Source organism: Nostoc sp. (assembly GCF_036917535.1).
Classification (GTDB): Bacteria; Cyanobacteriota; Cyanobacteriia; order Cyanobacteriales; family Nostocaceae; genus Nostoc.
On the sequence record NZ_JBALDA010000082.1, the window covers coordinates 115,343 to 173,013 of the forward strand.

Sequence of the window (57,671 nt, forward strand, 5' to 3'; positions counted from 1 at the left end):
TACTATCAATATGGGTATATTCTGCCTTGGAATAAAAAGCTTGCATTTTTAGCTCGTTATGGAAGAGATAAAGACTATGTAAGTTATGATTAGCAATAATCCATTTTTCATCCCGATCAATAGATTCTTCAATCAATAAATTTAAGTCAAGGATAGAGAGTGCATCCACTTGAGCACCAATAACTTTAAAAGAAAATCGCTTTTTCATATTTTGTTTTTATTTTGATAAATATGAGATGTTATCTCAATGTAAAGGTGAGTATTGTAAAATTAATTAGCAACATTTAAGTACTTCAGGATTGAAATATTGAAATAGCTCAGTTTTTTAGTTAAAAATTATTCTCTAAATATAACTAAAAAGCACTTGTTTTCATGAGGATTTCCGCGATATTCTGTGCTCTTGCATTCCAGGAATACTTTTCTGTAATTAAAGTATATGCTGTCTCTACAAGTGATTGATATTTATCAAGATTTGAAGCAGCATCAAGTATTGTATTAGCGACTTCTTCACTAGAGTATCCTGTTACTAACAGATGTTCTAAATGGTGAAATTCTTCTAAACCTCGTAAGCCTTCTGGTGTTGATATAACTAACTTTCTACTAGCGAAATAATCTAATGCTTTATTGCGAGCACCACCTGCTACCGCTTGTTTTGAAAACGGCAACAAAGCAATATCTGCATATTTCAGATGGGCGACAAAATCTTCTCTTTTAGGTAAAAAGCCTAAAAAAGAAATGTTAGAAGGTATTGGTTCTGAAATATCACTACTATCCCTACCAATGACAACAAAATGTACTTTTTCTTGATGACTTTCAATGGATTGAGCAACCTCAAGAGCCATTGATATAGACATATCATTAGTTGGAAATTGAAATGTTTTGGGAGCAATAATAACCACTATTTTAGCTGGTCTGAATGCTTGATAAGGGTCTTTATCTGGAAAAACTTCAGTATTGAGTAAGTCTTCAGTCACTCCATTCCCGATAGAATAAATTTGCTGTGGAGTTTTTCCATACCAATGGGAAATTAGTTTAGGAATTGATTCACCTGCTGCAATAATTGGACTACCAGAAAATATTAAAATTCCTTGAGCAATATATGTCTTAATACATTGTGCAAACTCTTTGAAAGGATTGGCAACTGAAAACAAGCGCATCCAGTATTCATAAGGCGAAAATGTATGAAAATCTAAGACAAGAGAGGAATTACTGTGTTTTCTAAGCTTTAATGAAACTAAAGCAGCCAATCCAGGTAGTGTTTCTTGAGCATACACAATATCTGGACAAAACTCGTCGATGCACTTTTCTATGGATTGAATATATGACTTCAAGCTTCTTGATCCAATAGAAAAAGAAGGTGCATAATTAACAGATGAACAATCTAAACCTAGCTGAAAAACATCAAAATGTTGAGTAAGATATTGTCCTAAATAAAAAGGTCTAGTGAATGCACCAAATGGCTGACTAGAATCGAGGGTTGAGACAATCAGTAAGCGTTTACCCATAAAATGATTGCTGATTATTATTTTATAGTTTGAAACTCAACTTATCAAAAAATTAAGATAGTTGTAACTTATCCAAATATTATCCAATAATGACTATCATGCAAGTATTAAACTTCTGATTTAGTTTGATTAATATCCTCAGAAAATGTCGGAGAAATTGCCAAATCTTTGTAACCAATAATTGCTCTGATATAGGGTAAAAACCAGTAAAATATCCAGAATGGTCCAGAGTGTCTGCTACAAAATATAGTCCATGATTTCAATGGAAATCCTTTAATTTGTAGTACTTTTTTCAAGCGTTCTAATAAATTTAAATTGGTATCTGCCCAACTATTGCGAATAGAATTTTTAGTGCAAGTACCAATATACCCAGGAGCTACCCATATTTTACAACCTAATTTACGCGCTCTTAGGGCATAATCTAAATCTCCTAAACTATGAACAAAAGCTGTATCAATATTGCCAACTTTAGCGGCAACACTTTTAGGGATTAGCACGCAGTTACCATACATAGCATCGCATTTTTGAATAACGGAACTTGGTTCTAAAAACTCAAACTTATTAGAATACCACTTTTTAGATTTTACTGCTCCCCCATAGGTGGCTTTTCCTGTAATTGAGTCTTTAGTTGAACCAACTACAATTGAGTCTAAATAACCAAGTTCCGTCAAATTTTGATGAACCTGTAATAGTTTACTCACAGCATTGGCTTCTAGAAATGTGTCATCATTCAACCATAGATAATAATCATATTGATATTTTATTGCCTCACTAAAAGCGAGATGCATTCCTCCGACCCAAAATAAATTGCCATTACCTTGAAGAATTTGTACTTCTGGATATTCTGCTTTAACAGCTTCTGTAGTACCATCAGAACTCCCATCATCAGTTAAATAAATATCACAATGATTTTTTTGCTGATATAAAGCATTTAAACAGGCAAGAGTTGTATTTCGTCTGTTATAACATGTCATAATTACAGCTAGGTTTGCTTTATTCATTTCATTTACCTCATAATATAATATGTACAAAAGTGATTAACTCAAGTAACAAACTTATACACAATTCTGAAACATTATCTTCATAATCTAAATCATCAAGTTTCTACTTTTCATATATTGTTATATCAGTTTAAAACTTAACTCTCTTTTCTATCCAGCCACTGAAATTAATATCGAAATTAAAGCTTTTTAATTTTTGTTCCATTCTTCTAACTCCCAACAGATATCGATGCCAAACTGATACACGAGGCATATTAAGTCTGACAACCTCTTCACATAACCATTGATATTTATCTGAATTACTATTAAAATTTTTCAATCTTTTTATTTGTCCATTCCAATCGTTATAAAAAAATAAATTGAAATAATGAATGGATATAATATCATCCCAATGTTTAATTTGCATTTCTTTTGATAAACGGTTATGTAAAGGTAATGGATAACTATACTTAGGAGGAAGATGTTCAACGTTTTCTTCCAAGGCACATAAAGTTACAGACAAAACAGACTGCTCAACAAAATAAATACCTTGGGGAGGAGTAATATCCAAGCGCATTACTTTTTCAAAGTTCTCTTTCCAAGTTGTAAATATACCCGCACTCCTTCGTACAGCAACCAAACCAGAATTCCAGTAGGCTCTGATTCTTTTATTACCAATTGGCGTGTTAACAAATACCTCACGCTTTACTCCCAGTACTTCATATAGTTTTTGCCAATACCATTCTTGAGGATCTTGCAGACCTGTAGAACCAATTCCTTGGCCATATTCAGGACGCATCCGTACATTACAATCTACTGGCAATAAAAATTCTTTTGGTTCAGAAAAAAAGCATTTGTCACTGTCTAAAAAAACCAATATTTCTGCATCGATATTTTGTTCTGCGTAGGCACAAACTAAGGGTTTATTGGCTAAATAATATTCATGAAATTCTCGATTGATTGGAATTTGTTGATGAATCACCTGCAATGCTTCAAACGCTTGTTGGGTTTGCTTTAATATCGGTTCACCTACTCTAGGATGAAAACTATATATAGGTGTATTTTTCAATTCGCCACAGAATTTACGAATACTTTCTGCAAGCATCAAAGATTGGCCTTCTAAACGACCAGGTTCTGTACAAATTATAAAAGCTATAGGTATTGACATATTATGAAGTATTGATTTACTAAGTTAATTACTCAATGAAGATTTGTTTGCTCTCATCAATATTTCCTGAAACAAGGCTGAATAACGACGCGCTTGAAGTTCCAGAGTGAATTCTTGCTCGGCTTTATTGCGAGCATAAAATGACAGTTTTTGCAACCTCTGTTCATTTTCAAGAACCCAGGTAATTCCTTTGCCAAAATCTTCAACTTCATAGGGTTTAGCTAAATAGCCGTTCTGCTGATGATCAACAATATCTTTTAAGCCAGTAGAATTAAACGCCACAACTGGAGTACCACAAGCGAATGATTCCGAAGCTGTCTGTCCAAAAGATTCTTGAAGAGACGGTACAAGCATTACGTCAGCTGCTGAGTAAACAGTTGCTAAAGATATAGCATCATGTAAGTGTCCCAAATAGTGGCTTTTGAAGCCTAAATCAGGTGGATTTTCAGGTTGAAATGCTCCAAAAATTACAACTTCCAAGTCATCCTTCCAGCCAGATTTACTTAATTCTTGTAAAGCTGGTTGCAACAAATGAAATCCTTTATTTCTATCGCTTGTTGCTTCTATCGCCCCAAAGAGTATCAGCTTTTTATCTTGAGGTAGATTCAGTGCTTCTCGTGCAAAATGTTGATTGATCGGTCGATATTTTTGAGTATCTAGTCCGTGGGGAATTACCTCAATTCGCAAATTCTGGAATAAAGAACTTGAATGAGCGCACTCTGCTAACCAAGAACTTGGTGAAACCAGAGTTAAATTTAAATTTTTCCAAGCTTTTACTTTGCGCTGCCATACCCAACGGGACAAATCCCATTCATTACCACTGTTGAGTTGAGGACAAGCCCCGCAGAATACTTTGTAGCGATCGCATTCTCCAGTAACATGACACCCTCCAGTAAACCCCCACATATCATGGAGAGTCCAAACTAGAGGACGCTTCAGCTTAGCAAAGGTTTCTATTTGCATAAAACCTCCGCTAATCCAATGCAGATTGATTATATCTGGATTAATTTGAGCAACTTTAGGAATAACTCTATCTGGCAACCATTGAGTAAAAAATGGAGTATTTTTCTTTTGGCGATAAAGCTTTAATGGTAAACTTTCAACTGTCAACTTTGCCTTAGCAATGCCTTGAAACAGTCTAATTTTAGGTGCAATTACTGTTTTATCATTACTATATTTTTCCTGAACTAACATTTTTGACTGTAGTCCTATTTCCTGTAAACCTGTGTGTAAACGATATGCAGCCCTCGCTGCACCGCCACTAATATCATGGGTACTAATATGTAAAATTTTCATTTTTATTCACTTAATAATCACTAAAATTATTTTTGACTGTCAAAAAAACTAATTGACTAAAATATTTTTACGATTTCGTTGATATTCAACGGTCAAAGATAATGACGTGGTGACATACATTAACCAATTCCAGCTAGGAGTTAATAATCTGGCTTCTGAAAAATTAACTATGACTATGATAAGTAGCATCTGCATTGGCCAATAATCTTCCGGTTTTTTAGCGACAGAAATAATTCGAGTCAATGCCATTACAAAAAACCGGACAAACCCTGCTGCAAAAGTCAAAAAACCTAAGAATCCCAATTCTAACAATAATTCTAAAAAACCATTATGGGCATTACTTGCCCAATCATAAGTAGCTCTTAATTTAGATGCAGCATTACTAGTCCAAAATCCTGAAAATCCATAGCCTAACCAAGGTCTTTCCAAAATTTTGGAAATCACTAGCTCCCAGAGGTCAGAGCGTCCATTAAAGGTAAGGTCTTTACCAGAAGTACCAACTACAGTTTCGGCATTATTGAGAAGTAATATTGAAGAAATCATGAGTACCATTAAAGTTGAAGTAATCATAATAACTTGTAATTTATAATTAGTTTTTTTCAAGGATCTGTAGACAGGTAAAAGTGATATCATTGCCAATAGAATAGTTAAAGATGTTGTTGAACGTGAGAAGATAATTAGACATATAGAGATCCCACATAATACCCACATCAACCAGCGATATCGATGGCCACTAAGAGCAAGGTGCAAAAAAACTCCTGCACTCCAAGCCATCATGTAACCTAATTCATTTTTATGACCATAAATTCCACTCCACATACCTAGTAATTCAGGTGATTCGTGAATATAACCTGGTACGAATGCAGAAAATAGAATAGATAATGATGCAGCAACACCAAGTGCCCAAGCTATCAGCTTAATTTGTTCCTTAAGCGGATAACGCATTGCTAAATAGATGGCAAGAAAATATATTCGGATTAGACCTCTTAAATAAGTAAGACTAGAACTTAGATCTTCTGACCATAAAAGAGAAAATATAACTATTGCTAGTAAAAAAAACTGTAATGGATTTCTAGTGATTACATAAATAAAACCTTTCCAGTATAAAATTAGAAAATAAAATAGGATTAAATATGAAACTATATTGAACAAAGTATCTAGCTTATCGCCTCCAAGTGTAGACATGGAAACTTCTTGTGCTGGGTGTATTGTTAATGCCCCTACAGCAATAAGTAATAGCAAGATAGTTAATATTTTTTCTGTTAATTTTACTTTCATTTATGAAGTTTAGTTTATCTATTTTTTATCGTTGAGTAATTCAATCTTTTCTTCAATTCTTCTTTAAAAATATCCAACGCAGTTGCTTTATAAACTGTTTTCTGTGTAAAATTATCTGCTTCTACATTCCTGACAATAAATGGTGGATGTTTTAAGGGAAATTCCATTGCTTGCATCGACATATTGATGAACGAAAATTCTTGATTTGAAGTGAAATGAGTTGCGTCTGCACCAACACCAACATTAGAGATTAAATTGACATTGGGAATAATACTTAAGCTTCCCTGCATCCAACAAGCAAATGTCCATTGGTAATCCCAGGTTATACCTGTAGGATTGTCATAAACAGACTGAAATATTCGTTGCCAAGAATTTACCGCTTTTTGGTCTATAAGAATGTCATATAAAAGGTTTTCTGCTTGCACCTCTTTCCAGAGTTTGATAGTCAAATCATAATGTTGCCAAGCACGTCTCCAACTTGCCCAACCCCAGCAGTGGTTGTAGCGAGAAAAATAATAACTGTAATTTGTACGTTTTTGTCCAAGTTGGAGATTTTGAGCAGAGATTGTAGCGATTCTGGTATCATCTCTATATTTTTCTAGTAGCTCTTGACTAAACCTGAAAAAAGTTGGGTGAGGGATACAATCATCTTCCAAAATAATTGTCTCCTCAACATTATTAAAGACCCAATCTAAACCACTTGATACCCGGTTTGCACAACCTAAATTGATATCAGAATAATTCTTTATTACTTCACAATCCCAATCAACTCTCTCAATAATTTCCCTAGTCGCTTCACATTTTTCTGCCTCACCTTCGCGGTCAATGCGGGGTCCATCTGCAATTACAAAAAGTTTTGTTGGCTTGGCTTGGCGAATAGCTTCAAAAACTTTCTCTGTTGTTTGTGGACGTTTAAAAATAATAAAAGTTATCGGTGTTTGCATAATAATAAAAGTTAAATAATAACGATTAGTATTTGTAAAAATGAATAAGCGATCGCACCTGAATCTTAAAGAGTTTTTGTGTTCTTGAATCAAACGCGTTGCATATAAAAGCAGCAGCAGCTTGAGATATTATTGTTGCGATTGCAGCTCCAAGTCCTGCATATTTAGGAATAAGTAATAAATTGAGAATAATGTTTAGTATTGCCCCAAATAAAGTCTTACCTAAAGAAACGTGGTTTAAACCTTCAGCAATAAACCAAGGTGATGTTGCAAGACCCATAAATACAAACAAAGAAGTCCAAATATGAACTGCTAATATTGCTCCTGCCTCTGCATATCCACTTCCAAACATAACTATAATTATCTTGTCAGATAAAAAGGACATTGGAAGAGCAATTCCTAAAGATATACATGTCATTAGACTGAGTAATTGTCCTATTCGCTGATAGTAAAGACTTTCCGATTTTTCCTTTGCTGCATAAATTGCCGGAGCAACAGAAGAGACAATAGCCCCTGGAATAAAATACCAAATTTCAGAAATACGCACAGCAGCAGAATAAACTCCAACCTCACTATCTCCGATCATTTGACCTAACATCACCTGATCTATTCTCATAAAAATCATGATGGCAAACCCCGAAAAAATTAGAGGTAAACTCTCTTTCATAAGAGTTTTGGCAGAAGCAAAACTCCAACGCCATAACCACAATGAAGACCCTTTGACTTGGTAAACAATCAGTAAGCCAATAGCACTCATTGCAAATTCTGCTAATGTTACCAAAGCAAAAGCTAGCAATGGTGCTTTTGTTAAAATTAGTGTGATTTTGATGACAGTATTTAGCAAAAACGCTGTGTTTTTAGCGATTACAGTATATTTTGACTGCACCTGTGATTGAAACCACAGTTCAATAGTATCAGATGCCCTAAAAATTCCTGCTATTCCTAAAATTGTAACTAGCCATATCTTTAGTGTTTCATGCTCACCTAAGAAAAACATCGTGCTAACTGCCAATAAAACAGAAGCAATCCCACCCAAAAATTTTAGCCAAAAAGTAGTTCCTAAAATTTCCTCTTTGTTTGATGATTGACGAACAAGATGGCGAACTACTACGTCGTCTAGTCCGAGAGTAAAAATTGGGCTAAATAAAGCAACAAAAGCTAAAGCATAGTTAAATAGACCATACTGTTGTACTCCTAAATAACGTGCTACCCATACCCCTACAACTAAGCTTGCACCCATACGTAGAATGCGGTCAGCAAATAACCAACCTGTATTAGCAATAATTGCATGCAGCCCAGAACGAGATTTAAATTTCGATAAGTTTTTAATTTTTAATTTACTTAACATTATTTTTATGAATTAATCATATAACATTCTTTCTTTATACCTATTAATATCGCTTGTGCAACCTTTTTTCTTAAATACAAAATAAAGTATATTTATTCAGTAATTAACATTATTTATCACCTATAACTATTTTAATTTACCGCTAATTAAAATTTTCAAATAATAGCTAAACAAGAAAACAATACCCTTGATTTTCCAATACAAACTATGCTCAAATAAAAATATTATTTTCAAGTAAGTAACAAAATCTTGATGTTTTGGGCATGGTATAGTTTGTAGCTCATTGATAGATGTGAAAGCTAAGAATAATGGGGAGCTAAAATTGTTTTTTTGCAGAATGTAATTAAACAGGGAATTGCGTTTCCAGAATCTTTTATATTTATAGTTTTTGTCTATATCTAAAAAATTCTTATTATGATACTGATTATTCTCATGTATTCTATACATTACTAAAGGTTTAGACATGTAAAACTTTTTGGCCCCCACCAAAGAAGCTCCCCATACCAAACAGTCATCAGCCCTTACACGCCAATCTTCTATATTTGGAATAGGTAAAAATTTTCTGACTATCTCTCTACGTATTGATAATGTTGAAGTTATAGAACCAATCCATTCCCCGTTATATAAAGTTCTAATTACTGAATAACCCAAATCTAAATCAACTACATCGTCTTGAAATATTCCTTGTACTGCTCCAAACTTTTTATACGCACAAAATATAAAATCACATTCACTGCGTCTATTATAAAAATTTAGGGCATTTTCTAAATACTGAGGTTCATAAATGTCATCGGCATCTAAAAAAAAGATAATGTCACCAGTAGCAGCTAAAAAACCTTCATTAAAAGATGATAATTGTCCTTGATTTTTTTCTTTCAAGATAGATTTAACATTAGTTATTTGAGTAAATTTATTGATAACTTCCGTAGAATTATCTGTAGATGCATCATCAACAATGATAATTTCATCAAATTTAACTGTCTGATTTAAAGCGCTATTAATTGCTTCAGAAAGAAATTCAGCATAATTGTAATTATTAATTAAACAAGAAGTTTTCATTTTATTTTTATCCATTATTCCTACAGTCAAAAAATTTGGTTTAGATGGTTGTAGTGATGGTAGCTTTCACAATTTCTATGATAACTTAACGCTCTTGGCGAAATTTAATTAAGCTGCTAGATACCAAATCTTGTTCAATTTGTCGTTTTTTAGTGTCATAAAAATAATTATTAGGTTCATTTTTAGCATTCACACCATTGATGACTATTCCTAATACCTTCTGACCTGACTGAGTTAAAAACTCTTTAGCTGCATTTGCACTGTTCAAGTCAACCACTCCAGGACGAACGACTAATAAGATACCGTCAGTCAAAGTGCTTAAAACAGCAGCATCTGCTATTCCTGACAATGGAGGAGTGTCAAAAATTACAAGATCGTACTCTCTGCCCAAGTTACTAATTAATGTCGCCATGCGTTGAGAATCTAGCATTGCCACTGGATTGGGAGGCAAAACTCCAGAAGTAAGAACTTCCAGATTAGGCATTACTTCCTGAATAACTGTGTCTAAAGAAGCTTGGTTAGTTATGACATTACTTAGTCCCATACTATTTGTTAGCCCCCAGATATGATGCTGTATAGGATGACGCATATCTGCATCCACCAACAACACCCTACGCCCCGCCTGAGCCATAGTCACAGCTAAATTTGCAGATACGTCAGACTTTCCTTCTTTGGTAACGGAACTTGTAATTACAATGCTTTTGAGCGGTTTATCAGAACAGAGGAACTTTAAGTTTACTTGTAGTATTTGATATGCATTACCAACAGGGAAGTAAGGAATATCTCTACCAATGATTTTGGGAATAGGTCTATCAAGTCCTGCTATAAAAGAATGATCTTTACCATTTCTAGCTTGTGTAGGAATCACTCCTAAAACACTGTATCTCAAGACATCTTTGGCTTCTTTGACGGTCTTCACCGAGCGGTCTATCAAGTCTAAAGTAAAGGCAACAATGATACCTAAGAAGAAACCAACTCCTGCTCCACCAACAATAAACAGCATTTTCCGAGGCCCTTCTGCTTCATCAGGGATTAAAGCATAGGAAATGACACGAGCATTAGGAATTTTTTGGTTTTGTGCAATATCAATCTCTTGGCGTTTCTTTAAGAGTGTTTCGTAAGTCGTTTGAGCTGCTTGCAGCTTCCGTTCTAGCTCTCGTTGACTCTGTTCTAACCTTGGCAAATTATTTGCTCGTTTGATGTAAGCATTTTGCTGTTGTTCGAGTGTGGCAATTTGTCTCTCCAAACCAACGCGTTCTGCCTGAGCACGAGTAATATCTGCAATTAGGCTTTGTCGCAGTTGTCCAACCTGTAAACTTCCCTGTGTTATCTGCGCTTTACCCGCTACTTGTCCTGTCCGCTCTTTTAGCAAGTTGTTAAGAGCTGCGACTTTTTCTTCTAAGTTAGTAATTGTAGGGTGTTCAGGTGAAAAACGGGTACGCTCTAGTGCAAGTTGGCTTTCTGTTTCTTGAAGTTGGGCTAGCACTTTCTGAACTCCAGGTGCTTGACTCAATTCAGATTCGATTACACCTTGCCGTGAATCTACCTGAGCTTCACTGCTTAATTGTTCTAAACGACCCTTGACATCATCTAGTTGAGCTAAAGCTTGAGAAATTTGGTTTCCTAACTTAGAAATTGTATCAACTGCTGCGGCTGCCTCTTGTTCCAAGACAACAACTTTATTCGTTTCTTTAAATAGCCGCAGTTTTGATTCGGCTCTTCTGACAACTTCCTCAGCTTTAGGTACTTCCGTTACGAGAACCTGTTTGGCTGTCCGCGCTTCATTCTGATTAGCTTTGATATTTAGATCGATATAACTGTCAATAACTTCATTGACAATTTTGGCAGCTAGTTCTGGATCGCCACCTCTATAAGAAAGTTGTACAACATCAGTGCCTTTAATTCCTTCTATTTTTAGTTGTTTTGCCAAGTCGGGAATCGAAAGCAGTTTGCCTTGACTATCTTTAAGGTTGAGGAAATTAATCGTTTTCTCAATTACTGGATTTGATCCAATAACTCTCACTTGAGTTTCCAGGGGATTGTCGTTCACATTCAAAGCTTCTAGGCGTCCTATGTCATCCGATAAGCCCGTGAGTGAGGAAGAGCGATTTGTTTTAATCATCAAACTTCCTTCTGCCTTGTATGAAGGTTTTAGTGAAAATGCATACAGGCATCCAAGGCTAACAGATATGGCAAAAATTCCAACTAGAGGTAGCCAACGCCGTTGAAGAACTTCTAAGTATTTCTGAATATTTACTTCTTCAAAACTTGGTAAAGATTCCATCGTCATAAATATCTACAAACTTTTATAAAAAAATTATTTACTTACAGCAGATTGTTCTTAGTATTTTACCCACAGTAGTGCTGTAATCTACTTTGCAATATTAATCTTTTTCGTTGATTGTCAGCTAGTACCTTTTTGCTGAAGTTGTTAAATATCTGAAGTTAACTAATAGTTTTGCATCTCGCAATTTTAAGTTAGATTGATATTTTCCTGACAGCAACAACAAAATAACTCACAATTTTCTCTCTGATTTAGTGGCTTTCCATTTTTAGGGCTTAATTTTGATTAACTTAGTTTTATGTTACTAGTAATGCAAGTATTGATTTGTAAGCTAGCAATCACTATCATATTGTGTGAGAACACTGAATTCGAGAACTTTACAAAAAATTTATACAAAAGATTAATATGTTCGCTGTCAATTTGGTGATTTTAAAACGACGAAAGGAGTTAATTGCTTCAGGGTAAGGAATAGAACAATTGTGCCAGCCTATAAGCAATTGAAGCACTTCAGAGATAGACTTTGTACAGTGAAAAGAGAGACCTATAAAGACTCGATGGATGTTTACTTCAGCTGCTTCCAAACTTTTAGTCACAATTAATTCTGACTCTGAAAATAGTCAATTTTAGTAATAATACGGAACCGACAATCATAAAATTGTATGATTTTAGTATTGAGCCTGTAATAACTCGCAATCAGTTTAATTTGCCCAGTCTGGTGAAAGACTTTTTTATGTGGCTTGAGGTATGAAAATTATAACGTGCTTGTCTTTGGGTTTTTTATATACCAGTATTTTAGATTTACCCGTAAATTTTCAATCACCTTAGTTGTATTCTCTAATTGAGGCAAAATACCCCTTTCAATATCTATGTAAAAATATATTATCTATTGTCTTATGGATGTAACTATACAGTAACATGTATAAAAGATAAACGGCTACTAAGTAAAAACGTATGTCAAGAAAGATAAACTAGGCTAAAACCCTCTTTCATAGACCCTCCTGGTCGATGTCTACGTGCAATTATGACACAAGTGCAATTGTCACAGATATCTGCGTCTTCTTGGTCATCCTAAATCCCAGGAAAGAGATATGAGTAAGAATGAATGTAGAGATGTAACAGTGCTACGTCTGTGCAAGTGTTCTGGATACCGCATAATTAATTTCACTAGACGCTCAATTATCACTCTTCCATCACTCTGGTCAAAGAAAAATCTCAGCCAACTTTTAAATAATAGACAGAAACTAAGTTTGGAGCTTTATTTTCTAACATTATGGGTAAAATCATCTCTTTTGCCTGAAAGTGTTGTCTAGTAAGGATTATTGTTTTATTCTCTGGTGAGAGTGATGAAAGAGTGTTATATCATGTCCGCTTGATTACTTATTAAACGAAACTTTTGTAGTCTTTTAAAGATAATGTTAATAATTTATCTCATTAGATAATGAAATTATTGTTCAGTATTTTTTAATTTTTTTCATAATCGCATTGGATAACTGGACTCAATTTAATTATTAATTGTATTTTAGAATATACAAAAATCAATGATAAAAGAATGTAATTACTTCAAAGGATATGTGAATGATACTTTAGATAATTGATTTGTGACTGGTGATGATGTTATTATTAAGGGGTGGGTTGATTTTGGGTTTATTATCTCCAACAATTAACTTGTAATGTATCATAGACCAGAATTTATCAGTATTGCAAATTGATTAGACCTCTTGCATAAATTACAAATTAAGAACCATAGCCCGCCAAAGTGTAGCTTTGTATCCCCTTCTTGCAAGCGGGAAGGAGATTAAGGGATGGGTACTAAGTACTTTTGCAAGATATCTATTGATTAGTAGTGTGAAATGGCTGTGAGTCTGAATATCTAGACTTGATACCAATAAATTGATGAGGTTACAGAGGAGCAAATAACCATGAGCAACTTAATATCTCCCCATATCGAAGTTCAAAAAACGAAGAAAAAAAGTTTAGCCGCAGATAAAAAGCCTCGATCTACAGATGATATTGTGCGTAGTTATCTGCAAGAGATTGGGCGTGTAGATTTGTTGACTCGCGAACAAGAGGTTATTTTTGCCCAAGAAGTGCAGCAGATGATGAATTTATTAGCTGCTAAGGAAGAATTGGCTGTGAAATTAAAGCATGAACCCACACTGCAAGAATGGGCAGAACAAGTGGAGTTAAGTGTGGAGATGCTAAAGCAACAGCTAAATTTAGGACACCAGGCCAAGCAGAAAATGATTCAGGCTAATCTCCGGTTAGTGGTAGCTGTGGCAAAGAAATACCAGCACAGGAACTTAGAATTTATGGATTTAATTCAAGAAGGTACTTTAGGTTTAGAACGAGGAGTAGATAAATTTGATCCCGCTCTTGGTTACAAGTTTTCTACTTATGCTTACTGGTGGATTCGTCAAGGAATTACACGGGCGATCGCTCAACAAGGACGTACAATTCGTCTACCTATCCACGTCTTTGAGAAACTGAACAAAATTAAACGGGTGCAGCGAGAATTATCTCAACAGTTGGGTCGCGTTCCTACTACTGTTGAAATTGCCACTGCCTTATCTTTGACACCTAGCCAAGTTCGAGAGTGTTTGTACTTAGCCCGTCAACCCTTCTCTCTAGAGGCGCGAGTTGGAGAACAACAAGATACAGAATTGCAGGACATATTAGAGGATGATAGTCCTTCGCCTGAAGATTATGCCGTTGAAGAATCTCTCCACCAAGACTTACAAGACTTATTAGCAAAGCTGTCTCCCCAGCAACGAGAAATATTAACCCTGCGCTTTGGTCTAACTGACGGGTATGAACTTTCCTTAGCACAGATTGGCGATCGCATGGGTATTAGTCGAGAACGTGTGCGTCAAATAGAACAAAAAGCTCTCAGTCTCCTCCGACGCCAAAAGGAACAAGTACGTAGTTATCTAGCTAGTTGAGGTTATTTTTTCATAAATTAGGGCATTTAAACTTAGGAAATCGCCATTATAACTGTGTAAAATTCAGTCACTTTGGGCGAAAATAAACCTAAATAATCTCTCTTAATGATTTGATATGAGCACATCAAAGACAGTACAACAATTGCAAGTACAATGGGTGACTTCTAAAAACTTTCGGCGTTATGGACAGGTAATTTTTGCAAGTTTTGATGGCAAAACTTATGATGGTGAAGATGCCCAGTTAAACCTGCAAAACGGAATTCCACGATTTTATATTATGCGGTTGGAGAAGAGAGGGCGAAAGTTCCACAAAATTACTCGCCATGTGCAATGCACTCAATGTCTGGGTTCTTTGGAAGGGAAGGATTGGTTAATTGCAGTTTGTCCTCCTGATAATGATGTGAATGAACCAGCATTAGAAGAGATTGCTGCTTTCCGCATTCCGGGGAATTGTTTTATCAAGCTACATGAGGGTACTTGGCACGCTGGGCCCCATTTTGACCATGAAGCTGTGGATTTTTATAATTTGGAACTTGCTGATACAAATATGGTGGATCATTTCACCCATGATTTTCTCAAGAGTCATCAATTAGAGTTTGAGATGGTTTAGGTAAGATTATGTTTAATTATAGATATAGACAAGCTATTTTCCTGAATCAGTTCAACCATTTGAATCTATATTTTTACATAAACAAGGATTAGTTCAAGTCTTACGTCAGTTTGGTTATGATATATGGATTGTCTAATGTTAGTCTAGAAATTGATATCTCACCAGAATGGTTGCGTAGAAGTTTCCACTGTCTTTGAAATTTTTCTTAAACATTCATTTTATGGCTTCTTCCAATTCTCAATCTTCTGACAAAAGCTTTGTCTACCGCGAATTTGGCAACGATAACTTTGCCGCCATAGAAAGACCAATTCCAGAACTGCCCCCACAACAACAAAATCTGAAAGTACAAGCTTCCCGCAAAGGACGCAAAGGCAAAACCGTCACAGTGATTAGCGGTTTTCAAGCCAAACCGGAAACGTTAGTAGATTTAGTGAAACAGTTGAAAACCCAGTGTGGGACAGGTGGGACAATTAAAGACAACGAAATTGAAATTCAGGGTGAGCACAAACAGAAAATTGTCGAGATTTTGACCAAGCTAGGTTATAAAGCCAAAATTAGTGGTGGCTAATCTTGAGTGCGGTTTACGTATGTTAACCACGATCAAGATTAAAAGAGGGAATGTTATCTTTGAGAAATACAAATATGCTTGAACAGTGGTAAATTAATTTGCCAAGAAGCTGTCTTTTCTGATATTAACAGGAGGTTTAAATGGATTTAGTTCGGATTCTGTGTGCCATTTTTCTGCCGCCTTTGGGAGTTTTTTTACAAGTAGGTTTTGGTATAGACTTTTGGATTAATATACTTTTGACGCTGGTTGGTTACATTCCTGGGATTATTCATGCAGTGTGGATAATTGCTAAAAAATAATTTTTTGTAGAAGAAGTAGGTTAAGCATACCAATATCTGTGTTAGTGATTCTTATAGAGGCAATTCATGAATTGCCTCTACAAAAAAGTTCATGAAATTTACTCTTTTGTATTCGTAATACCAATTCAATTAATGATTGCAACACATCCTTGGGTAAAGACGCGATTCATCGCGTCTTTACAGATAGTCTATTTGTCGCATTCTTTTTTAAAATTGGTATAACTTTAATTAGACAAAAATTTCTATGAATACTACTTTATTTTTTAAATATACATAGACACTACCCAATAAAATCCGATATCTAAATAAAATTTGTAAAAGTAATATTTATCAAGTATATAATATCAGCTTTTGTGTAGCGAACAATGCTGAATTGATTCTAACTTTTTAACATGGCATAGAGTTTAAACTCTAGAAGCAAGGGGCAGATGTGCAATTGCCATTGCACAGTTGAGACGTTCAAATCTTTGATTAAGCCAGTACGTATATCTAGTACCCAGCCATGAACCATAGGCGCTTTTCGCTCATAAAGTACCTGACGCATGATGGGAGTTTGGTAAAGATTTTTTACTTGCGCCACAACATTGATTTCCGCCAAACGATTCAGACGTTCTTCTCTTGTTGGCAAGGCATTGATTTCTTCTTGTTTGTCTAAATACAGTTCCCGAATCGGATTTACCCAGTTATCAAGAATTCCGATAGTTCTCCCTTCTAAAGCTGTCTTAATTCCTCCGCAATCGTAGTGACCACAAACGATAATGTGTTCCACTTTCAGGTGTAAAATTGCGTATTCTAAAATGGCTAAAAAGTTTATATCCGTTAGAGAGACTTGATTAGCAATATTACGATGTACAAATAACTCTCCTGGTTCTGTACGGGTAAACTTTGTTAATGCTAGACGACTATCAGAACACCCGATGTATAGAAAAGGTGGTGTTTGTCCACTAGATAATTCTTGAAAGTAAGTTGGATCTATAGCTAGCTTTTCGGCAACCCAAGCCTGATTATTTCTGAGGAGTTCATCAATACTGTTGTATTTCATCTTTCGTCAAATTCGAGAGAGAATATCATCAATATTTTATTTTAACTGATCTACAGTTTTGTCTAAATCAAGATGAACTTTTCCAGAACTAAAATCTTATAAATATGATAATTTTTCAATCGGGGGCAACAACTTTGCTACCGTTATGATGGTTGATTGACCAACGGTGATCGATAGTTACAGAGGAAAACTCGCAAATTTCTTCTAGTCGCTTTTGCTGTACAGCAGCTTTACGGAGAGTAATAATTAGCTGATTCACCTGATGCCGTAAATCTGGGTTATCATTTACTGCTAACATAGTTTGTCTTTCTAAGAGTTGAAGTATAAGTTCGTAGTGAATAGGCGAAGGTAGAGGAATTTGCTCCATGAAGTTAAATTTTGATTTCATATTTGGGATTTTGTATTAGTCACAGTTTGTTTCTTGTGAATAAATTGTTACATACTAAATAACTAGTTACTTATGGCTTTGATTTGATTAGCAATGAAGATTTGGCAAAATATTGATGATATTTGATGGCAAAGTGCTGCGTGTGTACGCATAGTGTGCCCAATTGTTCAACTCTTTTGTGCAGTTGCCCTGCACATTTTAGGGCAGGTGGGGTGTTTCTTTCAAAAATTCCTCGGTAATATACGGGCGATCGCAGCGCCTGGATCTGGTTGTTTTACCAAAGATTCTCCAATCAGTACAGCAGATGCACCTGCTGTCAGCACCAAACTTAAATCCTCTGGGTTGTGTAGTCCCGATTCACTGACAACTAGGATGTTTTTCTCCTGCAATTGGCTACCCCTTGCAGCTAAAAGTTGGCAAGTAGTTTGCAGATCAACAGAGAAATCTTCCAAATTGCGATTATTAATTCCTACCAAGGAGACTCCATCTAAGGCTAACACACGGTCAAGTTCTGCCAAGCTATGGACTTCAATCAAAGCTGCCATTTTCAGGTTATTAGCAATTTTGAGAAAGTATTGCAAATCTTGATCGCTTAGGATAGCTGCAATCAACAAAATAGCATCTGCACCCTGAACCCGCGCTAAGTACATCTGATAAGGATAAATAACAAACTCTTTGCATAGTAAAGGTAAATCTACGGCAGCCCGAACTTTGGCTAAATTGTCAAAACTACCTTGAAAGAACTTGACATCTGTTAATACAGAAAGACAGCTAGCTTTGGCTTGCTGATAAGACAGGGCGATCGCTACTGGGTCAAAATCTGCTCTTAAAACACCTTTACTCGGTGAAGCTTTTTTAACTTCAGCAATCAATGCTGGCTTTGTCTTACCTTGGTGCAAAGCAGCAACAAAATCACGGGTTGGTGGCGCAGAGAGTGCTTGATTTTGCAATTCCCGTAAAGGCAACCTTTCACGCATTTGGTCAACTTCTACTTCTTTATGCCAGACAATTTCTTCCAAAATGTTATTTGGCGCTGCATCAGGTACGGCAGCTTGATAACGTAATATGGACACGGAAATAGCTGGGTTAGGTGAACGGCGACGGATTTGCATAATTAGTCATTGGTCATTGGTCATTGGTCATTAGTCATTGGTCATTAGTCATTTGTCCTTGTTTATTAGCAAAGGACAAATGACAAAGAACAAATGACTAAATTGCGATTGCCCGTTTATAAGCTTCGTCCAAAACTTCTGAGAGTGTTGGGTGGGCGTGAACTAGATGTGCAAGACTTTGGACAGATTGACGGTTTGCGATCGCGGCTGACGCTTCATGAATCATATCTGAGGCATGCAGTCCGAAAATGTGAACACCCAAGACTTCTCCGGTGTCTTTGCGATATATTACCTTGGCAATACCGTCAGCTTCATTTTCTGCCAACGCTTTGGAATTTCCTTTGAAATAACTCCTACTGGTGGCAATTTCAAACCCTTCAGCTTGTCCCAACTCCTTGGCCGCTGTTTCTGTTAAGCCTACATAACTGACTTCTGGGTGGGTAAACGCCGCTGCGGGGATACTGCGATAGTCTACTATTCTCTCCCTCCCAACTATATTTTCTACCGCGATGATGCCTTGAGCAGAAGCCGCATGTGCTAACATTATCTTCCCATTAGCGTCGCCAATTGCCCACAGATGCGGCACGACTTCACCTGCCGATCGCACTGCCATGCGATCGTCTACTGGGATAAAATTTCGCCGATCGAGTTCTACACCCACTGACTCTAAACCAAGATTTTTGGTCGCCGGGATGCGTCCCGTAGCCACTAAGCAGGCATCTACTTCGATGACATCTACATCTTCCTTGGTTTTGAAATCTGCTAACTCAATCACCACAGGTGAACCGGGAATGACTTTTTTGGCGTATATCCCCACTTTTGTTTCAATATCGCGGGGAGTAATTAGCACCCGTTCAGCAAGTTTGGCAATGTCGCGGTCAAATCCTGGCATTAACTGATCAAGGGCTTCAATTAAGGTGATTTCACAACCTAAAGCTGAGTAAATATCAGAAAATTCCAAGCCGATGTAACCACTGCCAATAATTGCTACCCACTCTGGTAGTGATTCCAACTTCACACCTTGGTCGCTGGTAAAGACAGTTTTGCCGTCTATTTCAATTCCTGGAGGCACAAAAGGAATTGAACCTGGCGAAAGGATGATGTCTTTGGCTGTGATGGTTTTTTCACCCCCGTCTCCGGTGGTAATAGAGACTTTTTGCATCCCAGCGATTTTTCCCCAACCCCTGATGATATCGACTCCTAGACGTTTGAGGCTGTTGGTTAAGTCGCCTTGAATTTTTGAGACGAGATTATTAGCATGATTAGCGATCGCTTGGCGATCAAATTCCACGCTACCAATTTGAATTCCCAGTGACTTGAGGTGGTGGGCATTGCGTAACTCCCGCACACGTCCAGATGCTGCCAGCAGCGCTTTAGAAGGAATACAGCCCCGATTAACACAGGTTCCTCCCATATCAGCAGCTTCAATAATTGCTGTTTTCAAACCACAACTTACGGCGTGTAAGGCTGCGCCATGTCCGCCTACACCAGCGCCGATAATTACTAAATCGTAATCATATCCTTGACTCACGTTAGTTTCCCCGTGTGCTTCGCCTATTTATTCTCAACTTGACCGACAATTAGCGCAACCCTTTTAACAGTTATCAGTTATCAGTTTTAGCGCTGAACTCTAAATCCCTCACCTTACATTATCGTGACTGTTTACTGTCGACTGTTCACTGATTTCAGGTTTGGGTATTGCTAACTCAAATTATGATTCACTCACTTCTGGCGAAAATATGGATATTTTCATTATATGGGTTGGTTTTCCTAGAAAAGCGAGAAGAAATTAAGTGAGTATTTGCCTGATCATGAAGCTGATTTCAGTTCTGAGCTAGTTAACCTCAGTTCGGGTTAAGGAGGTTTATTCAACATTAACTCACTGAAACGACGCAAGCACGTTGACAGATCCCAAAATTAAGCAACGGCGTAATGAGGGTTTCAGCTTATCCCGAACTCAGGTTAGTTAATAAATAGAAATTGCAGTCTGATCTAAACTCCCCATTACCTTTTATCCCTAGAGGGGACCCATCTTCCCAACTCTCCACACCTTTTTCTTTACAGCGCGTTAGCGTAACACTAAGCTGGATTTAGGATTGATCCAGAAGATTTACGCAGGCGATCGCTCGATGTCTATTCCCCAAATTAGTGAATTTACTATCCGCCGTCATGCCAACGCCAAATCTTTCCAGCGGGGCGAGGCATATTATAACGCTGGTGCTGTTAATGCCGTTATCCAACGTGGTCATCTGCTTCAGGCAGATGTTGTAGGCACCGAAGCTAGACCTTATCATGTCAACCTGAATTTCGATAGCAGTGGGTTAACCTCAGTAAAATGCACCTGTGCCTACGACTATGAAGGGTGGTGCAAACACATTGTAGCGACGATGCTCGTTTGTGCGCGTAACTCAGAAAAAATTGAGCAGCGCCCCACCCTTGAAGAACTACTAAATCGCCTGGATCATATCGAAACTCAAAGGCTGCTGCAAGAGTTGGTAGCAGAATATCCTCCCCTAATTGAGGCGATTGATCGTCATATAAGTTGGATGACGAATCCTGCTGACAACCAAACAACCATAAAATTCGTGCGTCGCAATATTCTCGATCCCGCTCCGTTTCGGCAGCAAGTACGGCAGATTCTCAAGGATACTGTGCGCTACTTTGAGGAAGGATACGAAGAAGACCCGATTGGTGAAGATTTGCTAAGTGTAGTGCAAACTGCGGTTGATTTTAGCGAACGGGGAGAAGGTGAAAATGCGATCGCTATTTTGTCAGCAATTACCTCTACCTGTGCCGAAAATTGGGATGATGTTGCCGAATACGGGGCTGAAAACGATGAAATTGTCGGCGAATTAAATAATGCTTGGTGTGAGGCAATTCTAATTGCCGAACTTACTCCAGAAGAAAAAGTTGATATTCAAATAAATTTAGAAGCTTGGCAGGATGAGTGGAATGCTGATTTTGGTCTAGTTATGGAGGCTTTACGCCAAGGTTGGGATTATCCGCCGCTGGTACAAGTTCTCCAAGGTAACATTACTGAAAGAGGAGCTTGGGAAGAAGACGTACCAGATTATGCTGATGATTTGGCATTAATTCGCCTGAAAATTCTTGAACGTCAAGAACGTTATCAAGAATACCTATATTTAGCAGAAGCGGAAGGGCAAACCCAGCAATATCTGACAATGTTGGGGCGTTTAGGCAGGGTGGAAGAAGCAATTGATGCTGCTCAAACTCAGATGAACTCAATGGAAGAAGCCTTTGCCCTAGCGAAAACACTCAGTGTTCAGGGGGCATTACAGCAAGCACTAGATATAGCCGAGAGTGGATTAAATTTACCAGGTAATTGTCAGTACGAATTGGGAATTTGGACAAGTGATTTAGCTATTGAGTTGGGTAATAGTGAAGCTGCTTTATTAGCAATCAAGGCGGCTTTTCAAGTAAAGCCATCCTTTGTGGACTACCAAAAGATGGCAGAATTGGCTGGGAAAAACTGGGAAAGTGTCAAAACAGACCTGCTGAGAATTGTCCGTACTTATAATGGTTGGGAAACAGAATCAGCCAAGGTGGATATATTCTTGCATGAAGGGCTAATTGATGATGCAATTGCGATCGCTAATGAACTAAGTTCTGATCGTTCAGAGTTAATTCACCGAGTTATGGATGTTGCTATAGCTCATAATCCTGGTTGGGTGATTGCCAATGCTCGTCGCCGTGCCGAAAAGATTATGGATGCAGGTAAAGCCGAATACTACTATTACGCGGTTGAATGGTTGAAAAAGGCGCGTAATGCCTACCTAGAATCTGGGAAGAAAGCTGACTGGTTAAGCTATCGGGAAAACTTGATGCAAACCCACGCTCGGAAACGTAAATTGATGGGAATGTTTAAGGAAAGCGGTATGGAGTGAAGAATGAGATATAGGACTGAAAATGACGTAGGCACAACCCTTCTTTAAACAAAGACGCTACTCTGACGAGAAACCTTTGACTACATGAATTTTACCTACCAAGGATTTTGGGCAACGCATAATTGATTTCACAAGATACAGGAGTTTGCAAGTAACTGAGGTATAAAATGCAGGACTCACGCATCAGATATAAAGAGTTCCTACTTTTTGCGTCAAAATGCGTAGCTTTGGACTTGATGCAAAAGAAAACTGCTGTATCCCATTGATACTTTTAAGTCTGCAATAACCAGATGATTTAGCTTTTAAATTGAGATTTGCTCAAGATATCAACTTTAGCGACAAAAGATGAAGTAAGATTCACATCTGAAGCAGTCCCCGTATAATCCCATAGTTACTGACAAAAAATAGTCTGGTGCGATGATTGATAAATACCCTCAGAATCTTATAGTGTCGTGCTTACCGCTGAGTATGCTTCTATTACTGGGCAGTACATCTTTAAGTCCACTGAAAGCTCAGGCTGTTGATACTACAAAATTACCAACTAGTAATTTCATCCTATCACAACAAATTCCACCACCACAGGATATCCAACCACCCACCACACCTTCACCACTTCCCTCACCTGAAGTGCCACAGCCACTTCCCCCACCAGCAGAACTATTTCCACCCTCTGCCCCAACTCCCACACCTGAGGAACCACCCTCTAGCAACTTTCCTCAAACTATTGTTGTTGATCGGTTTGAAGTTATTGGTAGCACAGTCTTCAGTGCCCAAGAGTTAGCCCAAGCCACTGCTGAATTTACCAAACGACCAATCTCACAGACTGAATTGTTTCAAGCACGTTCTAAAATTACTGAGCTATATGTCAAAAATGGTTATATTACTTCTGGTGCCTTGATTCCACCCCAAACAATCCAATCGGGTATTGTAAAAATTCAGGTAATTGAAGGTAAATTAGAAGATATCCAGGTAACTGGGACTCGGCGGTTGAATCCGAATTATGTCCGCAGCCGACTAGCAATCGCCACATCACCACCTCTGAATCGCCAGCGTTTACTAGAGGCACTGCAACTTTTGCAACTTAATCCTTTGATTAAAAACGTGACTGCTGAACTCTCAGCAGGATCGCAACCGGGTACGAGTCTTTTGGAAGTTAAAATCAGTGAGGCAAAAACCTTTAGTGGGCAAATAGTTCTTGATAATGGGCGATCGCCCAGTGTTGGCAGTTTCCGACGCGGGTTAAGATTGAATGAAGCCAACTTACTCGGATTGGGAGATGGTCTGAGTTTAGGCTACACCAACACTGATGGTAGCAACTCCTTTGACGCTAGTTACATATTACCTCTTAATCCCCGCAATGGAACTCTTAGCTTTAACTATGGCACTACATCGAGTCATGTCATTGAGCCTCCTTTCGACGCTTTAGATATCGATTCGGCTTCTCGCTACTACGAACTGACATTCCGCCAACCAATAGTTCAAACTCCGACACAAGAGTTCGCCCTTGGGTTGACAGCCTCCCGACGCGAAAGTGATATCTCGTGGAAACTACAAAAAGAGAGCGAAGGAGGGTTTCCCCCCTCTCTACTTTCGCCTGGTGCTGATGATCAGGGACGCACTAGGGTATCTGCGTTGCGATTTTTTCAAGAATGGACAAATCGTAACAGTCGGGAAGTCATCGCCCTACGCTCTCAATTCAGTTTGGGCATAGATGTGTTGGATGCCACGGTTAATCAAGATGCTCCTGATAGCCGTTTTTTTGCTTGGCAAGGGCAAGCGCAGTGGGCACGCCTTTTAGCACCTGAAACCTTATTATTACTTCGTTTAAATACACAACTAGCATCTAGAGCACTTTTGCCTATAGAGCAATTTGGCTTAGGTGGCCAAGATAGCATTCGCGGCTACCGTCAAGATTATCTGCTGACGGATAATGGCACTTTTGTTTCTGCGGAAGTTCAAGTGCCAATTCTGCGCTTACCCCAGATCAATAGCATCTTACAGGTTGTGCCGTTTGTAGATTTTGGTGTTGGCTGGAATAGTTTTAATAAAGAGAATCCCGACCCTAATCCTAATACTCTAGCCTCTGTTGGTCTGGGGTTGCGTTGGGCACAGGGCGATCGCTTCACCGTTCGTCTTGACTGGGGTATTCCTTTAGTATCTGTAAACTCAAATGATCAGAGAACATTACAAGAAAACGGTCTGTATTTTAGTTTACTCTATAATCCTTTTTAACCGCCGTCCATGTCCACCCTATTAAAATTTAAGGGTGGATATAGACAGTAGTCAATGATGAAAAAACTATGATTATCTAGGTTTTTATAAAAAAAACCCTGGGTTATGATTCCAGGGTGCATACACGTTTTTCAGGCATTAATTGGTTGAATAATAACTTTGTAAAATAGTTATTTCTACTATCTATAGAATGATACAAAAATATAATTTAATTATTTTTGTCTATCAATACATCTACCGTTGGGAGTATACAAATATTGGAAGAGGCAAGTTATGTCAAGTCCGGTTAATTACTTCTGATTACCGTATCTGTACAAAAATCCCAAAAGCCTTTTTCCCCCTGCTCCCGTTCGGCTGACCTCGACTTTGCTCGGTACGAGTCGCTCACTGCAAGCCTGCCCTTTGCGAACACGATATTATCCGGCAATATTCTGATTGGATTAACCTTCAAATGGTACTGTAATTAATCCATATAATTTAAGCTAATTTAATTTTTGTTAGGGGCATAAAAACACATCAAAAATTAAATGTAATTTCTTGGGAGATATCCGCAAAATAATTGGTGGTAAAGGAGAATAACTTAAGTGTTTTTAGGTAGTTGCACAGTAAATAAACTACCTTTACCTAGTTCAGAAGCGACCTTAATAGTTCCTGCGTGTCCTTTTATAATGCGATGAGATAGATGTAGTCCTAAGCCACTACCTGAGCGTTTATTTCTGCCTTGGCGAAATCGCTCGAAAATTGTTGCTTGATCTTCTGGTGCAATCCCATATCCTGTATCTTGTACCTCAATTATTACCAAATCTGGATCTCCTGGATTAGATGATGTTTCATAAATGCGGATTGTTATGCCTCCTGTATCTGTAAATTTGATGGCATTTGCAATCAGGTTGTTTAACACTCGCCGTAATTCTAAATGATCGCCCATGATAATACCAGCGTTTTGACTTAGTGGATCTAATTCACGGGTATCAATTTCTAGAGTTAAGCCTTTTTCATTAGTTAGAGGACTTAGTTCGCTGACTACTTCTTGAGATATCTCACGTAAATCGCATTCTTCCCAATTCAACGTTTTTTTACCTGCCTCGAAGCGATAGACTTCTAACAGGGTATTCACCATCTCCATCAAGTTTTGGTTACTGCGAATCATCACTGCAATCGCCTGTTTCATTTCTGGCGAAATTTTGCAGAATGTTTCCATTTCAAACAAATTCAACATGCGATCGGCGGCTACTAAAGGAGTCCGCAAATCATGAGTCAGACGGGAAACAAAGTCTTCCCGTTGGCGGGCCATTTTTTGTTGTTCGTCCAGACTGTGCTTGAGACGTAATAGCGATCGCACTCTTGCCAATAGTTCATCAGTATCAAATGGTTTACGAATAAAATCGTCAGCACCAGCATCCAAACCTTCGACAACGCTGGATTGATGAAAGGCAGTAATCAACAGAATTGGAATATAAGAGATTGCAGGGTTATTCCGAATTCGACGTGTGACTTCATAACCATCTATCCCCGGCATCATTACATCTAACAAAATCAGATCGGGTGGAGATTGCTCAATTTGCCGTAAAGCCTTTATTCCATCTGAAGCCAAATCAATTTTATACCCCTCACTTTCTAAAATTGCTTGAACCAAAATGAGATTATCTTGAGTATCGTCAACTGCTAAGATACGATCAATTTTATTATTTTCAACTACAGACATGATTTATAAATTTTTATCAGGTTTTTTGGAAATAATTTTTAAATTTAGGATATTCTATTGGTACTTTCCTGGTTTGAGAAGATGACTGATGAGGATTTTGTGCAGACCAAAAAAAATCGTCATTATCTAACTGTGAAGCTGGAGCATTGGCTGCTACTGTTGGTAATGTAATTTGACGTGGTAATTCAATTTTAAACATTGAACCCACCCCCAATTTACTCTCAAGAAAGATTTTACCACCCATCATTCGCACTAGCGAATCTATAATTGCCAAACCCAGACCTGTACCTGGATATTTGCGAGTGATAGTTTGATCGATTTGTCGAAATGCTTCAAAAATGTGTTTAAAATCTTTGGGGGCTATGCCAATACCTGTATCTTGAACAATAATTACTATTCGATTTGCAGGTAGTTCCTTAACCTCAACCCAAATTCCACCAGACTCTGTGAATTTAATGGCGTTGGAGAGGAGGTTAATTAAAATCTGTTTGACACGAACCGGATCGTTAAATACCAAAGGATTTTGCAAATCTGTTTGTACTAACAATGAAAGATTTTTAGCTTCAGCTAGGGAATGCATTTCACTTACAACGAGATTGATTACTTTTGATACATCAAATATTTCCGCCTTGAAATCTAATCTTCCTCCCTCCAGCTTGGAAAAGTCGAGAACTTCATTGAGTAGCATCAGTAAATGCTTGCCATTATTCAAAATGCGCTCAACCATATCTGCTTGCTGCTGCGTTAATTGACCAAACTTAGGACGCAACAGTATTTGCGAAAAACCAATAATCGCATTCATCGGCGTTCTAAGTTCATGGGAAATAGTTGCTAAAAAAAGTGATTTTAGACGTGATGCCTCTAATAGCTTGAAGTTTTGCATTTGAATTTGTTGCTGTTGTCTCTCCAATTCTTGGTTCTTACAAATGAGTTGTTCGTGACTTTCTCTAAGCTGCCGATTTGCCAAATCTACCTGCATTTCCGCCCGATAAATCCGAATTGCACTCCGCAAAACCTGCAACAAAGTTTCTGAGGATATTCTAGACTTAGAAAGATAGTCTGTAGCACCAGCTTTTAATAATTGGAGAGTAATTTTTTCATCTCCTTGACCAGTTAGGATTACTAAAGGAACTTTAATTTCCGAAGAACCTAGCTGTTGAATCAAAGTTAGTGCATCCTGCTCTGGTAAGCGATAATCGAGGAAAACACAATCGTAGGCAGTAGTGCTTAAGACAGAGAATGCATCATTCCCATTGCTTACTTCAGACAGTTCTATCTGAACACCTGTTGTAGTCAGTGCAGAACGGATTGCTATCCGGTCTATTTTATCATCGTCTACAACCAAAATTTTCAGCGTCTCTTCCATCGGTTTTTATTTTCGCCGCCAAACATAGGTTGATCTATAATATTTCACTTTTCAGATTATCCAATTAAAGAATATAAGATTTTCGGACATCTAAAATCTGTAATTTGATTGACTAAAACATTTTGCATAATCTCTACTTTCATACATGATTGACATTCATCACTTCAATTTCGTCATCCTCCATTAGTAGTATGTTAATCACTCTTTCAGGCTTTTTATTCAGTTGAATTTAGTCTGTTGTATCTTCAATCTGGTTAATTTACCAGACTTTGGGAACTAAATTCCAAGTAAATGACCAATATCCCTCAAAAAACTAGTAATTAACAAGCAGACACAGTTTATATAAAGTAAAATAAAGTACTTTACTAAACTTAAAACAATTGTAAATGAGTGAGCAAGCCACCGTCGTCAGTCATTGGTGAGAGTTGCATAGCATTATCGTGTACCATAAGCTTGAATGGTTTTACCTATCAGGTTAGTTAGACCAGATAAATAAAAAAGTACTATCTCTACCTATTTGTGAATCTGAAGTAATCTTATCTCCTAAAATTTCGACAATTTTCTTAGCGATCGCCACGTCTGTGCTAGTATTTCCCCAGCTATATCGAACTTATAATCGAACTTATATATGTTCGCAAAATTACCAAACCTTAATGTCGAAGAAAGATTCCCGACAAAGGTTAGACAAAAATTCAAAACCTAAAAGGGGAGTGATTCGCACAGAGGGTTGGTATTATATCCTGTAGAAAGTCTGAGGAACTTGTTCTTCACCGATAACTACAAATTACTTTGCTGTTGTAATTCCACTAAATTTCAACGCTGCCTGATTCTCTTCTATGAGGATTTATATTGGCTCTATCAATCGGATGAATCCAAAGGTTTGGTTAAAAATCGCTCGAAACCATCGTTCACTTTTTCGGAAAGCAACTTTTACTCGGTGTAATTTTTTCATTTTTGTAAGCTTTTTTAAAGTTTGAGCCAAAATAATACTAATTAATGAATGGAACATGGCAACTCAAAGCTGAATTGTCAGCAAGAAGAAGCAATTTGGCATTCGTTTCAATATTTCATGCTTTTTGTGTAAGTATCCATATACCTCCAGCTAGATTTGTCCTCTATCTAAATATAAAAATTTTGGGTACTTATTATTTCTATCGGTGGATGCAGACAGGTTGAAATATCATCTACCTTTAGTTTGGGAAAATAAGAGATAATAGTTACAAAAGCTAATACTTTGTAAAGATGCCAAACAGCGCAAGAGTGAGTGTAACGATGAATGAAATTAGTATTATTTTAATTGAAGATCATGACTTAACGCGAATGGGGCTAAGAGCAGCATTACAGTCTCATAGTGCATTGAAAGTAATTGGCGAAGCAGCAAATGCTACCCAAGGATTAAAACTTTTAGAGACGGCAAAGCCAGATGTAGCGGTAGTAGATATCGGCTTGCCTGACATGGATGGCATTGAACTCACTCGTAAATTCAAACGCTCCCAGGCTGAAAATGGGCAATCTACTACGAAGATTCTCATCTTGACAATGGATCATACAGAGGATGCTGTACTTGCAGCCTTCGCAGCTGGTGCTGATTCTTATTATATGAAAGAAACCAGCATAAGTAAATTAACTGAGGCAATTCAAGCAACTCACGGCGGTAACTCTTGGATCGATCCGGCAATTGCCAACGTCGTATTGCGGAAGATGCGCCAAGGTATTCCTGGAGAAAGCCAAGGTTCTGATAAGCCGAAAACTGTAAAAATTGAGGCGCTGGCGACAGAATACGAGCAAGTTTTGGAAACATACCCTCTGACTCAACGGGAATTGGAAATTCTAGAGTTGATTGTAGCTGGGTGTAGTAATGGTCAAATTGCCGAGAAACTCTACATTACAGTTGGTACTGTAAAAACCCATGTTCGTAATATTCTAAATAAACTATGTGCTGATGACCGTACCCAAGCTGCTGTAAGGGCCTTACGTTCGGGATTGGTGGCGTGAGGAATTAGGGACAAGGGAGAGATGGGGGAGATAAGGAGAGTAACTCCTTACTTCTAACCCCTAACTCCTAAATCCTAACTTAGCACTGGCTCAACGCCTTAAAGAAAGTTAACAGCACGGGCTAAACGCCCCGCTACCGCTAACAGCACTCAACACTGTTTTGCCCAATACCCTATTATCCCAATCTTTCCCGCAAGTAATTAGCAATACGTAGTGCTGCTCCCGGTTTGCCCATGCGTCGCTCACCATTTTCAGCAATAATTTGCAAATTATCAGGATTTTTAAATAGAGATTGTACAACCTTCGCTACTTCTGTCGGTTGATTGATTAAAATCAAAGACGATCCCAGTAGACGACTTTGAGATTCAGCAAAGCCAGGATTATATTGTGGCCCATTACCGGGAATTGCGATCGCAGGTTTGCCTAAACCGATAAACTGTTCTGTGGCTGTACCTGCCATTGCGATCGCTAAATCTCCCAAATGCAAGCAATCATTATAGGCTTTTTGTGTCAATAGCAGATAGGCATTTCTCTGTTTAAATGTCAATATATTTGGATCGCGAAGTTTAATAGGAAATGCTGATTCAGGGCGCCAGCCTTGGGATTGCACAGTTTGGGATAAAATATTAAAGTCTAAACCAGGAGCGATCGCACCTAAAAACACTATTTTGTTAGAAGTATAGAAGATTGAATCTCGCTGTTGAAAACTTGCCATCAATGCAGATACGGCAATCATAATTGTTTGCCAGTTAGTGTATGCTTCTGGCGCACGAGAACCAGGAAGAAGAGTCACTACAAAAGGTCGAACTGTCTCTTGCTGTTGGGTATTCTGACTATAAAATTGTTGGCGTGAAAACGTCGGTTCTAGACCATCCATCATCGGATTACCCAAAGAAAAAGCTGGAATTGGCCATTGTTTTAATATTTCCGCCGTCAGCGCATCTCTAGGGAATACTGCCTTACAACGGCGACGACTCATTAACCAACGTTCCCAAGGATGGTAAACTGAACCTGAAAAGTTTTCCCAACGTGTGTCTTTAGATTTCCGTGGTAATAATCCAGCTTCATCTCGCACATAATATTCAGATTTTGCCGTACCGACAAAAGCATAATTAGCACCACTGAATGTTGCAAACAACAGCGGGATAATATCTCCCACTGCTAAAATTGCTCTTTTATTACCTAGTTTTTTTTGAGAACTCACCCAACGTCGGATAGCTTTAATTTGGCTGAGGGTAAGTTGCAATAAACCACCGCCTACATCCCGGACTAATTGGCGGCCATCCATATAAATAAAGCCGCCAGAAGGCATATTCAGGACTGAGCCGATAAAGGGGATATCTAACTGTTCATAAGCACGTCCTTCACCCACCAGAGGTAAAGCAAATATCTCTGGTGGGTTTGGTTGTCGTTGGAGTTCTTGCAAAATCCGAACTGCAATCATATCTTCCCCATGACCATTACTTAATACAAGTAACCGCAAAGGAGAAGTTGCAGATTGAGAGTTAGAAGCTAGAGATGACCGAGATACATTACTCATAAGAAACAAAATATCAAAATTAACTGTCTGTTTGGGTAAGAGGTTTAACAATTCAAAATTCAAAATTCAAGAGAGTTTCAGTCGGTATTTAAATCCCCGTCTGTAGCTTGCTTCCCCCAGGGTAACTGAAGCTATGCGTTCACGTACTCCTTTGGGGAAGCTACGCGTAGCGTCTCCAAGAGTTGGGGTCTTCTTAAACCCTTTGATTTACGATAAATAAGGAAATTGGCGAAGAAGCTGGAACTTAGTATTATCCCTATTTCTTTGCTTCCTTACAACTAACATCAATTTTGGATAGGTAGTATCGTACTGGTTTATTTGAGAGTGTGAATGTTGCTTTAGAAGGGGATGCGACAAAACTTAATTTAGTCTACCAACTCAAAGAAACTGGGGCGCGTGATGTTAACTTGGGTGGTAGTTACAATGCCGATCAGGGATTGGTAGGTACAATCAGCTATCAAGATCAAAATGTCGGCGGTGTATTATTTGCCGACTTCGCCTCATATTTAGGCTCTGGTGATACTGTATTAGGAGATCCGGCAGGTGTGCGGGATAAACCAGGCTATGGTTTTGGTTATGGGGCGGGAGTGCGATTAAATTCACCACTAGGCTTAATTCGGGCTGACTATGGCATTAATGACCAGGGAGAAAGCAAGGTGCATCTAGGAATTAGGCAGCGATTTTAATCTGAATTAAGGCGTTGTATCCAAAAATTAAATATCCATTATCCAACTCCTTGTGCAGACGTAGCAGTGCTATTTTTCTTTTTCTACATTCTTTTTCACTCATATCTTTATTAGCGATCGCCATTCCGTTCAAAATCTAAGATTTTCCGTAGTCAAAGTTCCATAACAGTTTGTTCATATTATTTGCTTACATGAGATAATTTCCTCTTAATTGTTCAACATAGAGAAAATTAACTCAATATTCGTATGCAGCAACTCTCAACCCATAGTGTGGAGTTCCCAATTCATCTCAGTGCTAAAACAATTACTCGACGTTTAAGTGTCACAGTTATCTGCCTCACCTTAGCAGGCGCTCTAAGTGGCTATTTCTGGCTCTTGAGGTTTCCTTTCCCAGCTACCAAATGGTTTTACCAAGTATTTAGTCTAAATGAAGAATTGAATATTCCTGCCTGGTATTCTTCATTCACTCTATTGTTTTGCTCAGGATTACTTAAACTCATTACCGCTATTAAGACAAAAGACCGCTATTTTATTTACTGGAAAACCTTATATTTGATATTTTTCTATTTGAGTTTGGATGAAGCATTTAGTTTTCACGAGATTTTGATCATTCCGTCAGTGCGAGAATCGCTTCATCTCAATCCTCTATTTTACGAAACCTGGGTTATTCCTGGCGCTGTTTTAGTAGTAGTTTTTGCCTTTAAATATCTAAAATTTTTGCTCCATCTCCCTCACAAGACTCGGTATTTATTTCTGATTGCCGCAGTTGTTTATGTGGGTGGAGCCTTAGGTATGGAAATGGTGGGTGGAGTTTTGAGAATAGATTTTGGGCGACGCACCCTAATATCGTTAATTGGCATATTTGTTGAAGAGTTTTTGGAAATGGTCGGAATTGTGATTTTTATTTATGCGCTGCTAGCTTACCTTAGTAGCTTGAAAGAAAGCATTCAACTGAAAATCTATATATCTGAAAAGTAATATGAAGTCTACGCTTTCCCAACCTTACGCGCATCTGGACGCAGAGCGATAAAATTTTGTAGTTCGCCGTTAGCGTACCCCTTCGGGGAAGCAAGCTACGCGGAGCATCTCCTAGAGAAGGTATAGCATGAAGTGCTATATTCTCGGCTGATTGTTGCCGGAATATTCCCGATGGCAGTATCCCAACTGATAAATGCGTAATAATAATAATGCAATTAATTATACTTTTATTTATTACCGTATTATTTCGCAGTCTTGTTCAAAAATCAAATAAGAGTCTGATATATATATATTTCAATCATCAAAGCAAAAGGACTACTATCACGTTTTCGCAAGACATTAATTTTTTAATAGTGCTAATCATCCAGAAGATAAAAAAATATTATAAGTAATAGTATGGAAAAAAGTGTTATTAATGCCAGCCTTTCTACTCAGAACTTAACCTTTCGTCCAGGTGATACCCCTGTATCATTTGAGGTAACTGTCAATAATGACAGCGATCGCTTTGTCAATTTTCAGATAGAAATTACCGCAGCCGGAGAAATCCGCAACACAGGATATCGCTGGTATAGACTCGAACCAGAGGTAGCAGCAGCCAAGCCACCAGGCAGTAGTACTATCTTCCAAGTTTTCGTATTCAACACACCCATTCCGGGATTTGTTGGTACTGTCAACCTGATGGTAAATATTTTTTCACCGCAATTAGCACAACAGTCCAGACTTGTGCTGCGCTTGAAAATAGAGCGAGACAACAGACCAACACATTTAAGTGTAGAATTGCCTGTACGAGAGTTCCAAGTTTATCCTCGTAATTCTGTCGATATACCAGTACGGGTGCGGAACTTGGGGCAACAACCAGCTGAGGTAATGCTACGTTTTTCAGGCGTCGATCCGTCTTGGCTGGCAGGCAGTGCAGAACGCCGATTATCCTTAGACCCAGGTGGTTTAGCAGAAGCCACATTCCAATGTCAACCTCCTTCTGTCGTGCAAGCGCCCAGTCAAAATTACCCTTTTACCATTGAAGCTGTTAGCAATAATGGTTATCCAACTAATGCTGGAGGCAACATTGAAGTTTTACCTGTAGGTTTTATAGACTTTACCACCACAGAAAAACATCTGAAAATTCCCAGCAAATTTGCATGGTTGCCTGACTGGAAATCTGATACAGCTTCCTTTGAATTACTATTTAAAAATGCTAGCAATCTCAATCAGCAAATTAATGTGCAGGTACAAGGTAGAGACTGGCGAAAATGTAGTTTCAAAAAGCTTCCTGAAACCGCCAATCTCCATCTAGGAGAAACAAGTAAAGTCATCCTCGAAGTTAAAACAAAACGCCCTTGGGTGGGAATCGGTAAAACTTTGTTGCTGGAGGCTAAATCGGAGTTATCCGACCAACGTTTAGGGAGTACAGACCCAGCCACGCAGACATTAGAAGTGGAGACTTTGCCAATTATACCTTTATGGCTACAATTGGCTGCGATTGCACTATTAGCGGCACTCTTAGCATTAATCCTGCAACCCAGAGATGTAATGCATACCCGTTCTGTAAACTCAGTGCGTTTTAGCGGTATTGGTTTATCTGTGGTCAGTGGCTCAGATGATTGTACATTAAGACTTTGGAGAATTGGTGCTGCTAATTTAGATCCCGATGACAGAGTAACATACGCTGGGCAGCCTGTTGCTTGCGAGCAACAGCAACAGCCCAAAGGTTTGATGACGATTACTGATGACGCTGTAGAAGTCTTACGCTTCATGCCGTTACAAAACGATCACGTGGCTGTTGGTTTAGATAATGGTGTAATTGAACTTAGAGATGTTCCTTCAGGTGCCAAGATTAGACAACTTCAGGACTTTAAAGATCCGAAAGCAAAAGGCGATCGCGTTTTTGACTTAGCTTTCACCTCAAACTCACTTAACTTATTCAGTGGTTATGGTAGTGGTAAAGTGAGATTATGGTCAAGACCAGCGCCTAACAGCGATTTTCTGCCAGAACCGCAAGTTATCGACCTACAAAGTACATTGAAACTATCAGGTTTCCAAGTCCGAGCATTAAATCTTAGCCCAGATGCAAAAACTCTAGTAATTGCTGGAAACTTTAAGCGTTTCATCTTGTGGCAGTGGAATCAAACTCAATCTGATAAACAATCGCCAAGTTTATCAGTGCAAAATCTAGAAAAACTGGATCCATTAGTTGGGCGTGAAGACTATATTTGGGCATTAGCTTTTGTTCCTAACTCGACAGAAAAAATTCTTGCAACCTCTGATTCTGCGGGATTTATTACGATTTGGAATTTGAATCAGTGCCAAACTATTAAAAATCCGAATCCCCTCGAAAAAGTAAATAAACTTGATTGTTCGCCATTAGACCGCTGGTCAGCATCAAAAACATCTGTGCGGACTCTAGCATTTAGTGATGATGGTAATCTCTTAGTAAGTGGTGGCGATGATGGGCGAATTGTGGTTTGGCACTTAAACCCCAAACATCATCTCAACAGAACCGCAGAAGGTGAAAAAATTTACCAAAGCTCTAAAAAAATCAATAGTATCGATTTGAAAACCAATCAAGGAACCATGATTGTAAGTGGTGGTGAAGATTTTCAGGTCAAACTACACCGCATCAAATAAGGAAATCGATGATATGCAAGCTAAATTCAATCCACTACAAGTTATTATCAACCCACCTGGAATTCAATTTGGGATGCCAGGAGATACCATTGAACTCTATGTTGTTGTAATTAATCAGGGAGATCAAAGTGCGGTTATTGACTTATATTTTGTTTTTGACGAAGTATTTCAAAATTTAACTGGCTGGTCTAGTTCTCCGAGAGAAAGTTTAGCATTAGATTCTCAACAAAGTAGCGACGAAGTAAAATTTGAGTTTCAAATTGCTGCAAACGCTCTCCCCGGAACTTATGACTATACACTAGTTGTAGATTCTCCTCTACATTATCCCCAAGATACTCCTATAACCTTCCCAAATCAAATTAAGGTTCTGCTAAAAGAACAGACAGCAATTCGGGTAAACGATCCGACATTTTCTCTTAGACCTAACACCAACCCCAATAAACCGCTAATTTTCAATCCTAATGAACCTCAGCAAGTGGAGGTAATAGTTGATAATCGCTCTTATCTCGTAGATAGGTTTCGCTTGAATTGCCCAGATTTAGATGATGACTGGTTCACAATTAATTATCCCGCAACTGGATTTGAGGGACCAGGGTTAGTTTCTGACGTAACTGCACTAGAACTCAACCCTGGTACTCAAGGTCAAATATTGTTGAAATTTCACCCACCTGGTGATACCCTCGCAGGAAGCTATTCTCCAACAATCCGCTTGTATTCGGAAAACTCTCCAGACTTGGTACTGCTGGATTTGGTGTATATCCAAATTCCAACAAATTATCGCCTAGATATAGAACTTCATACCATCTTGGCACAAGTTAGCCGTAGTCTTGGTAAGTACGAATTATCACTAGCTAACCAAGGTAATATTGTCCGCGAACTGATATTAAACTTAAAAAGTCGAGACGAAGAAGAACTATATACTTACAAATTTGAACCTACTGAAGTAAGATTATTACCCAATAAAAGTGCTGTGGCTAATTTGATGGTCAAACCCAGACCTTGGTGGCGACGACCGTGGTTTGGTGCAGGGCTAGCGATCAACTTTCAACTCGACATCAAAGACCAACAAAATTTACCTTTACCTAATACATTGCCTCAAGGAACATTGGTATGGAAACCTCGTCCTTGGTGGCAATTTTTGCTGTTAATTTTAGTAGTTTTGGGTTTATTAGGAGGGATAGGATTCATTATTTGGCGAATTTTAAACCCCGATCCTTTGAGATTAGAAAATTTTAGTGCAAATGACTCTCAAATCACTGAAGGCGACGAAGTATCTTTGAAGTGGGACATTCACAATTATCAACAATTGCAAAAGTTGGTTTTAACGGCCAAAGGTTCGCAACCTATCCAGCCTATTACATACAACTTTAGCAATGGCATTCCTGAAACACTGGGTAAGGGAAGTGCTAGTGAAATACCTCCTTGTCAAGTACAAGATAAACAAGAGCTAATTTGTAGCAATGTTAAAACTGGAGTGAAAACAAAAGGTAATTATACTTTTGAGTTACAAGCATTTTATCGTAATGGTATACAATTATTTTCTCCTAATAATAAAATAGCCAGCCAAACCACTCAAGTAGAAATAGCTGAAAAACAAATTGCAGAAGTACTTAGTTTTCAAGCAGATAAACCAGTGTATACAAAAGGTCAAAATATTCTTTTAAGCTGGGCAATTGCTCGTCCATTATTGTTAGCGCAAATTCAACTTGCTGGCAGTGCAGATGATGGTACATTATATAGTCAGCCAATTACTTATAAATTTAATCAAGGTAATATTACTGACCCGAAACTTCAAAAGCTATGTACACAACAAAATCAACAACTGCGATGTACAAATATTCCTTTGTCAGCAACTAAAGCCGGAAACTTTGTATTTGAAATCAAAGCTTTTCCTAACAATGGCAGTCAAAAAACTAGTTTAAAAAAGACTGAATCAAAAATTGGAATATTACCAAAACCATTTAAAATTGTCTCTTTTAAAATCAACGGTAGCGAACAACCAAATTTGGTTCTCAAGGAAGGTGAATCTGCTAGCCTGAGTTGGAGAGTAGAGGGAGAAAATATTCAGGTTAAACTTCTACCATACGGCAATGACGTTCCAGCAGTTGACGCAATTAAGCTTCCAGTCAATCAAGCTTTTCCCCCTCAAATCGGACTTCTAGTAAATGATATATCTGGTAAGCAACAATCCCAGCAAAGAGGATTTGCAATCACAGTCCTCAAAAAAGTACAGCCTACTCCTATACCTAGTATTAACCCAATTCCACCTACTTTGCCACCTAACAATAGCCCATTTAAGACTCCCTTACCTCAGAGGTAACTTTTTGGGCGATGTGAAAAGCAGAGATATATGAAAGTTGCAGACTGCCTCCAAAATTATCTTCTATGCAACGTCTCAATCCTAAAAATAAAGATTCTTTAGTTTCTGGATCTAATTTTATGTATGGCGAGTAAGTGTTCAAAAGTGTTAAATATTCATCGACAGTGTAGGTTACTTCTGATATAACTTGTCCTGTTCTCAAGTTTTTGAATTGCCCCGAATCAATGGACATATTTCCTAATTGCCTCAAGATATGTTCTTGAGTTTTTTGGTCTTCATATCGGTCAAGAGATGGAGTATGTAGTTGATAGACTTGCGATAAACTTTGGTATACTTCGTAGCTGGGTTGAAGTTCCTTATTCCACAATAAAATCAGGTAGCCATTTTCTTTTAGGGCATTTGCTGCTTTTGGATATCCAACTTCTGGTGATATCCAATGAAAAGAACTTGCTGCTAAAACGGCATCAAATTCAAATGGCTTAAGTTCCCACTCTTCAAAGGATGTGTTCTGTATCTCTACATTGGAATAGGGTTGACAATTTTGTTGAGCTAACCTGAAAAAATCTGGATTGGGTTCTAAGCAGATTACAGAGCAACCCAATTGAGCGATGCCTACTGTTGCAGTTCCAGGGCCACATCCAACTTCCAGAATTTTTGAGTCAGTGGAGAGTTGAACAAGTTCCACAACCTGGCTAATCAAATTTTGGGGATAACATGGTCTTGCCTGATTGTAAGCTTCTGCTGCCGGAGAATACCAATGTTTACGCTGTTTGAGGTCTGTACTGGAGTAGCTGATTATTGCTTGTTTTAAGTTTTCCATAATCTATTCAATTCCTGCAAAGAGCGTAAAACTTTGTCTATCGTAACTTTTGCTAGCTCAATTCCTGGTTTTATGAAAAGCTCGGCGTCTACGCCCATTTTCAAGCAGAGATTTTCGCAATGGAACTACCTCAGCTTCACTACTCTCACGTGCTACGCGAATCAGCAATCCAGCAGCTATTAAGCTGGCAATCATAGAATTACCACCATAACTAAACATAGGCAAAGGTAAGCCAGTAGTTGGTAGAGAACCTGTTGCAACACCGATGTGGAGCAATGATTGTCCTACCATTAAAATGGTTACGCCGATCGCTACTAATCTATGTACTATATTTTTAGCCTTCAGCGCCACAATTAATCCAAGAGTGGCGAATATAGCTAAAAGTACTAACAACACCATACTGCCAACAAAGCCAAACTCTTCAGCGAACACCGCAAAAATAAAATCGGTATCTTGAATTGGTAAATAAAACAGCTTTTGTTGAGAAAGCCCATATCCCGCTCCCCAAGTTTTACCAGAACCCACAGCGAGTAAACTTTGCACCAACTGGTAGCCATCTCCTGTGGCATCTGCCCAAGGATTGAGAAATGACATCACCCGTTTACGCTGATACTCCTTGATGCTAATACTGAGTATTGCCAACATCACTCCACCAATTGCTGTTCCTCCCAAGTACTTGTAAGGTAAGCCAGCTGCTAAAGCAATTAACCAGATAGTCATACCGCAAAGTGCCGTTGTACTCAAGTTAGGCTGGGCAAGAATTCCTAAAAGTACCAGACCAAAAACACCCAACCAAGCGAAGCGAACCCGCCAACTAATTCGTTCCCACTGACCAAAAAGCCGCGCACTTTGCAACACCAAAAAGGGTTTTATTAGTTCTGAAGGTTGAATCGGAATTGGTCCGATCGCAATCCAACGCGCTGCATCAAAAGCCTTTTTTCCCAATCCTGGGATCAGTGTGACAAAAATTAACCCCAAAAACAGCAACAAAAACCAATGGGATAATCCCAAAATTTTCTGCAACGGCGAATTAACAATAATATTGAATCCGATTAAAGAAACTAAGACCCAAAGCAGTTGACGTTTAAAGTAGTACAAACCATCATTCTGACGGGCATCAGCGACAGGATATGATGCTGAAAATAGCATGATCAAGCCGACGAACAGCCAAATCAAGGTTAACCAGCGCAACAACCGCGCTTCTAATGCCCAGTTGGAGACTGAACTATCAAAAATTGGAATCAGGTGGCGTAGATTCACGATCAGTACAGGTAAAAAGTTAGAAATTAGGAGTTAAAAATAAAACTCAAATAAAACTCATAAATCATAACTTATAACTTATAAGTAGGCTTTGCAACCATAAATCTTAAAGTTGTCAACTTCAATACACTGCTCAATCAATGTTTCTAAGAAATTGCGTTAGCTATGCCCGTCGTATCCCTACAATAGCAGCAAGCTACGCGTAGCGTCTTGTAGAAAAGGCATCGCCAATCAACACTTAAAAATTTTTATACTCAGTAATTAGCATGGTCATGACTCAATTAAGTATTGATAATTCCTCAATGGGATATGCAAGTAATGTCAGACTTCGATGAAGGTCGAGATATTCCGATGTTTGTCTCCTACACAGAAGCACAACTACAACACGGCACAATGTACTTTAATGATCCCCGTGGATTGCATCAAACAGTAAGAAGGAAAACAGAAGGTCTAAGAATTTCAGTAGATTTCCGGTTCAGCAGGAAATTTAATGAAGCTTACCGGGCAATGGTTACATCTAATATTGGTGGTATTGAAGAAGATATGAGCGTGCCATATCAAGACTGGCTGAAAGTTGGGAAAGAAACGCTAATTGTGTTTGATGAAACTGTTGAACAGACTAAGAATAGACAGAACGCTGACGCTCCAGTTCCACTTTATACTCGAGGTTATCGCCTTTTAAATATGTTTAACTTTTGATTTGCAAAAATTTAAGCCATAAAAAAGAGGTCTTTCTCGACCTCTTACCAATTCCCTAAAATAATATTCTATTTACAGAATTACAACAAGCCAGTATTAGCACCTTGCTTACCAGTTGCCAGTTCTACCTTGATTATTGTGCCACCTGCTTTTTGAATGCGTTGTTGTTCGCGGAACCAGTTTTCATAAGGAACTAGTTTAGTGAAGTAAGTATTTTGCAGTTCGCGTTGGGTACGAATTCGGGTTTGGCTGGGAACTAGAGCAGTAATTTTAAACAAACGGGACATATCTTGAAAATCTCCTGTATACTTTGCGAAAACTTTTTTATCTCAAAATCTTGAGTGCAAATCTTTTAATCATTCAAAGGCTGGAAATCAAACATCAATACTAGACCACCAACACTCATCACTGATAATTTACCAAGATAAGCAATATAACGTTCTAGCACTCACGGTTGATTTCCAGACCTTAATAAAGCCGCACCTAAATTCTTAAGCGCAAACTAGTTCTTAGCTTAAGCCAGAGGAGATATAGTCTAAGTAAACGCCCATTTCCTTACCAGCATCAGAACCTACCAAACTGGCAGTTACTTCCTTGATTGCTTGGATAGCTTGTACGGTAGCACCGACGGGAACACCTAAAGAATTATAGGTTTCTTTCAAGCCATTGAGCACACGCTCATCTAGGATGGAAGGATCGCCAGCCAACATAGCGTAGGTGGCATAGCGGAGGTAATAGTCCAAATCACGGATGCAAGCAGCGTAGCGGCGGGTGGTGTACATGTTGCCGCCGGGACGGGTGATGTCAGAGTACAGCAAAGATTTTGCTACAGCTTCTTTGACGATCGCAGCAGCGTTAGCGCTGATGGTGCTAGCAGCACGTACTCGCAGTTCGCCAGTGGAGAAGTAGCCTTTTAGCTTCTCTAAAGCAGAAGAGTCTAGATATTTACCTTGAACGTCTGCGGAGTTAATGACAGCGGTAATTGCGTCTTGAGCCATGTTGTTAATTCCTTATTTCCAACCGTATTGCAATACTTCTGTTTAAGTAGGTAAACAGCTTTACCCTATCCTAGAAGGGCACCAACTAGGTAGTCGAAGTAGCCAGCGGCTTCACTAGCTTCATCACCAGAGAGCAGTGACGCAGAGCCATTCTTCAGCCCGCGGATACCTTCAGCAACACCATCGATAGGAGTTCCCAAGGACTTGTACAGTTCACGGGCACCAATAACACCAATTTCTTCGATGGGGGTGACATCACCAGCAACGATACCGTAGGTAACGAGGCGGAGGTAATAATCTAGGTCACGCAGGCAAGTAGCAGTCAATTCTTGACCGTAAGCGTTACCACCAGGAGATACAACATCAGGACGCTTTTGGAATAGTTGATCGCCAGCTTGCTTAACCAGCCGTTCGCGATTTTCTGACAAAACTTGAGCAATCCGCACCCGGCGCTCACCACTTGTAACAAAGGACTTGATCCGATCTAACTCACCAGGGCTGAGGTAGCGAGCTTCTGCATCAGCATTCACGATAGCTTTCGTGACGATACTCATTAATGGATTCCTCCAATACTAATGAAACCAGGATTTGATTAAACTGGTGCGACTTTGAGTTTGGTTTACTGAGTTTGTTCTCTCGTTTTTTTAAACACAACAGTTTTACAACTGCTACGGCTAATAAATTACGAGTTTGCTTGAGTCAACATAAGAAGTACACAAGCTTTCAAACTCAGTTACCTTCCGGAAAACATTTTCCGGCATTCTGTTGAGCATTTATGACTGCTCTTAATACTTTGTAATATTGCTTTTCAGAATTTACTGTTTTAACTGCAATCTGAGAGCGGTATTACGAAAGGTTACGATGGGGACGGGGGAAAGGTTACAGGGGATAGGGAACAGTAAATAATCTGTACTCTATTCCCTATTCCTTACTCCCTACTCCTTAATCAACCGCTACACTGCCGAGGTAGTTACCTACTGGCAAAGATGGAAAGCGGTTGTAAGGTACAACATCTTCACCGAAGTAGCGGTTATATTCTGGACTTTCGACTATTGCTTCTACAGCAGCTGACAAACCACTATCGGCTAGCAGCTTGTTATACTGGCCAATTTCTTCCTGAGTTGCGGGTGTACGCCCCAACAGATGACGGAAGAGGAACTCAATGACCTTGGTATGAGGATAAGGTGATAAGAAGCGCTGGCGATAGATTTGAGAACTAGCTAGTTCACGAACAAACTCCCGCACGGAAATTTCACCATTTTGGAGTTTGTTATCTAGGTCAATGCGACGGAAATTGTCAGGCACTTCACCGCTAAATACATCCAATACTTGACGATAAATGGCATTGATTGCCTGTTGTTTTTCGCTTTGGTTGGTGTTTTCTGTTAGACGGTAAATACGTGCATGTTTACGCACACCCATATCCGTGGATTGTCCGCTAGCATCGTTGTAGGAACGACCCAGTTCAGCAAAAGATGGCTGACCATTTGTTTGCGTTGCTATATCTGCGATCGCCTGTACCAAAAGCGGTGTATCGTTACTAACTCCGACACGGGCTTGTACTGGTTTAAAGCTTGGTACAACTACGTCATCGTTTTGCTTGGTCAGCTGGTTGTACAGTTTCTCTGTATTCGGGAAGTTTGCCGCTGGCAGGGTCGGGAAGCGACGGTAAGGCACTGTATCTTCACCAAACACTTGGTTATATTCCACACTATCTACCAAAGCACCAATAAAGGCACGAATACCTTGAGTAGCCAAAATCTGGTTATACTTGCGGATTTCTGCTTGGTCTAGTGGCGCACGTCCCAAGAAGTGTTTGGTTCCCAACTCAATCACTTTGGTGTTGGGGTAAGGTGTGTAGAACTCTTTCAGGTAGAGGTTAGAGTAACCCAAACCTTCAATAAATTCCTTCACGCTAATTTCGCCATTCCCCAACTTGCTTTCCCATTTGCTAAATTCGTTTTTGGCGATGTAGGGTGCAATATCCCGCTCAAATATCTGACGATACGCAGCGCTGATCAAAGTTTTTATTGCAACCTTGTCAGTAGTATTCGCCACCAATTTGAAGATTTTGGTCTGTTCCCGTTGCTTGCTGACACCTTGGTTAATGCGGAACTGAATATCTGGTTCTGACCGATTTTGTGTTACTGTACCCAATGTTACAAAGCTCGGTGTTACTTCCTTCTGGATTGTTGCCGCAATGTCATCACGAATGCTACCAACGCGCAATTGTCGTCCTGCTACACCACCAGGAGTCAGATACCGTTCGTAAGGAATTGTATCTTCACCAAAGGCTTCGCTGTATTCTACGCTGTTAATAATGGCATCAACTACCGCGTAAAAGCCCTGTTTAGCAGCGATATCAAAGTACTTGTTGATTTCTTGACGACCATAAGTTGGACGACCCAACAAGCGGCGGTGAATATACTCGATCGCTTTACAAACATACAGCGATGACCAGTACAGGCTGCGGAATACATCTGACTTAGCTAAAGCACGGATAAATTCCCGCACTGAAATGTCACCGTTTTCCAGCTTGATTTCTAATACCTTCGGGCGCTGACCTTCGTAGACATCGCGACCGAAAACTTGCAGGTAAGCAGCTCTAATCACTGCTTGCGTGGAGCTTTCGGAGTATCTGATACTAGAACTTTTGGGAGCCTTTTTACCTCTAGTACCAGGCAGTTGGTCTAATTTGAACACCTTGGGACCAAGAGTACCAGGAGCTTCACCCCGCGCTTTGGGATTACTATTTTGGTTATTAATCCCTGCTCCTTGGTGAATCAGGATGCGTTTGGTATCCTTGCTAAAAGGAGCCGGACTGGTACTGGGGTTGCGAGTTTCTTTCGGGAAAATCGCCCCAAACTGAATTTCCAAGGGGTCGTTACCAGAACCGTAGGGATGTTGATCTGGTAGCGGTTGCTCGTAAGCTGCAAATGTGGTGATGAACTGAGGTATCTTGCGGAAAGGCGCGCTGTAGTTAAACAGGTCTTGCTGTGGCCCCCAGTTGCGACATTCTTGTGCTTCTTGACCAAGACCCCGCAGGTAGGGTACTGTTTCTTCGCCAAAATAGTCGCCGTATTCAGCAGAATCTACTAAGGCATCTACTAAGGCTGGTAGACCACCATTAGAAATAATCGAGAAGTATTTTTGTACTTCTTCTCGGCTACTTGGCCCCCGTCCTAGAATGTGACGGAAAGCTAGTTCGATGACTCGGCTGTTAATAAAAGGCTGATAAAACTGTTTTTGGTAAAGAGGAGATTTAGCTAGACGACGGACAAACTCTTTCATAGAGATGTCGCCATTCTTAACCTTGGATTCCAGGTCAGATATGGACAAGCTATAAGCACGGCTAATATCGCGCTCAAAGATTTGTCGATAGGCCGCTTTTACTACCTCATTTTTTTCGCTACTTGATAACCCAGTCTTCATCACAAACTTGGGACGCCGTTCTGCCGCGTTAAAGTAAATTTGCGGCAATTCTAACCCTTGCTGGTCAATAGAAGGGCGTTGGCGCAGTTTATTTGAGGGTGTGGCTGCTTTGAATTCTGTTAACAAAACATCCATGTACTGAGACACAATTTCTCTACCCTCAGCATCATTGCGGAAAAATGAAAGTGCCCCAGCTTTGATTTCCTGCAAAGCTACTAGCGTTGCTTCACCAGAGCAGGCATTTTCAATGATTTCCCGCAAACCCCTTGTATTCACCGCGATGATGTTGGGGTCGCCAGCAATGATCGCATAAGTAGCGTAGCGCAAGAACCAGGATAAATCCCGCAAGCTCTTGGCCATGTTGCTCGGGCCATAACGAGCAATGTTAATTGGTCTGAAACCTGGAGGTGTCGGACCGCTGGGGGATGAGTTAAATATTGAGCGTAAATTTTCTAGGAACCCACCACGACTTTCAACGTAGGTTACAGTTCCCAGTTGCATCCCTTGTTGAGCATTAGCACCAGCAACAGCACTAACAGGTACTATTTCTACTTCTCTGGGCTTTTCTAAAAAAGCCATTGGCGAACCACCAACAAAAATCCGGTTGGCAGCTCGAGACACAATAATCTCGGCATTGTCCGCCAACGTCTGAGAAATTTCTAGACGCTTTGCACCAGACGCAAAATAGCTTGCCAGTTCATCTAGTTCACCATTTCCCAAGAAGCGGTCTTGCTGCTCCGCTTGGGTAATTGTGGATACAGTTAGGGTTTGATATAGTTGCGGACGCGCAACCGAGCTTCCACCACTCGCCTTAACACTCATCGGATTTGTAAAACTCCCATCATAAGCGTTTATATGTTAAGTCTGGATTGTTTTGAGGCTTGACACATCGCTGTGTCTATGCTTTATAAGCTTGAGAGTATTGCCTGCAAAATTGCCAGTAAATTAACCCAGTTAGCTTTTAGATTAAAACGTTTTGCGTTCTCAAGGCGGGTTTATTAAGAAGTGTGTAGAACCTGTATCTTAAATGTCTCCAGTCTTAAAAGTGCATACTCCAGTTTGCTTGAGATCAAGTCTAAGTTTTGTAACTGAGTAGTAGGTCGAGAACTGTCTAGCTATTTCTTTTTTATTTAAACGCATAGGCGTTTCGCCTTCCTGCCGGGTAGGAGCGCAGAGGCACGCAGAGAATTTACTACTAATTAATAAAATTTTGTACTTAGTTGATGGACAGTGGTCATTAGCCGATACTAAGTTATTTTGGCTACTTACAAAATCATATTCATAACTAACACCACACAGAAAGTAATTCTGAATATGTGGTGGTTTAATCTGTAAATAGTCAGTATTTATATATAGGGGAAATACTATGCACAAAAGTTGTAAATTTAACTATCTATTCAATGCTACTCTATCTGCGATCGCAGTTATTTTGGCTGTTACTCCTGCAAATGCGCTTCCAGAGCAAAACATCAATACCGTTGTGAAGTGGGCAAAGACTAGACCTCAATTACCAACTCTGAGATACAACAGCGAAGCCCACGGCTATGACGGTACAAAGGGAAATTTATACTTTTATGCTGATGTCACTTCTGAAAATGGGACAGTGACTAAAGAAGGCATAACTGTTAGTGGTGATAAACGCCTCAAATTCACCACAAAAAATGCCAATGCAGTCAAACTGTTACAAAATATTTATAATTTTAATATTGCCAATGACTTCCAGAAGTCCCGCTATATCACCAAAGTTGGACGTGACCAGTTTTATCGTGGGCAAAAGTTTGCTTACATCGCTGCTGAGGTGCAAGGTGGGTCATCATTGCAGATGATTCCTTTAAATAAGTTGCAGTTTATAAATAATGCAAAATATTGTCAAACCAATCAGTGCGACGTTTAATTAATTGTGTTTTCTGGAATTTACATAAGCATTTTCAGTAAACAAAGGCACGCATTCACTTATGTTGTAAGCGGCAGACAGTTCAACATCTGACTCAAAACCTTTTTCAATCAACTCTTTACCCGAACTACATTTTTTTAAGTATCCCAATAAGTCTTGCTGAAAAGCCTGAAATGTTGTCACAGCGACTTCGGCTTCTGGTGATAAACTGCCATTTAAATAACTGAGAATTGCCCCTGCACCAATCAAATCTTCAAATGCAGGGCGGAGGCTACCATCTTCTTTCCACCTCTCACCGGCAGGAATCACAGCGATTTTATCACCACAGTTTTGAGCAAACTGCGCTACAGCTTGGCAATTTCGTAAGCAACCAGCCAAAGTTGGTGTATTCCCTGTATGTAAAGTCAGAAAAGAACCATTAGGTGAAGGTAAAACTAGTCTAGTTCCAGTAGGAATCTGAGTCACCGATTTTGGTGAGAGGGAATATCCAGTTGTAGTCCAACGTTGTCTATGACTTGCTAACTCTGCTTGTACTGATTTGGCATAATTTATAACAGATTCATCTCTCATTGCGTAGGGAAAAATTATCGCGCCGTTGTTAGTGGCAATTTCTACGCAAGTAGAAAAAGAGAGAACGTCAACTATCACAACTACATCACTGATGGGAGCTAGTTGAGCAACTCCTTGTGACCCCCATTCACAGCGTAAATTAAACTCTGATTGGTTGTAAATCATTGGAGCGATCGCAAAAGATAATATTATAAAAATAAAACCATAGATAAGTAAGGCAGTGTAAATAATTAAACGTTTAGCATACCAATTTGAGAGCTTCAGCCTCTCTTTGAGACGCTACGGTAACACTACGAACTAAAGGTTAGCAGTTATAATCAATATAAAACTTCTAGGTTCAAAATATTATGAATTTAACTGTAAAAACTTATCCTAACAATAGTGTACCCAAGTTAACTTATGATGTGCTGATTGAAAATCAACAAGATGGCGAAGTTAGTGCGACAGTGATAGGCTTGCCAAATTTTAAAGGTTTTGGTGTGACTAAAGAAGAAGCAATAGAGAAACTAATTCAACTTTTACAAGAGCGAAAACCAGAAATAGTGACTTTGGAAATTGAACGTCCCCAAACCGAACATCCTTGGATGAAATTTACAGGAATGCACAAATATAACCCTCTTTTTGCTGAGGTGCTGGAATACATAGAAGCTGAACGGAGTCAAATTGATTTGCAAAATGAGACAAAGTAACAGGACTTATATCATGTCCGGCAAATCACCCATAATATAAATAGAGATAGATGAAATAGTGCGATCGCAATGCCAAAAGTCATAAAAATTGAGTCACATCTAAGTGTGAAAGAGTTAGAGACAGGTTATCGTCAAGGCAAAGAACCAGTATTGCGAACGCATTACCAAATAATTTGGCTGTTAGCGAAAGGGATGAGTACACAAGAAGTAGCAGCAGTCACAGGCTATAGCCGGAGTTGGATTTATGAGTTGGTGTGGGGTTACAACCGCAGCAAAGTTGAAACGTTGGGAGATCAAAGGCTATTAAATCAAGGAAGTAGTAAACCACTTTTAGACGATATACAGCAAGCATTATTATGGCAGGCATTACAAGAGCCTCCTTCAGTTGGAGGACAATGGAATGGTAGAAAAGTTGCTGACTGGATTGCTGATTTAATTGGTCATCCTGTAAGCCACCAAGAGTAGGGGAATATCTTAAGCAAATGCGTTTTCGTTTAAGAGTTCCGCGACCAGAACATACAGAATCGAGCCTTGAGGAACAGGCACAGTGGAAAAAAAATCTACAGACCAAAGTCGAACAAATACAAACACAAAACCCAGAATCCGACGTAGAGGTATGGGCGCAGGATGAACACCGGGTCGGTTTGAAGCCACTCATCCGACGTATTTGGGTAGATGAATGGACAGTACCGACAGCAAATGTGAATTGGCGTTTTAAGTGGTTATGGCTTTATGGTTTTGTTCATCCACACTCAGGTCAAACATATTGGTGGATAATACCTTACGTTAACATTCAACTATTTAATAAAGTACTTGCAGATTTTGCTCAACACTTTGGCATTGGTGAGAAAAAACAGGTAGTTTTAGTTATTGACCAAGCAGGCTGGCATTCCAGCACCAAAGTCAAGATTCCACAAGGTATACACTTGTAGTTTTTGCCTTCTCACTCTCCAGAATTATAGCCTGCAGAACGTTTGTGGACGCTCACAAATGAACCGATTGCTAATCGGAGTTTTGAAAGTCAAGGGCGTGGTTGAGGAAATTTTAATTCAACGTTGTCGTCAAATTATTGACCAACCTGATTTTGTACATGGTTTAACCCATTTTCACTGGTGGCCAGAACTTGCAGCTTAATTATGGGTAATTTACCGGACATGATATTACGCAAGTGTCACAAGCAATGGCGCGGTGTAACCGCGCCGCGCACCAAAGAACTAGGCGATAAACATGGGAATAGCCGTACGTTTTAGTTGCTGAACTAAATAATTTGATAACAATCCATACTTAATTTGATAGATTGTTTAACCAGTTTTATAAGCTAAATCTTTCAGCCTAAGCCAGACTAAAATAGCGCAGGCAATATGATTTCTTTGAATACGACCCTTACGGCATTGACATGATTTAATACCAGTCAATTGCTTTAATTCTCTATGAACAGGACTCAACTTTCCATCGAACCTTACACACTTTTTGCACAACGTCCTTAGAATCTTGAGATAAATCGTTTTTGCGAATTCAATCCGTTCTGTCGGTCGAGACAGTCACCCGGAATAGTTTCACTTTTTTAGCAGATGGGAACTTTTTTATTTTAACTATTTTACCTGATTTCAACTCCAATTCATCCCAAGATAACAATTCAATTCTTTTATAGTCTTCTCGACCTTTCTCATGATTTGAAGAAGACTTCACACAGCTGATGACTTTTACTAATTTTAGCAAGCCCCCGTTGGCAAGCCCATCTTTGCTAGTACATATGTCTTGTATAAATGCGATCGCCCTGTGCCAGTTGCGTCCCTTATTCAATACATCTGTACTAAAAATTAGCGATTGCCTGTGCCAGTTGCGTAAGTCCTGTTAATGTAAATACTACAGGAATTTAAAAAGATACACCCAGAAAATAATAATGAGCTTGCTTGAGCGATGGTGCGTAGGCGTAGCCCGTCGTAGACATCGCCTACTCAAACCACTGCACGAGATAATAACAATACCTCGTTCGATTGTTGGCGATCAGTCAATGTCCTTTGATAACCTCTGCAAACTCCTGTCGGAAAAATATCCTGCTACCTTTGCCAGTTGGGTATTAGGAACACCACAAACAAGCGTGAAAGTCTTCAAAACCGAATTGAGCATTGAACCAATTCGCGCTGATTATGTCACATTCTTACAACTACAAGGACGCATTCTCCATCTGGAATTTCAAACCAAACTAGAATCTACGCCACCCCTACCCCTGCGGATGCTAGATTATTGGGTACGCTTGTATCGTTTGTATCGTCTACCGATAACACAAGTTGTCGTATTACTGCTTCCCCCTGCACCAGAAACAGTAATTGAAACTGCCTTTAGTGTTGAAACTACCCGTCATGAATATCGTGTGATTCGCTTATGGGAAGAAAATCCTGAACCATTCCTCAATGATCCAGCTTTGTTACCCTTCGGGTTCGGCAGTTTCGACTCGAGGGGAACCGCCAAGACTCGAACTGCCTCACCATTAGCACCACTAACAGCAACCACACAACCCCAAGCTTTATTGCAACAAGTTGTGGGCAAAGTTAATCAACTTGAGCCAAGACAACGAGCAGAAATTTCCGCTTACACCCAAATATTAGCGGGGTTAAAATACAAAAAAGATTTGATTAGACAACTGTTTCGGGAGGGTATGATGCGCGAGTCAGTAATTTATCAAGAAATTCTAAGAGAAGGCGAACAACGTGGCGAACAACGAGGAGAACAACGCGGACGGGAAGAAGGACGAAAAGCAGAAGGGCAATTACTCATTCTCCGTCAACTTACTCGACAGGTGGGAGAATTACCCCAAGAGATGCTAGACCGAATTGAAACTCTCTCCTTAGAACAATTAGAAAATCTCGGTGAAGCATTGTTGGATTTTCAGGCGATGCCTACGGCGGTAAACTACGCAGATTTAGAAGCCTGGTTTAGTACATTAGATATAGGAGTGAAAATGATGTAGGTAGAATTTAAGAATTCTGCCTACCAAGGATTTCGGGCAACGCATAATTAATTTCACTCCTATGTCTATTAGATGAATTTTTCCATTTGAGCCAATGTCTAATGGCGCTAGGGGAAAAAATAATTTTAGAAGAACGAAAGGAAGTTGAGCTTGTCAGATTGCCACATTAAAGCTCAATTAACTTGAAGCCCCAAGGTTTAAGAGCCGCTAGAGCTATTTCTGGATTTACACCTTCATAAACCTCCCATTCCAAGGGATGCTCTTTAGGATGTCCGTCACCAACATTACCTGCAACTTTAATTATTGGACAGTTTGCCAAGCGATCGCGCTCCAGCCCTTTTGGAACTACTAGTTGGATTTTGTGCCCGATAAACTTTGCTGTACTATCATTAGCTACAGATTCACGGATTAAACAAATATCACCAGCTGTGCCCCAAGTCGTTTGGTAGATATGGAGGAACGATATATAAGTTGCTGGTTTGATGGATTTTTTTAGAACGTGCATTATCTGTAATCCTTATACTATCAGTCAAAAATCATAAATCATACAAGTATTTTCTATCACGTTAGTAGGGAAGAATGTTCTTAACTCACATTTTGCATCTAGCCCAGGCGATTAGAAACCGCCTGGTGGAAGATGTATAGCAAAGTGCTGTTAGCGGTAGCGGGGCGTTTAGCCCGTGCTGAGCAAAGCCGGAGACTCCGAAGCTCCGGTCTGAGTAGAAACTCAGTATTATCAAAGGTTTCAGCAACCAACATAGTCCTAACCTATGCTTCGACTGCTATAATACTATTTCACTTTAAGGTTGATATCAAATAGGCAGCAGGAAAGCAGGGGGAAAGATTTAGAGACAAATCATTTGTATCAAGCGTTTCGTGAAATGGTGTGAAGCTCAAGAGACGATAATTGCCCACATACTAAGTCCTAAAGCGATCGCTGCTAGGTGTTGCAGCATGAGCGATCGCAGTGATTGCTTGGCAATCTTTTGCGTTAAGAATATAGTGATCAACACTGAGAAAATTATCGTTGTACCTTGCAAAAAGGCAATCACAGCAGGGTGAGCAACCAATATTGGCAATTGTTCGCCACTCAAACCAAGAGTAGCAAAGGTAACAGGTAAAATCCGCCCACCTTCGCTTAAGCCCAAACGTAGATAGTGAGCCAAGTTGCCCCCCAATACTAATGGTAGGTAGCCATAAGCGAGTTCTATAAATGATCGAGGCTTACGGTTAAAATTGAACATTTGGATCAAGCCATAAGCCGCGAAGGTAAGAGCCGCTGGAATAATTAACACTAGCAGCGATAATCCCAAGTGCTGCCAAAAATCAGTTAAATCTAGTTGCAGCCCCAACCAAGATTGCAACTCTGGCAAGCGATGTAGATAGATACCACCCAACAGCAAAAACAATAATGCTACTTCATAGCTGCGGGGTACATGAGTTGTCCACAGTTCAATACCAGGAGGACGCAAATTGAACTCAACGGAGCGATGGGGACAAGCTTTGAGGCAAGTCATGCACAGTACGCAATCTCGGTTATCTTCTAACTGAGCTGGGTGTGAGTATAAGGGACATCCATTCGTTTCCATCCCTTCGCCTTTTTGCGGCCCACCTTTATAACACTGATACGTGGTGCAACTGGCAGAACATATCCCTTGCTGTGCCCGGAGTTCCGTCATTGAGAGTTTGGCAAATAAACCATTCATCCCGCCGATGGGGCACAGATACCGACACCAAAACCGTCGTTCAAAAAGAGCCGAGAAAATCATCGCCCCAGCAGTAATTAACAGCAGCAAACAAGCGCTGAGATAAGCTGTATTTTCTAAATGCCAGAGTTCTTCCCATAAGAAAATTAGGGTAAATAAACCAAACAGGAACCATCCACCCCATTTTTCAGCTTGTTCTCTCGGCCAGCGCTTGAGTTTTCGAGGCCACAGCCATAAAGAGAGCTTTTGGGTAATTTCCCCGTAAATCATGAAGGGACAAACAGAACACCAGATACGTCCTAAAAAGGGAAAGAGAAATAAGAAGAAAGGCCACCACCAAGCCCAAAATAGATTTAAGACAAAATTGCGATCGCGGGTTTGCGGCCCAATAAATAATACTGCCACAATAATCGCAAAAGCCGTTGCAGTAAAACCATAATTAATGCGATCAGGCCACCAGTCACTACGTAAAAACCGCCGTAAACGAGGAGAGGCATTTAACAGATTCACCCGAAATCGTTTTTTCTTAGTTTCGGCTGGCCAGAAAATTTCTTCTGTTAATTCATTCGCACCCTCAGCTTGCACTATCGCTCTTTCTACCAGATTTTTCAATTCCCTGAGGTTGCCAGGAAAATCATAAGATTGGAGACGACGCAAAGCTTCTGGGGTAATGTGCGGTTTAGAAATACCTCTAGAGCGAGTGTAAAGATTGGTATAATATTCAACTTGTGTCTGAATATCAGTTTTCCGCACCCGTAGCGGTGGTACTTTAATAACGTGACCAACAGAACGTTCAACTGTCGGCTGAGTTTTTTCTGAAACAATCAGAATTCTGGCTTGACTGGGACGAGGTTGGGCGGCTGAATCTCCAGAACGACTGATGGGGGTATATGTACCAGTTTTGAGCAACTGCGTCACGGCAGGTAATAATTCTTCGGGCAATTCTTGGATGTTGTTGAGAACCAGAGTACCTTCTCCCAACCATTCCAACAATCCTGGTTTTCCGCCAGCGCGACCGAATAAATCTGCACCGCTCGTTTGGAGAATACCACAATTTACTTTAATAATTGGTTCTCGCCGTTTTGGAGAACCAAAGTGGATCAAGGCTGCAATATTGTCTTTTTCTAACCCTGGTTCTCCGAAAATATCCACTGATTTGCGGTCAGCAGCCGCTTCTCGAATTTGCTCCCGCAGCCGCACAGCATAGCGACTTGTACCAACAATTCCCCGTTGCGCCTTGGTGACTAAATATGGACGCAAGGCAATAGAACGTTCTTGTTCATAGCCAAGTGCAGATGTGGCCTGAGCTAATTCTTGAGCCAATTGGCGCGAAAAAGCCTGAGCAATTTCGGGGTATTGGTTGACTAATTCCCGAAATTTAGCAGCAGGCACAACCCACAAGTGACATTCGGTTACTGTAGTAATTGTGAATGGAGTTAATTCTTCCAACACTAATTCTTTGAGTTCAATCACTGCACCGGGGAGAAATCCACAAGCTAAAGCTGGGTTGCTTTGATTAGTGGTATTGCTTTCGAGTTGACCTTCTACAAGAATATAAAGGGCTTCTGGAGAATTGCCTTCACTAACTAAGTCAGTTTCAGCGGGCACAACTTGTTCTTCAATTACTTGAGCGATCGCATTTAACACTTCAGGTGAGAGTATTCCTAAACTCGTCCGTTCTTTTAGCCATATAACCGTTTCTGGAGATGTCATATTTAGTTCTCCCTGTAGGCTGCTGTATAACAAGAATTATCCCTGAAAGGGTATGTCATACCAATTCAAAATTCAAAATTCAAAATTCAAAATTAAGAATCTAGACAGGACAAGGTTTTGGAGATGTGTATCTGTCGCATTCTTTTTTCAAATTGGTATCAAAATATCTATAGCAATCCTAAATGAGTTATGAACAAAAAGATCCCCGACTTCTTCAATAAGTCGGGGATCTGAGCCTCTTGGTGTTTGCGACTCAAATAAGATTGCTATATTTGTCTTTTTAGTGAACAATAATATTCCTTGCCCAAGCAGATTTTATTTAAGTCCAGCAAAAAGTGAATGGGCAAATAAAGCGGCTTGAGTGCGATCGCGTAAACTCAACCGACTGAGAATATTGGTAACATAATTCTTAACAGTGTTTTCTGAAAGAAACAGGGATTCAGCAATTTCCCGGTTATTGGCTCCACAAGCAATTAACCTCAATACATCTAATTCTCTAGCCGTGAGTTGGGACAATTCTGGAGGGGGTTGCACAGACGGGACAGGTGCAGCAATCGGCGTGAGTGCTTTCTCAAACAATCCCGGGCCGAGTAGGGTTTGTCCCTTGTAGACAGATCGAATTGCCAACATTAACTCATCTGGTTCGGTGTCCTTGAGTAAATAGCCCTTTGCACCCAGCCGCATCGCCTGAAAAACATACTCATCATCATCAAAGGTGGTGAGGACAAGAACCTTAATGTCAGGATATTGTTGAGCGATCGCTTTTGTGGTGGCAACTCCATCCATCACGGGCATCCGAATATCCATTAGCACAATATCGGGTTGCAGCGCGGCAATCACCTCGAGTGCCCGTTGTCCATTCTCCGCCTCACCGATTACCTGCATCTGCTCATTCGACTCAAGCATACTCTTAAGTCCCTGGCGAATAAGATGCTGATCGTCAACTAATAAAATCCGAATCATAAGCTAAAACACCAACAGCTTTGAGAGTGGCAAAGAAACAGAAATACAGCAACCTGTTCCTAATTGACTGTGGAGATTCAACTGTCCGCCCAGTGCAACTGTCCGTTCTCGCATCCCTTGTAATCCAAACCCGGTTGTATTTTGAGTGGGGTTGAATCCTTTACCATTATCTTCGATTGACAGATGAATCATTCCAGCGTGAGCCAGAAGTTTAACGGTGACATTTGTCGCCTCGGCATGTTTGCAAATATTTGTCAGTGATTCTTGCACAATGCGGTAAAGGGCCGTGTTTACTTCTGTTGGTAAAATGTGTGGCAGGTCAATTTTACAGGATGGTTCAATACCTGTGGTTTGCTGAAAATCTGTCAGCAGCTTTTCAATGGCTAATTCGAGAGATTGCCCTTGCAAAGGATTTGAACGCAAAACCGAAAGCGATCGCCGAATTTCTAGCAGCGCCTCAGCCCCCAGTTCTTTTGCCTGTTTGAGAAATGTCAATGCTTTATCATTATTTGATTGCCAAAACAACAGAGTATTATTAATCTGAATGGTTTGGGCGGCGAGAGTGTGTCCTAACCCATCATGAATTTCGCGGGCAATTCGGTTGCGTTCCTGCAAGGTTGCCTGATCTTCAATCCGTAGCGCATACTGACACAGTTGTTGATTGGTGATCTCTAATTGCTGATGAGCAATTTCTAACTGCTCTCGACTTTGGCGTTCTGCAAGCAGGGCATTAATTAACAATAAAGCGAATACTAACGTTAAGCTAAATAATAATATATTACTTAATCGCCAATCCCAAGACATGGCGATCAGCTTATCTGGCATAAAATTCTCAGGTACAATCGGTTTTGATAAAAGCAGTGTTCCATAGGTAAGCAGAGATAAAATCAAAACAGCCAACTGTCCCGATCGCTTAAATATAAGACAACTCCGCATTACCAGTACCAGACATAGCAGGAAAACGGAGCGAGGAGATAAGCTATGTTGAGTTGCTGGCAGCAAAATTAAACTGAATTCCAGGGCTGTATAAATTAATTTGCTTTCCAGCTTAACCATTGGTAGCCTCAAACCCATCAAGCTGAAAGTGGCGATCGTCAGAACTCCTAGCGGCAAAGACCAGGACAACTGAAACGGCAGCAGAACTTCCATAAACACTGCCGTGGCTAATAACAGCCACTCTAAGTAAAGCAACAGACGGAAAGATGGGTAGGTCAAGCTAACCATAGAACTGTTCCAACTCAATGGTCTTTGTAACAAAACCATAGGTATTTTCACTATTTTAGAGGGAAATAGGTGCAGAAGACAGGAAGGTGAGAGATAAGTGCTGTTGAGATGAGACTCTCTTTCTATATAACAAATCTGTCTATAGTATCGGTAGAGCCGTTCCGACTAATTAATTATTTCTAAATTAGGAAAAAAGTCACAATTAATAGAGTACTTTTTTACTGGTCAGGTTAGGAATTCTAGCTCATGTGCCAACTCATTCCAACTTTTAAGATTAGCTAGTGTGAGTAAAGCAGCAACTTTTTAAACATCTTCTCACCGAAATTGAGTAAAAACAGTCCGATTACACACAACAAAAACTAAAGAAGTAAATGATTAAAAAACAGATAATTTTACCAACCCTGCTCCTTGCAACTATCCTAATTGGAGGAATGACAGGTTGCAGCAGTTCTAAATCTCCAGATGTCTCTCAAGGGAATGATTCTGGTACAAAGGTATCTGATACTTCTACGACGAACTCTTCAGCAGCGAATACGCCAGAACGCGCTCAAAAGCGTGAA

At 39.5% G+C, this 57,671-nt stretch carries 42 protein-coding genes and 4 pseudogenes (2 of these 46 running past the window's edge); 17 read left to right on the top strand and 29 right to left on the bottom strand.

From position 1 onward, the window contains the following. The 10 genes from V7K56_RS26350 to V7K56_RS26395 all read right to left on the bottom strand — a co-directional run. Nucleotides 1-208: the beginning of a WecB/TagA/CpsF family glycosyltransferase gene (locus V7K56_RS26350; protein ID WP_334915164.1), read on the bottom strand. 617 nt of this gene lie to the left of the window's left edge; the window shows 208 of its 825 coding nt (coding positions 1-208); it begins with the start codon at nucleotides 206-208; its stop codon lies beyond the left edge, outside the window. A 145-nt stretch (nucleotides 209-353) separates the two neighbouring features. Next, nucleotides 354-1,505 carry a glycosyltransferase family 4 protein gene (locus V7K56_RS26355; protein ID WP_334915166.1) on the bottom strand — a complete coding sequence of 384 codons (1,152 nt, stop codon included), beginning with the start codon at nucleotides 1,503-1,505 and terminating at the stop codon, nucleotides 354-356. A gap of 107 nt (nucleotides 1,506-1,612) precedes the next feature. Further along, a complete protein-coding gene (locus V7K56_RS26360; RefSeq protein ID WP_334915168.1) occupies nucleotides 1,613-2,506 on the bottom strand; it encodes a glycosyltransferase family 2 protein in 894 nt (297 codons plus the stop codon). Between the two features lie 130 nt (nucleotides 2,507-2,636). Next, complete coding sequence (locus V7K56_RS26365; protein WP_334915170.1) at nucleotides 2,637-3,653, bottom strand: hypothetical protein; 1,017 nt, start codon at nucleotides 3,651-3,653, stop codon at nucleotides 2,637-2,639. A gap of 24 nt (nucleotides 3,654-3,677) precedes the next feature. After that, nucleotides 3,678-4,949 carry a glycosyltransferase family 4 protein gene (locus V7K56_RS26370; protein WP_334915172.1) on the bottom strand — a complete coding sequence of 424 codons (1,272 nt, stop codon included), beginning with the start codon at nucleotides 4,947-4,949 and terminating at the stop codon, nucleotides 3,678-3,680. Between the two features lie 48 nt (nucleotides 4,950-4,997). Further along, nucleotides 4,998-6,227, bottom strand: coding sequence for an O-antigen ligase family protein (locus V7K56_RS26375; protein WP_334915174.1), 1,230 nt, complete (start codon nucleotides 6,225-6,227; stop codon nucleotides 4,998-5,000). Between the two features lie 14 nt (nucleotides 6,228-6,241). Then, nucleotides 6,242-7,171 carry a glycosyltransferase family 2 protein gene (locus tag V7K56_RS26380; RefSeq protein ID WP_334915176.1) on the bottom strand — a complete coding sequence of 310 codons (930 nt, stop codon included), beginning with the start codon at nucleotides 7,169-7,171 and terminating at the stop codon, nucleotides 6,242-6,244. A 25-nt stretch (nucleotides 7,172-7,196) separates the two neighbouring features. Beyond that, a complete protein-coding gene (locus V7K56_RS26385; protein WP_334915178.1) occupies nucleotides 7,197-8,519 on the bottom strand; it encodes a flippase in 1,323 nt (440 codons plus the stop codon). A 126-nt stretch (nucleotides 8,520-8,645) separates the two neighbouring features. Beyond that, nucleotides 8,646-9,593, bottom strand: a complete 948-nt coding sequence (locus V7K56_RS26390; protein ID WP_334915180.1) for a glycosyltransferase family 2 protein — start codon at nucleotides 9,591-9,593, stop codon at nucleotides 8,646-8,648. A 70-nt stretch (nucleotides 9,594-9,663) separates the two neighbouring features. Then, nucleotides 9,664-11,868 (bottom strand): GumC family protein, encoded by a 2,205-nt coding sequence (locus tag V7K56_RS26395; protein ID WP_334915182.1) that lies wholly within the window; start codon nucleotides 11,866-11,868, stop codon nucleotides 9,664-9,666. 1,913 nt (nucleotides 11,869-13,781) lie between these two features. Here V7K56_RS26395 and V7K56_RS26400 point away from each other — a divergent pair. The 4 genes from V7K56_RS26400 (at nucleotide 13,782) to V7K56_RS26415 (ending at nucleotide 16,278) form a co-directional block, all read left to right on the top strand. Further along, nucleotides 13,782-14,801 (top strand): RNA polymerase sigma factor, RpoD/SigA family, encoded by a 1,020-nt coding sequence (locus tag V7K56_RS26400; RefSeq protein ID WP_334915184.1) that lies wholly within the window; start codon nucleotides 13,782-13,784, stop codon nucleotides 14,799-14,801. Between the two features lie 115 nt (nucleotides 14,802-14,916). After that, on the top strand, nucleotides 14,917-15,411 hold the full coding sequence (locus V7K56_RS26405; protein ID WP_334915186.1) for an ureidoglycolate lyase: 495 nt from the start codon (nucleotides 14,917-14,919) through the stop codon (nucleotides 15,409-15,411). A 220-nt stretch (nucleotides 15,412-15,631) separates the two neighbouring features. Next, the gene (locus V7K56_RS26410) at nucleotides 15,632-15,979 is read left to right on the top strand and encodes a translation initiation factor (protein ID WP_334915188.1); all 348 of its coding nucleotides are present in this window, start codon (nucleotides 15,632-15,634) and stop codon (nucleotides 15,977-15,979) included. Between the two features lie 140 nt (nucleotides 15,980-16,119). Beyond that, nucleotides 16,120-16,278: a YqaE/Pmp3 family membrane protein gene (locus V7K56_RS26415; RefSeq protein WP_334915190.1), complete on the top strand. Its 159-nt coding sequence runs from the start codon at nucleotides 16,120-16,122 to the stop codon at nucleotides 16,276-16,278. A gap of 379 nt (nucleotides 16,279-16,657) precedes the next feature. Here the strand turns inward: V7K56_RS26415 and V7K56_RS26420 are convergent, their stop codons facing one another. The 4 genes from V7K56_RS26420 to lpdA form a co-directional block, all read right to left on the bottom strand. After that, complete coding sequence (locus V7K56_RS26420; RefSeq protein ID WP_334915192.1) at nucleotides 16,658-17,320, bottom strand: carbonic anhydrase; 663 nt, start codon at nucleotides 17,318-17,320, stop codon at nucleotides 16,658-16,660. A gap of 115 nt (nucleotides 17,321-17,435) precedes the next feature. Then, entirely contained in the window at nucleotides 17,436-17,687 is a 252-nt protein-coding gene (locus tag V7K56_RS26425; RefSeq protein ID WP_104907996.1) for a DUF5340 domain-containing protein, read from the bottom strand. 242 nt (nucleotides 17,688-17,929) lie between these two features. Next, on the bottom strand, nucleotides 17,930-18,820 hold the full coding sequence (trpC, locus tag V7K56_RS26430; protein ID WP_334915194.1) for an indole-3-glycerol phosphate synthase TrpC: 891 nt from the start codon (nucleotides 18,818-18,820) through the stop codon (nucleotides 17,930-17,932). A 97-nt stretch (nucleotides 18,821-18,917) separates the two neighbouring features. Further along, nucleotides 18,918-20,351: a dihydrolipoyl dehydrogenase gene (lpdA, locus tag V7K56_RS26435; RefSeq protein ID WP_334915196.1), complete on the bottom strand. Its 1,434-nt coding sequence runs from the start codon at nucleotides 20,349-20,351 to the stop codon at nucleotides 18,918-18,920. Between the two features lie 598 nt (nucleotides 20,352-20,949). Here lpdA and V7K56_RS26440 point away from each other — a divergent pair. Further along, complete coding sequence (locus tag V7K56_RS26440; RefSeq protein ID WP_334915510.1) at nucleotides 20,950-22,725, top strand: SWIM zinc finger family protein; 1,776 nt, start codon at nucleotides 20,950-20,952, stop codon at nucleotides 22,723-22,725. A gap of 468 nt (nucleotides 22,726-23,193) precedes the next feature. Further along, entirely contained in the window at nucleotides 23,194-24,957 is a 1,764-nt protein-coding gene (locus V7K56_RS26445) for a ShlB/FhaC/HecB family hemolysin secretion/activation protein (protein WP_442940184.1), read from the top strand. Between the two features lie 580 nt (nucleotides 24,958-25,537). Here the strand turns inward: V7K56_RS26445 and V7K56_RS26450 are convergent. Next, a complete protein-coding gene (locus V7K56_RS26450; protein ID WP_334915200.1) occupies nucleotides 25,538-26,662 on the bottom strand; it encodes a hybrid sensor histidine kinase/response regulator in 1,125 nt (374 codons plus the stop codon). Between the two features lie 16 nt (nucleotides 26,663-26,678). Then, complete coding sequence (locus tag V7K56_RS26455; RefSeq protein ID WP_334915203.1) at nucleotides 26,679-28,028, bottom strand: ATP-binding response regulator; 1,350 nt, start codon at nucleotides 28,026-28,028, stop codon at nucleotides 26,679-26,681. Between the two features lie 1,272 nt (nucleotides 28,029-29,300). Between V7K56_RS26455 and V7K56_RS26460 the strand changes: the two genes are divergently transcribed. After that, the gene (locus V7K56_RS26460; RefSeq protein WP_104908003.1) at nucleotides 29,301-30,023 is read left to right on the top strand and encodes a response regulator transcription factor; all 723 of its coding nucleotides are present in this window, start codon (nucleotides 29,301-29,303) and stop codon (nucleotides 30,021-30,023) included. Between the two features lie 175 nt (nucleotides 30,024-30,198). Here V7K56_RS26460 and V7K56_RS26465 read toward each other — a convergent pair whose 3' ends face one another. Further along, complete coding sequence (locus V7K56_RS26465) at nucleotides 30,199-31,563, bottom strand: lipid-A-disaccharide synthase-related protein (RefSeq protein ID WP_334915205.1); 1,365 nt, start codon at nucleotides 31,561-31,563, stop codon at nucleotides 30,199-30,201. 404 nt (nucleotides 31,564-31,967) lie between these two features. Between V7K56_RS26465 and V7K56_RS26470 the strand changes: the two are divergent. The 4 genes and pseudogenes from V7K56_RS26470 to V7K56_RS26485 all read left to right on the top strand — a co-directional run. After that, a pseudogene (locus tag V7K56_RS26470) lies at nucleotides 31,968-32,249 on the top strand (BamA/TamA family outer membrane protein); the annotation flags it as partial. Between the two features lie 246 nt (nucleotides 32,250-32,495). Next, a complete protein-coding gene (locus V7K56_RS26475; protein ID WP_334915207.1) occupies nucleotides 32,496-33,227 on the top strand; it encodes a hypothetical protein in 732 nt (243 codons plus the stop codon). Nucleotides 33,228-33,623: 396 nt separating this feature from the next. Continuing rightward, nucleotides 33,624-35,852, top strand: coding sequence for a hypothetical protein (locus V7K56_RS26480; protein ID WP_334915209.1), 2,229 nt, complete (start codon nucleotides 33,624-33,626; stop codon nucleotides 35,850-35,852). A gap of 13 nt (nucleotides 35,853-35,865) precedes the next feature. Continuing rightward, nucleotides 35,866-38,172 (top strand): COG1470 family protein, encoded by a 2,307-nt coding sequence (locus V7K56_RS26485; RefSeq protein ID WP_334915211.1) that lies wholly within the window; start codon nucleotides 35,866-35,868, stop codon nucleotides 38,170-38,172. Here the strand turns inward: V7K56_RS26485 and V7K56_RS26490 are convergent. Further along, a complete protein-coding gene (locus V7K56_RS26490) occupies nucleotides 38,147-38,992 on the bottom strand; it encodes a class I SAM-dependent methyltransferase (protein ID WP_334915213.1) in 846 nt (281 codons plus the stop codon). The two genes, V7K56_RS26485 and V7K56_RS26490, sit on opposite strands and share 26 nt — an antisense overlap. A 57-nt stretch (nucleotides 38,993-39,049) precedes the next feature. Further along, entirely contained in the window at nucleotides 39,050-40,252 is a 1,203-nt protein-coding gene (locus tag V7K56_RS26495) for an FtsW/RodA/SpoVE family cell cycle protein (protein WP_334915214.1), read from the bottom strand. A 318-nt stretch (nucleotides 40,253-40,570) separates the two neighbouring features. Here V7K56_RS26495 and V7K56_RS26500 point away from each other — a divergent pair, with 318 nt between their 5' ends. Then, the gene (locus tag V7K56_RS26500) at nucleotides 40,571-40,951 is read left to right on the top strand and encodes a hypothetical protein (protein ID WP_334915216.1); all 381 of its coding nucleotides are present in this window, start codon (nucleotides 40,571-40,573) and stop codon (nucleotides 40,949-40,951) included. A gap of 80 nt (nucleotides 40,952-41,031) precedes the next feature. Here the strand turns inward: V7K56_RS26500 and V7K56_RS26505 are convergent, their stop codons facing one another. The 4 genes and pseudogenes from V7K56_RS26505 to V7K56_RS26520 all read right to left on the bottom strand — a co-directional run. Further along, nucleotides 41,032-41,238, bottom strand: a complete 207-nt coding sequence (locus tag V7K56_RS26505) for a phycobilisome linker polypeptide (protein WP_292746978.1) — start codon at nucleotides 41,236-41,238, stop codon at nucleotides 41,032-41,034. A gap of 222 nt (nucleotides 41,239-41,460) precedes the next feature. Then, nucleotides 41,461-41,949, bottom strand: coding sequence for an allophycocyanin subunit beta (apcB, locus tag V7K56_RS26510; RefSeq protein WP_104908010.1), 489 nt, complete (start codon nucleotides 41,947-41,949; stop codon nucleotides 41,461-41,463). Between the two features lie 65 nt (nucleotides 41,950-42,014). Then, nucleotides 42,015-42,503: an allophycocyanin subunit alpha gene (gene apcA / locus V7K56_RS26515; protein WP_322698411.1), complete on the bottom strand. Its 489-nt coding sequence runs from the start codon at nucleotides 42,501-42,503 to the stop codon at nucleotides 42,015-42,017. 400 nt (nucleotides 42,504-42,903) lie between these two features. Beyond that, nucleotides 42,904-46,203 (bottom strand): annotated as a pseudogene (locus V7K56_RS26520) (phycobilisome rod-core linker polypeptide); the annotation flags it as partial. 544 nt (nucleotides 46,204-46,747) lie between these two features. Between V7K56_RS26520 and V7K56_RS26525 the strand changes: the two are divergent. Further along, the gene (locus V7K56_RS26525; protein WP_334915221.1) at nucleotides 46,748-47,275 is read left to right on the top strand and encodes a hypothetical protein; all 528 of its coding nucleotides are present in this window, start codon (nucleotides 46,748-46,750) and stop codon (nucleotides 47,273-47,275) included. Here the strand turns inward: V7K56_RS26525 and V7K56_RS26530 are convergent, their stop codons facing one another. Then, nucleotides 47,276-48,010, bottom strand: a complete 735-nt coding sequence (locus V7K56_RS26530) for a 2-phosphosulfolactate phosphatase (RefSeq protein WP_334915223.1) — start codon at nucleotides 48,008-48,010, stop codon at nucleotides 47,276-47,278. It abuts the gene before it with no gap. A 182-nt stretch (nucleotides 48,011-48,192) separates the two neighbouring features. Here V7K56_RS26530 and V7K56_RS26535 point away from each other — a divergent pair, with 182 nt between their 5' ends. After that, nucleotides 48,193-48,534, top strand: coding sequence for a hypothetical protein (locus V7K56_RS26535; RefSeq protein WP_334915225.1), 342 nt, complete (start codon nucleotides 48,193-48,195; stop codon nucleotides 48,532-48,534). Between the two features lie 69 nt (nucleotides 48,535-48,603). Next, nucleotides 48,604-49,668: pseudogene (locus V7K56_RS26540) on the top strand (IS630 family transposase). 80 nt (nucleotides 49,669-49,748) lie between these two features. On the opposite strand, the pseudogene V7K56_RS37255 reads toward V7K56_RS26540, so the two are convergent. After that, nucleotides 49,749-50,196 (bottom strand): annotated as a pseudogene (locus tag V7K56_RS37255) (transposase); the annotation flags it as partial. Between the two features lie 352 nt (nucleotides 50,197-50,548). Here V7K56_RS37255 and V7K56_RS26545 point away from each other — a divergent pair. Further along, nucleotides 50,549-51,505: an Rpn family recombination-promoting nuclease/putative transposase gene (locus V7K56_RS26545; protein WP_334915512.1), complete on the top strand. Its 957-nt coding sequence runs from the start codon at nucleotides 50,549-50,551 to the stop codon at nucleotides 51,503-51,505. A 166-nt stretch (nucleotides 51,506-51,671) separates the two neighbouring features. On the opposite strand, the gene V7K56_RS26550 is transcribed toward V7K56_RS26545, so the two are convergent. The 4 genes from V7K56_RS26550 to V7K56_RS26565 form a co-directional block, all read right to left on the bottom strand. Then, complete coding sequence (locus tag V7K56_RS26550; RefSeq protein ID WP_334915227.1) at nucleotides 51,672-52,010, bottom strand: hypothetical protein; 339 nt, start codon at nucleotides 52,008-52,010, stop codon at nucleotides 51,672-51,674. 388 nt (nucleotides 52,011-52,398) lie between these two features. Continuing rightward, nucleotides 52,399-54,924: a sigma 54-interacting transcriptional regulator gene (locus V7K56_RS26555; RefSeq protein WP_334915229.1), complete on the bottom strand. Its 2,526-nt coding sequence runs from the start codon at nucleotides 54,922-54,924 to the stop codon at nucleotides 52,399-52,401. Nucleotides 54,925-55,239: 315 nt separating this feature from the next. Further along, a complete protein-coding gene (locus V7K56_RS26560; protein WP_334915231.1) occupies nucleotides 55,240-55,887 on the bottom strand; it encodes a response regulator transcription factor in 648 nt (215 codons plus the stop codon). A 3-nt stretch (nucleotides 55,888-55,890) separates the two neighbouring features. After that, on the bottom strand, nucleotides 55,891-57,111 hold the full coding sequence (locus tag V7K56_RS26565; protein WP_334915233.1) for a sensor histidine kinase: 1,221 nt from the start codon (nucleotides 57,109-57,111) through the stop codon (nucleotides 55,891-55,893). 371 nt (nucleotides 57,112-57,482) lie between these two features. Between V7K56_RS26565 and V7K56_RS26570 the strand changes: the two genes are divergently transcribed. After that, a protein-coding gene (locus V7K56_RS26570) for a hypothetical protein (RefSeq protein ID WP_334915236.1) crosses the window boundary here: on the top strand, nucleotides 57,483-57,671 show its beginning. The gene runs 198 nt beyond the window's last position; the window shows 189 of its 387 coding nt (coding positions 1-189); its start codon is at nucleotides 57,483-57,485; the stop codon falls past the right edge of the window.

Coding starts and splice junctions, on each gene's coding strand:
- V7K56_RS26445 (WP_442940184.1), top strand. CDS start 23,194: ATGCTTCTATTACTGGGCAGTACATCTTTAAGTCCACTGAAAGCTCAG.
- V7K56_RS26555 (WP_334915229.1), bottom strand. CDS start 54,924: ATGACATCTCCAGAAACGGTTATATGGCTAAAAGAACGGACGAGTTTA.
- V7K56_RS26405 (WP_334915186.1), top strand. CDS start 14,917: ATGAGCACATCAAAGACAGTACAACAATTGCAAGTACAATGGGTGACT.
- V7K56_RS26480 (WP_334915209.1), top strand. CDS start 33,624: ATGGAAAAAAGTGTTATTAATGCCAGCCTTTCTACTCAGAACTTAACC.
- V7K56_RS26550 (WP_334915227.1), bottom strand. CDS start 52,010: ATGCACGTTCTAAAAAAATCCATCAAACCAGCAACTTATATATCGTTC.
- V7K56_RS26385 (WP_334915178.1), bottom strand. CDS start 8,519: ATGTTAAGTAAATTAAAAATTAAAAACTTATCGAAATTTAAATCTCGT.
- V7K56_RS26355 (WP_334915166.1), bottom strand. CDS start 1,505: ATGGGTAAACGCTTACTGATTGTCTCAACCCTCGATTCTAGTCAGCCA.
- V7K56_RS26545 (WP_334915512.1), top strand. CDS start 50,549: ATGTCCTTTGATAACCTCTGCAAACTCCTGTCGGAAAAATATCCTGCT.
- V7K56_RS26400 (WP_334915184.1), top strand. CDS start 13,782: ATGAGCAACTTAATATCTCCCCATATCGAAGTTCAAAAAACGAAGAAA.
- V7K56_RS26455 (WP_334915203.1), bottom strand. CDS start 28,028: ATGGAAGAGACGCTGAAAATTTTGGTTGTAGACGATGATAAAATAGAC.
- V7K56_RS26500 (WP_334915216.1), top strand. CDS start 40,571: ATGTCAGACTTCGATGAAGGTCGAGATATTCCGATGTTTGTCTCCTAC.
- V7K56_RS26530 (WP_334915223.1), bottom strand. CDS start 48,010: ATGATTTACAACCAATCAGAGTTTAATTTACGCTGTGAATGGGGGTCA.
- trpC (WP_334915194.1), bottom strand. CDS start 18,820: ATGCAAATCCGTCGCCGTTCACCTAACCCAGCTATTTCCGTGTCCATA.
- V7K56_RS26370 (WP_334915172.1), bottom strand. CDS start 4,949: ATGAAAATTTTACATATTAGTACCCATGATATTAGTGGCGGTGCAGCG.
- V7K56_RS26505 (WP_292746978.1), bottom strand. CDS start 41,238: ATGTCCCGTTTGTTTAAAATTACTGCTCTAGTTCCCAGCCAAACCCGA.
- V7K56_RS26450 (WP_334915200.1), bottom strand. CDS start 26,662: ATGTCTGTAGTTGAAAATAATAAAATTGATCGTATCTTAGCAGTTGAC.
- V7K56_RS26535 (WP_334915225.1), top strand. CDS start 48,193: ATGAATTTAACTGTAAAAACTTATCCTAACAATAGTGTACCCAAGTTA.
- V7K56_RS26410 (WP_334915188.1), top strand. CDS start 15,632: ATGGCTTCTTCCAATTCTCAATCTTCTGACAAAAGCTTTGTCTACCGC.
- V7K56_RS26375 (WP_334915174.1), bottom strand. CDS start 6,227: ATGAAAGTAAAATTAACAGAAAAAATATTAACTATCTTGCTATTACTT.
- apcB (WP_104908010.1), bottom strand. CDS start 41,949: ATGGCTCAAGACGCAATTACCGCTGTCATTAACTCCGCAGACGTTCAA.
- V7K56_RS26420 (WP_334915192.1), bottom strand. CDS start 17,320: ATGAAATACAACAGTATTGATGAACTCCTCAGAAATAATCAGGCTTGG.
- V7K56_RS26415 (WP_334915190.1), top strand. CDS start 16,120: ATGGATTTAGTTCGGATTCTGTGTGCCATTTTTCTGCCGCCTTTGGGA.
- V7K56_RS26475 (WP_334915207.1), top strand. CDS start 32,496: ATGCAGCAACTCTCAACCCATAGTGTGGAGTTCCCAATTCATCTCAGT.
- V7K56_RS26460 (WP_104908003.1), top strand. CDS start 29,301: ATGAATGAAATTAGTATTATTTTAATTGAAGATCATGACTTAACGCGA.
- V7K56_RS26565 (WP_334915233.1), bottom strand. CDS start 57,111: ATGGTTAGCTTGACCTACCCATCTTTCCGTCTGTTGCTTTACTTAGAG.
- V7K56_RS26380 (WP_334915176.1), bottom strand. CDS start 7,171: ATGCAAACACCGATAACTTTTATTATTTTTAAACGTCCACAAACAACA.
- apcA (WP_322698411.1), bottom strand. CDS start 42,503: ATGAGTATCGTCACGAAAGCTATCGTGAATGCTGATGCAGAAGCTCGC.
- V7K56_RS26560 (WP_334915231.1), bottom strand. CDS start 55,887: ATGATTCGGATTTTATTAGTTGACGATCAGCATCTTATTCGCCAGGGA.
- V7K56_RS26360 (WP_334915168.1), bottom strand. CDS start 2,506: ATGAATAAAGCAAACCTAGCTGTAATTATGACATGTTATAACAGACGA.
- V7K56_RS26440 (WP_334915510.1), top strand. CDS start 20,950: ATGTCTATTCCCCAAATTAGTGAATTTACTATCCGCCGTCATGCCAAC.
- V7K56_RS26485 (WP_334915211.1), top strand. CDS start 35,866: ATGCAAGCTAAATTCAATCCACTACAAGTTATTATCAACCCACCTGGA.
- V7K56_RS26465 (WP_334915205.1), bottom strand. CDS start 31,563: ATGAGTAATGTATCTCGGTCATCTCTAGCTTCTAACTCTCAATCTGCA.
- V7K56_RS26365 (WP_334915170.1), bottom strand. CDS start 3,653: ATGTCAATACCTATAGCTTTTATAATTTGTACAGAACCTGGTCGTTTA.
- V7K56_RS26390 (WP_334915180.1), bottom strand. CDS start 9,593: ATGGATAAAAATAAAATGAAAACTTCTTGTTTAATTAATAATTACAAT.
- V7K56_RS26395 (WP_334915182.1), bottom strand. CDS start 11,868: ATGACGATGGAATCTTTACCAAGTTTTGAAGAAGTAAATATTCAGAAA.
- V7K56_RS26525 (WP_334915221.1), top strand. CDS start 46,748: ATGCACAAAAGTTGTAAATTTAACTATCTATTCAATGCTACTCTATCT.
- V7K56_RS26425 (WP_104907996.1), bottom strand. CDS start 17,687: ATGGAGCAAATTCCTCTACCTTCGCCTATTCACTACGAACTTATACTT.
- V7K56_RS26490 (WP_334915213.1), bottom strand. CDS start 38,992: ATGGAAAACTTAAAACAAGCAATAATCAGCTACTCCAGTACAGACCTC.